This is a genomic window from Microbacterium neungamense, from assembly GCF_024971095.1.
Lineage (GTDB): Bacteria > Actinomycetota > Actinomycetes > Actinomycetales > Microbacteriaceae > Microbacterium > Microbacterium neungamense.
The window spans coordinates 1813490-1868998 of the sequence record NZ_CP069717.1 but is presented as its reverse complement, the minus strand read 5'-3'; the positions used below and the strand labels follow the sequence as shown (position 1 = coordinate 1868998).

General features: G+C 71.5%; 56 protein-coding genes, 1 tRNA gene and 1 pseudogene (2 of these 58 only partly in view). 36 read left to right on the top strand and 22 right to left on the bottom strand.

What is annotated here, in order from left to right; genetic code table 11:
- Together JSY13_RS09050 and JSY13_RS09045 are read left to right on the top strand one after the other, a co-directional pair.
- On the top strand, window positions 1-463 hold the 3' portion of the coding sequence (locus JSY13_RS09050) for a DUF808 domain-containing protein (RefSeq protein ID WP_259606375.1). It extends 455 nt beyond the left edge of the window; 463 of the gene's 918 nt are visible here — the last part of the coding sequence; its start codon lies off the left edge, out of view; the stop codon is at window positions 461-463.
- Between the two features lie 85 nt (window positions 464-548).
- Entirely contained in the window at window positions 549-2042 is a 1494-nt protein-coding gene (locus JSY13_RS09045; RefSeq protein WP_259606374.1) for an HNH endonuclease signature motif containing protein, read from the top strand.
- On the opposite strand, the gene JSY13_RS09040 is transcribed toward JSY13_RS09045, so the two are convergent.
- Window positions 2011-3561: a dolichyl-phosphate-mannose--protein mannosyltransferase gene (locus JSY13_RS09040; protein WP_259606373.1), complete on the bottom strand. Its 1551-nt coding sequence runs from the start codon at window positions 3559-3561 to the stop codon at window positions 2011-2013. The genes JSY13_RS09045 and JSY13_RS09040 overlap by 32 nt on opposite strands.
- A gap of 57 nt (window positions 3562-3618) precedes the next feature.
- Here JSY13_RS09040 and rsmI point away from each other — a divergent pair, with 57 nt between their 5' ends.
- The 3 genes from rsmI (at window position 3619) to JSY13_RS09025 (ending at window position 7132) form a co-directional block, all read left to right on the top strand.
- Window positions 3619-4440 carry a 16S rRNA (cytidine(1402)-2'-O)-methyltransferase gene (gene rsmI, locus JSY13_RS09035; RefSeq protein ID WP_259606372.1) on the top strand — a complete coding sequence of 274 codons (822 nt, stop codon included), beginning with the start codon at window positions 3619-3621 and terminating at the stop codon, window positions 4438-4440.
- Window positions 4441-4651: 211 nt separating this feature from the next.
- Window positions 4652-6229: a methionine--tRNA ligase gene (metG, locus tag JSY13_RS09030; protein ID WP_259606371.1), complete on the top strand. Its 1578-nt coding sequence runs from the start codon at window positions 4652-4654 to the stop codon at window positions 6227-6229.
- Between the two features lie 3 nt (window positions 6230-6232).
- Window positions 6233-7132, top strand: coding sequence for a TatD family hydrolase (locus JSY13_RS09025; RefSeq protein ID WP_259606370.1), 900 nt, complete (start codon window positions 6233-6235; stop codon window positions 7130-7132).
- Here the strand turns inward: JSY13_RS09025 and JSY13_RS09020 are convergent.
- A pseudogene (locus JSY13_RS09020) lies at window positions 7114-8177 on the bottom strand (MFS transporter); the annotation flags it as partial. The gene JSY13_RS09025 and the pseudogene JSY13_RS09020 overlap by 19 nt on opposite strands.
- 45 nt (window positions 8178-8222) lie before the next feature.
- Here JSY13_RS09020 and rsmA point away from each other — a divergent pair.
- The 8 genes from rsmA (at window position 8223) to JSY13_RS08980 (ending at window position 17633) form a co-directional block, all read left to right on the top strand.
- On the top strand, window positions 8223-9065 hold the full coding sequence (gene rsmA / locus JSY13_RS09015; RefSeq protein WP_259606369.1) for a 16S rRNA (adenine(1518)-N(6)/adenine(1519)-N(6))-dimethyltransferase RsmA: 843 nt from the start codon (window positions 8223-8225) through the stop codon (window positions 9063-9065).
- A gap of 44 nt (window positions 9066-9109) precedes the next feature.
- Entirely contained in the window at window positions 9110-10174 is a 1065-nt protein-coding gene (mgrA, locus tag JSY13_RS09010; RefSeq protein WP_259606368.1) for an L-glyceraldehyde 3-phosphate reductase, read from the top strand.
- Between the two features lie 7 nt (window positions 10175-10181).
- Window positions 10182-11111 carry a 4-(cytidine 5'-diphospho)-2-C-methyl-D-erythritol kinase gene (locus tag JSY13_RS09005; RefSeq protein ID WP_259606367.1) on the top strand — a complete coding sequence of 310 codons (930 nt, stop codon included), beginning with the start codon at window positions 10182-10184 and terminating at the stop codon, window positions 11109-11111.
- A gap of 89 nt (window positions 11112-11200) precedes the next feature.
- Entirely contained in the window at window positions 11201-12214 is a 1014-nt protein-coding gene (locus JSY13_RS09000; protein WP_259606366.1) for a LacI family DNA-binding transcriptional regulator, read from the top strand.
- A gap of 168 nt (window positions 12215-12382) precedes the next feature.
- Complete coding sequence (mmsA, locus tag JSY13_RS08995; protein WP_284439534.1) at window positions 12383-13897, top strand: multiple monosaccharide ABC transporter ATP-binding protein; 1515 nt, start codon at window positions 12383-12385, stop codon at window positions 13895-13897.
- A gap of 40 nt (window positions 13898-13937) precedes the next feature.
- A complete protein-coding gene (gene mmsB, locus JSY13_RS08990) occupies window positions 13938-15305 on the top strand; it encodes a multiple monosaccharide ABC transporter permease (protein WP_432806407.1) in 1368 nt (455 codons plus the stop codon).
- 60 nt (window positions 15306-15365) lie between these two features.
- On the top strand, window positions 15366-16481 hold the full coding sequence (locus JSY13_RS08985) for a substrate-binding domain-containing protein (RefSeq protein WP_259606365.1): 1116 nt from the start codon (window positions 15366-15368) through the stop codon (window positions 16479-16481).
- A 195-nt stretch (window positions 16482-16676) separates the two neighbouring features.
- Window positions 16677-17633, top strand: coding sequence for a ferredoxin family protein (locus JSY13_RS08980; RefSeq protein ID WP_259606364.1), 957 nt, complete (start codon window positions 16677-16679; stop codon window positions 17631-17633).
- Here JSY13_RS08980 and JSY13_RS08975 read toward each other — a convergent pair.
- Both JSY13_RS08975 and JSY13_RS08970 read right to left on the bottom strand, forming a co-directional pair.
- Complete coding sequence (locus JSY13_RS08975; RefSeq protein WP_259606363.1) at window positions 17564-18421, bottom strand: ABC transporter ATP-binding protein; 858 nt, start codon at window positions 18419-18421, stop codon at window positions 17564-17566. The genes JSY13_RS08980 and JSY13_RS08975 overlap by 70 nt on opposite strands.
- Window positions 18418-18555: a hypothetical protein gene (locus tag JSY13_RS08970; RefSeq protein WP_259606362.1), complete on the bottom strand. Its 138-nt coding sequence runs from the start codon at window positions 18553-18555 to the stop codon at window positions 18418-18420. The genes JSY13_RS08975 and JSY13_RS08970 overlap by 4 nt, the downstream gene beginning before the upstream one ends.
- Before the next feature lie 105 nt (window positions 18556-18660).
- Between JSY13_RS08970 and JSY13_RS08965 the strand changes: the two genes are divergently transcribed.
- Window positions 18661-20481, top strand: a complete 1821-nt coding sequence (locus tag JSY13_RS08965) for an ABC-F family ATP-binding cassette domain-containing protein (protein ID WP_259606361.1) — start codon at window positions 18661-18663, stop codon at window positions 20479-20481.
- Between the two features lie 99 nt (window positions 20482-20580).
- On the opposite strand, the gene JSY13_RS08960 is transcribed toward JSY13_RS08965, so the two are convergent.
- A complete protein-coding gene (locus tag JSY13_RS08960; RefSeq protein ID WP_259606360.1) occupies window positions 20581-20754 on the bottom strand; it encodes a hypothetical protein in 174 nt (57 codons plus the stop codon).
- Between the two features lie 29 nt (window positions 20755-20783).
- On the opposite strand from JSY13_RS08960, the gene JSY13_RS08955 reads away from it, so the two are divergent.
- The gene (locus JSY13_RS08955; protein ID WP_259606359.1) at window positions 20784-20903 is read left to right on the top strand and encodes a ribosomal protein bL36; all 120 of its coding nucleotides are present in this window, start codon (window positions 20784-20786) and stop codon (window positions 20901-20903) included.
- A gap of 7 nt (window positions 20904-20910) precedes the next feature.
- On the opposite strand, the gene JSY13_RS08950 is transcribed toward JSY13_RS08955, so the two are convergent.
- Window positions 20911-21318 carry a beta C-S lyase family protein gene (locus tag JSY13_RS08950; protein WP_259606358.1) on the bottom strand — a complete coding sequence of 136 codons (408 nt, stop codon included), beginning with the start codon at window positions 21316-21318 and terminating at the stop codon, window positions 20911-20913.
- A 346-nt stretch (window positions 21319-21664) separates the two neighbouring features.
- Here JSY13_RS08950 and JSY13_RS08945 point away from each other — a divergent pair, with 346 nt between their 5' ends.
- The 3 genes from JSY13_RS08945 to JSY13_RS08935 all read left to right on the top strand — a co-directional run bounded on the left by JSY13_RS08945 (window position 21665) and on the right by JSY13_RS08935 (window position 24361).
- Window positions 21665-22570: a MetQ/NlpA family ABC transporter substrate-binding protein gene (locus tag JSY13_RS08945; RefSeq protein WP_259606357.1), complete on the top strand. Its 906-nt coding sequence runs from the start codon at window positions 21665-21667 to the stop codon at window positions 22568-22570.
- 76 nt (window positions 22571-22646) lie between these two features.
- Window positions 22647-23702, top strand: a complete 1056-nt coding sequence (locus JSY13_RS08940) for a methionine ABC transporter ATP-binding protein (RefSeq protein WP_259606356.1) — start codon at window positions 22647-22649, stop codon at window positions 23700-23702.
- On the top strand, window positions 23702-24361 hold the full coding sequence (locus JSY13_RS08935) for a methionine ABC transporter permease (RefSeq protein ID WP_259606355.1): 660 nt from the start codon (window positions 23702-23704) through the stop codon (window positions 24359-24361). The genes JSY13_RS08940 and JSY13_RS08935 overlap by 1 nt, the downstream gene beginning before the upstream one ends.
- A gap of 26 nt (window positions 24362-24387) precedes the next feature.
- On the opposite strand, the gene JSY13_RS08930 is transcribed toward JSY13_RS08935, so the two are convergent.
- Genes JSY13_RS08930 through JSY13_RS08920 form a run of 3 tightly spaced genes read right to left on the bottom strand, consistent with a single transcriptional unit; the run spans window position 24388 to window position 26271 of the window.
- Complete coding sequence (locus tag JSY13_RS08930; RefSeq protein WP_259606354.1) at window positions 24388-25332, bottom strand: pseudouridine synthase; 945 nt, start codon at window positions 25330-25332, stop codon at window positions 24388-24390.
- Between the two features lie 5 nt (window positions 25333-25337).
- Window positions 25338-25844, bottom strand: coding sequence for a MarR family winged helix-turn-helix transcriptional regulator (locus JSY13_RS08925; protein ID WP_259606353.1), 507 nt, complete (start codon window positions 25842-25844; stop codon window positions 25338-25340).
- A 7-nt stretch (window positions 25845-25851) separates the two neighbouring features.
- Complete coding sequence (locus tag JSY13_RS08920) at window positions 25852-26271, bottom strand: FCD domain-containing protein (protein WP_259606352.1); 420 nt, start codon at window positions 26269-26271, stop codon at window positions 25852-25854.
- Here JSY13_RS08920 and JSY13_RS08915 point away from each other — a divergent pair.
- The 7 genes from JSY13_RS08915 (at window position 26270) to JSY13_RS08885 (ending at window position 33111) form a co-directional block, all read left to right on the top strand.
- On the top strand, window positions 26270-27484 hold the full coding sequence (locus JSY13_RS08915) for a gluconokinase (protein WP_259606351.1): 1215 nt from the start codon (window positions 26270-26272) through the stop codon (window positions 27482-27484). The genes JSY13_RS08920 and JSY13_RS08915 overlap by 2 nt on opposite strands.
- Before the next feature lie 95 nt (window positions 27485-27579).
- Window positions 27580-27651: transfer RNA gene (locus tag JSY13_RS08910), tRNA-Gln, on the top strand.
- A gap of 1 nt (window position 27652) precedes the next feature.
- A complete protein-coding gene (glmU, locus tag JSY13_RS08905; protein WP_259606350.1) occupies window positions 27653-29083 on the top strand; it encodes a bifunctional UDP-N-acetylglucosamine diphosphorylase/glucosamine-1-phosphate N-acetyltransferase GlmU in 1431 nt (476 codons plus the stop codon).
- A gap of 9 nt (window positions 29084-29092) precedes the next feature.
- The gene (locus tag JSY13_RS08900) at window positions 29093-30127 is read left to right on the top strand and encodes a ribose-phosphate diphosphokinase (protein ID WP_259606349.1); all 1035 of its coding nucleotides are present in this window, start codon (window positions 29093-29095) and stop codon (window positions 30125-30127) included.
- Between the two features lie 35 nt (window positions 30128-30162).
- A complete protein-coding gene (locus tag JSY13_RS08895) occupies window positions 30163-30591 on the top strand; it encodes an FMN-binding protein (RefSeq protein WP_259606348.1) in 429 nt (142 codons plus the stop codon).
- Window positions 30588-31472 carry an FAD:protein FMN transferase gene (locus tag JSY13_RS08890; protein ID WP_259606347.1) on the top strand — a complete coding sequence of 295 codons (885 nt, stop codon included), beginning with the start codon at window positions 30588-30590 and terminating at the stop codon, window positions 31470-31472. The genes JSY13_RS08895 and JSY13_RS08890 overlap by 4 nt, the downstream gene beginning before the upstream one ends.
- A gap of 70 nt (window positions 31473-31542) precedes the next feature.
- A complete protein-coding gene (locus JSY13_RS08885; RefSeq protein ID WP_432806406.1) occupies window positions 31543-33111 on the top strand; it encodes an FAD-dependent oxidoreductase in 1569 nt (522 codons plus the stop codon).
- Here the strand turns inward: JSY13_RS08885 and JSY13_RS08880 are convergent.
- Together JSY13_RS08880 and JSY13_RS08875 are read right to left on the bottom strand one after the other, a co-directional pair.
- On the bottom strand, window positions 33105-34667 hold the full coding sequence (locus tag JSY13_RS08880; RefSeq protein WP_259608184.1) for a sensor histidine kinase: 1563 nt from the start codon (window positions 34665-34667) through the stop codon (window positions 33105-33107). The genes JSY13_RS08885 and JSY13_RS08880 overlap by 7 nt on opposite strands.
- A 37-nt stretch (window positions 34668-34704) precedes the next feature.
- Window positions 34705-35436, bottom strand: coding sequence for a response regulator transcription factor (locus JSY13_RS08875; protein ID WP_272653315.1), 732 nt, complete (start codon window positions 35434-35436; stop codon window positions 34705-34707).
- Window positions 35437-35545: 109 nt separating this feature from the next.
- On the opposite strand from JSY13_RS08875, the gene JSY13_RS08870 reads away from it, so the two are divergent.
- A complete protein-coding gene (locus JSY13_RS08870) occupies window positions 35546-36775 on the top strand; it encodes an FAD-binding oxidoreductase (RefSeq protein ID WP_259606345.1) in 1230 nt (409 codons plus the stop codon).
- A 67-nt stretch (window positions 36776-36842) separates the two neighbouring features.
- Here JSY13_RS08870 and gnd read toward each other — a convergent pair whose 3' ends face one another.
- On the bottom strand, window positions 36843-38291 hold the full coding sequence (gene gnd / locus JSY13_RS08865) for an NADP-dependent phosphogluconate dehydrogenase (RefSeq protein ID WP_259606344.1): 1449 nt from the start codon (window positions 38289-38291) through the stop codon (window positions 36843-36845).
- A gap of 57 nt (window positions 38292-38348) precedes the next feature.
- Entirely contained in the window at window positions 38349-39197 is an 849-nt protein-coding gene (locus tag JSY13_RS08860; RefSeq protein WP_259606343.1) for an NAD(P)-dependent oxidoreductase, read from the bottom strand.
- On the opposite strand from JSY13_RS08860, the gene JSY13_RS08855 reads away from it, so the two are divergent.
- From JSY13_RS08855 to JSY13_RS08840, 4 genes are read left to right on the top strand one after another with little or no spacing between them, the layout of a single operon-like run.
- Window positions 39196-39843, top strand: a complete 648-nt coding sequence (locus JSY13_RS08855) for an MFS transporter (RefSeq protein ID WP_259606342.1) — start codon at window positions 39196-39198, stop codon at window positions 39841-39843. The two genes, JSY13_RS08860 and JSY13_RS08855, sit on opposite strands and share 2 nt — an antisense overlap.
- Window positions 39840-40622 (top strand): SDR family NAD(P)-dependent oxidoreductase, encoded by a 783-nt coding sequence (locus JSY13_RS08850; RefSeq protein ID WP_259606341.1) that lies wholly within the window; start codon window positions 39840-39842, stop codon window positions 40620-40622. Before JSY13_RS08855 ends, JSY13_RS08850 begins: the two co-directional genes overlap by 4 nt.
- Complete coding sequence (locus JSY13_RS08845) at window positions 40622-41353, top strand: fumarylacetoacetate hydrolase family protein (RefSeq protein WP_259606340.1); 732 nt, start codon at window positions 40622-40624, stop codon at window positions 41351-41353. The genes JSY13_RS08850 and JSY13_RS08845 overlap by 1 nt, the downstream gene beginning before the upstream one ends.
- Window positions 41354-41398: 45 nt before the next feature.
- Entirely contained in the window at window positions 41399-42433 is a 1035-nt protein-coding gene (locus JSY13_RS08840; protein ID WP_259606339.1) for a zinc-binding dehydrogenase, read from the top strand.
- Window positions 42434-42438: 5 nt separating this feature from the next.
- Here the strand turns inward: JSY13_RS08840 and JSY13_RS08835 are convergent, their stop codons facing one another.
- The gene (locus JSY13_RS08835) at window positions 42439-42564 is read right to left on the bottom strand and encodes a hypothetical protein (RefSeq protein ID WP_259606338.1); all 126 of its coding nucleotides are present in this window, start codon (window positions 42562-42564) and stop codon (window positions 42439-42441) included.
- Window positions 42565-42772: 208 nt separating this feature from the next.
- Here JSY13_RS08835 and JSY13_RS08830 point away from each other — a divergent pair, with 208 nt between their 5' ends.
- Entirely contained in the window at window positions 42773-43390 is a 618-nt protein-coding gene (locus JSY13_RS08830; RefSeq protein ID WP_259606337.1) for a 50S ribosomal protein L25/general stress protein Ctc, read from the top strand.
- A 110-nt stretch (window positions 43391-43500) separates the two neighbouring features.
- Entirely contained in the window at window positions 43501-44079 is a 579-nt protein-coding gene (gene pth / locus JSY13_RS08825) for an aminoacyl-tRNA hydrolase (RefSeq protein ID WP_259606336.1), read from the top strand.
- A gap of 76 nt (window positions 44080-44155) precedes the next feature.
- Here the strand turns inward: pth and JSY13_RS08820 are convergent, their stop codons facing one another.
- Window positions 44156-44704: a hypothetical protein gene (locus JSY13_RS08820; protein ID WP_259606335.1), complete on the bottom strand. Its 549-nt coding sequence runs from the start codon at window positions 44702-44704 to the stop codon at window positions 44156-44158.
- Between the two features lie 23 nt (window positions 44705-44727).
- Window positions 44728-45732, bottom strand: coding sequence for a tryptophan--tRNA ligase (trpS, locus tag JSY13_RS08815; protein ID WP_259606334.1), 1005 nt, complete (start codon window positions 45730-45732; stop codon window positions 44728-44730).
- A gap of 191 nt (window positions 45733-45923) precedes the next feature.
- Between trpS and JSY13_RS08810 the strand changes: the two genes are divergently transcribed.
- Window positions 45924-47135: an NAD(P)/FAD-dependent oxidoreductase gene (locus JSY13_RS08810; RefSeq protein ID WP_259606333.1), complete on the top strand. Its 1212-nt coding sequence runs from the start codon at window positions 45924-45926 to the stop codon at window positions 47133-47135.
- A 79-nt stretch (window positions 47136-47214) separates the two neighbouring features.
- Entirely contained in the window at window positions 47215-47463 is a 249-nt protein-coding gene (locus JSY13_RS08805; RefSeq protein ID WP_259606332.1) for a sigma-70 family RNA polymerase sigma factor family protein, read from the top strand.
- 82 nt (window positions 47464-47545) lie between these two features.
- Here JSY13_RS08805 and JSY13_RS08800 read toward each other — a convergent pair whose 3' ends face one another.
- The 6 genes from JSY13_RS08800 to JSY13_RS08775 form a co-directional block, all read right to left on the bottom strand.
- Window positions 47546-48388 carry an exodeoxyribonuclease III gene (locus JSY13_RS08800; protein ID WP_259606331.1) on the bottom strand — a complete coding sequence of 281 codons (843 nt, stop codon included), beginning with the start codon at window positions 48386-48388 and terminating at the stop codon, window positions 47546-47548.
- A 140-nt stretch (window positions 48389-48528) separates the two neighbouring features.
- On the bottom strand, window positions 48529-49296 hold the full coding sequence (locus JSY13_RS08795) for a succinate dehydrogenase iron-sulfur subunit (RefSeq protein WP_259606330.1): 768 nt from the start codon (window positions 49294-49296) through the stop codon (window positions 48529-48531).
- A gap of 2 nt (window positions 49297-49298) precedes the next feature.
- On the bottom strand, window positions 49299-51104 hold the full coding sequence (gene sdhA / locus JSY13_RS08790) for a succinate dehydrogenase flavoprotein subunit (RefSeq protein ID WP_259606329.1): 1806 nt from the start codon (window positions 51102-51104) through the stop codon (window positions 49299-49301).
- A 25-nt stretch (window positions 51105-51129) separates the two neighbouring features.
- Complete coding sequence (locus JSY13_RS08785; RefSeq protein ID WP_259606328.1) at window positions 51130-51588, bottom strand: succinate dehydrogenase hydrophobic membrane anchor subunit; 459 nt, start codon at window positions 51586-51588, stop codon at window positions 51130-51132.
- Entirely contained in the window at window positions 51588-52022 is a 435-nt protein-coding gene (gene sdhC, locus JSY13_RS08780; protein WP_259606327.1) for a succinate dehydrogenase, cytochrome b556 subunit, read from the bottom strand. Before sdhC ends, JSY13_RS08785 begins: the two co-directional genes overlap by 1 nt.
- Window positions 52023-52374: 352 nt before the next feature.
- A complete protein-coding gene (locus JSY13_RS08775) occupies window positions 52375-53358 on the bottom strand; it encodes a hypothetical protein (protein ID WP_259606326.1) in 984 nt (327 codons plus the stop codon).
- A gap of 306 nt (window positions 53359-53664) precedes the next feature.
- On the opposite strand from JSY13_RS08775, the gene JSY13_RS08770 reads away from it, so the two are divergent.
- Together JSY13_RS08770 and JSY13_RS08765 are read left to right on the top strand one after the other, a co-directional pair.
- Window positions 53665-54777 (top strand): mannose-1-phosphate guanylyltransferase, encoded by a 1113-nt coding sequence (locus tag JSY13_RS08770; protein WP_259606325.1) that lies wholly within the window; start codon window positions 53665-53667, stop codon window positions 54775-54777.
- A 150-nt stretch (window positions 54778-54927) separates the two neighbouring features.
- On the top strand, window positions 54928-55509 hold the 5' portion of the coding sequence (locus JSY13_RS08765) for a BMP family lipoprotein (RefSeq protein ID WP_259606324.1). Its footprint extends 516 nt past the window's final position; 582 of the gene's 1098 nt are visible here — the first part of the coding sequence; the start codon lies at window positions 54928-54930; the stop codon falls past the right edge of the window.

Below are 55509 nucleotides of genomic sequence, written 5' to 3'. Positions count from 1 at the left end.
GCTCGCCGTGCTGGCCGTGATCGCCCTGCTGATGACCGTGCTCGTGTACGGCGCCGTCGCTCTGCTGGTGAAGATCGACGACATCGGCCTGCGGATGGAGCAGAGCCCCGCAGCGCGCGTCCGCCGCACCGGCGCGGCCATCGTGCGGTCGATGCCCGCGGTCTTCCGGGTGATCAGCGTGATCGGCACCGTCGCCATGCTCTGGGTGGGCGGGCACCTCGTGATCGTCAACCTCGGCGAGGTCGGGTTCCACCTGCTCGAGGACCTGCTGCACGGCGTGGAGCACGCGATCGAGGCGGCGGGGCCGGTGGTGGTGTGGATCGTCGACACCGCGATCTCCGCGGTCGTCGGATTCATGGCGGGGCTGCTGATCGTCGGCGTGGTGCTGGGCATCGCGCGGCTGTTCGGCAAGCGCCCGGACTTCCAGGAGGGGCACGCGTCGCCGGAGGCGGCGGCGCACTGACGGAGGGAATTCGCCTCAACCTGAGGTTGAGACTTCGCCTCGAAACTGCGTTCGAATGTCGGTGGCCCTCAGTGGAATGGAGGGTATGAACAGCGTCGTCGAACAGCTCGAGCGGCTGGAGGCCGAGATCGCCTCCGTGCTCGCGGGCGCGTTCGCGGCGGAGGTCGTCGCCGGGATGCCGGATGCCGAGGTGATGGGCCTGCTCGAGGTCACCGGTCGCCTGCAGCGGCGCATCGAGGCGGTGCAGGTCGAGGCGACGGTGCAGGTGCGGGAGCGCTCGGAGGGGCTGCGCGGCGAGCGGATGACGAGTGCGTACGGATGCGATCGCCCCGCCGATCTGCTGCGGATGGTGCTGCACACCGACCGGGCCGGGGCGCATCGGCTGGTGGCCGCCGCGGGCCTGACCGCGCGGGTGCGCGGGATCACCGACGGCGAGTTCCTGCCGGCCCGCTACGACGCTCTGCGTCGCGCGCTCAACGACGGCGTCATCGGCCTCGCCGGGTTCCTCGCCGCCACGGACCCGCTCGAGCGCAGCCGCAAGCGGATCCTCGACGAGGCGCGGGTGGAGGCCGACCGGCAGCTCGCCGCCTTCGCGCGGGGGATCGCGGGTGGGGCCGGTGACGGGGGCGGCGAGGACGTCGAGGATGCCGGCATGGCCGACGCGGCCGGTGCGGCCGCCGCCGGGCATCCGGCTCCGGCGCCGACTCCCGATGAACTCGGCCAGTTCGCGCGAGTGCTGGCGGCCTACCTCGACCCGGACGGCGCCGAGCCGAAGGACGAGCTCGCCTCGCGTGGACGGAGCCTTCGGCTCGGGCGCGAGCGTGACGGGCGGGTGTCGCTCCGAGGCGAGCTGCTGCCCGAGGTCGCGGCCCAGTTGAACCGGCTCCTCGACAGCCTGCTCAGCCCGCGCGTCGGCGAGGTCCCGGTGCCGGACGGCGTGCACTTCATCGACTCCCAGCACGACGAGGCGTGGATGCCGGTCGACGACCGCACCCGCCCGCAGAAGCAGCACGACGCGTTCGCCGCGATCCTGATGACCGCCGCCCGCTCCGGGGAGATGCCCGATGTGGGCGGGGCGCCGCCGACGCTGGTGGTCACGGTCTCGGCATCCGCCTACGCGACCGGGGAGGGCTGGGCGCACGTCGACGGCACCGACGTGCTGGTGCCGGTGCGGGTGGCCGCTCAGACCGCGTGCGCCGGCGGCGTGCAGCGGGTGCTCTTCGACGAGCGCGGCCGGATCGTCAGCATCGGCACCTCGGCCCGCATCTTCAACGCCCTGCAGCGGCGCGCGATCCTCACCCGCGACGGCGGGTGCATCATCCCCGGATGCACGGTCCCGGCGACCTGGTGCGAGATCCATCATGTCCGCGACGCCGCCCGCGGCGGTCCCACCCACACCGACAACGGCGTGGCGCTGTGCTGGCACCACCATCGCACGCTGCATCTGTCCGAATGGCAGATCCGGATGCGGCACGGCGTGCCCGAGATCCGCGGGCCCGCATGGTGGGACCGGGAGCGGCGCTGGCGTCCGGCGGGGCGCCAGGTGCTCAGATCCAGCCCGGCAGCCAGTTGTGGATGAGCCAGAACGGGTACGGCACGCTCATGCCGGTCCACACCGGGTAGAAGAACGCCGACACCGCGGCGGCGAGGACGAGGAAGACCGCGACAGTCCGCTGACCGGCCTGCCGGCGGGGGAGCGGGGCGGCCGGCGAGCCGGCCAGGTCGCGCAGCGCCACCGCCAGCGCGAGCAGCAGGAACGGCAGCATCGCGACCGTGTAGAACTGGAAGATCGTCCGCGCCGGGTAGAGCAGCCACGGCAGATACGTCGCGGCGAGGCCGACCAGCGGCACCGTGACCGCCGCCGGCACCGCGGTCCGCTCGATCAGGCCGCGTGCGCACCGGTACAGCAGGTACAGCGCGGCTGCGACGCCGGCGTACCAGAGGAGCGGGTTCGGCACCGAGGAGATCACCGCGATGCAGTGGTTCGCGCCGCATCCGCCCTGCTCGTCCCCCACCCAGATCGCGGTGGGGCGCAGCAGCAGCGGCCACTGCCAGGCCGGGCTCGCGTACGGATGCCCGCTGGAGAGGCTGACGTGGAACGCGTAGACCGCCTCGTGATACTTCCACAGGGAGACGAGAGGGTTCGGGTCGCTGCCGCGGTCGTACCCGCCGGTGGTCACCAGCCAGCCGGTCCAGCTCAGCAGATAGGTCGCGGCCGCCGGGACGACGAGCAGCACGAACGACAGCGGGCCCTGCCGGAACACGGCATCCGTCGGCCACAGCACGACGCCCGCGCGGCGACGCGCGAGGGCATCCGTCACCACCGTGTACAGACCCCACACGGCGAGCGCGTACAGGCCCGACCACTTCACCGCGGATGCCGCGCCGAGCGCGACACCGGCCGCGACCAGCCAGGGCCGCGCCCACAGGACCGGGCCGGTCAGACGCTGCGGCGAGCCGCGTTCCGTCGCGAGACGCGGCAGCGTCCGCCGCCGGTCGTACAGGAGGAAGAGCAGCCCGAGCACCAGGAGGAACGTGAGCGCGCCGTCCAGCAGGGCGATCCGGCTCATCACGATGCCGAGGCCGTCGATGGCGAGCAGGAAGCCGGCGAGCGACGCCGCGACACGGGAGCGGGTCAGTTCGCGCGCGACGAGATAGGCGAGGAGCACCGTCAGGGTGCCGAGGACCGCGGTGGTCACCCGCCAGCCGAAGCTCGACGACGGGCCGCCCAGCGCCATCCCGAGCGCGATGATCCACTTGCCGAGCGGCGGATGCACCACGAAGCTGCCGGTGGTCTGCAACCCGGAGTCGTCGCCGCGGGCGAACGCCTCGTTCGCGCCGTCCTGCCAGGTGCCCTCGTAGCCGAGGCTCCACACGGCCCACGCATCCTTGACGTAGTACGTCTCGTCGAACATGATCTCGTGCGGATGACCCAGGTTCCACAGCCGCAGCGCGCCCGACAGCATGACGAGCAGCGCCGGCGCCAGCCAGGACAGCATCCGATCGCGCACCGGGTCGGCGAGGACGCGTGCGCGCACCCGCTCGAACACGGTCGTGCCCGCCGCGAGGGACGGCAGCAGCGGGGCGGGCGAGGTCACCCGCTAAGCCTAGGCAATCGCCCGGGCCCGCCCCGGCGCGCGGCCTAAGCTGGGCGGGTGATCATCCTCGCCGCGACCCCGATCGGCAACCTCGGCGACGCCTCGCGCCGTCTGGTCGAGGTGCTCGAGAACGCGGAGGTCGTCGCCGCCGAGGACACCCGCACCACGCAGCGGCTGCTGCAGGCGCTCAGCATCGCGAACCGCCCGCGGCTGATCGCTCTGCACGACCACAACGAGAAGCAGAAGGCGGCCGAGCTGGCCGAGCTCGCCGCCGAGCAGGACCTCGTGGTGCTCAGCGACGCCGGGATGCCCACGGTCAGCGACCCCGGGTACGGTCTCGTCGCAGCGGCTGTGGAGCGGGGTGTGACGGTCACCGCCCTTCCCGGACCGAGTGCGGTCATCACGGCGCTCGCCGTGTCGGGCCTGCCGACCGACCGGTTCAGCTTCGAGGGATTCCTCCCGCGCAAGCCGGGGGAGCGGCGGCAGGCGCTGCGGATGCTGGCCGCCGAGCCGCGGACGATGGTGTTCTTCGAGTCCCCGGCCCGCCTGTCCGCCGCACTCACCGACATGGGGGAGGCCTTCGGCCCCGACCGCCGGATCGCGGTGTGCCGCGAGCTGACCAAGCTCTATGAGGAGGTGCGCCGCGGCACCGCCGCCCAGCTCGCTGCCTGGGCGGGCGACGGGGTGAAGGGCGAGATCGTGCTGGTCGTGGAGGGAGCGCCGACGCGCACCGTCTCCGCCGAGGACGCGCTCGCCCAGGTGCAGGCCCTGGTCGCATCCGGCATCCGCCTCAAGGACGCCGCCGCCGAAGTCGCCGCCGCCACCGGCCTCTCCTCCCGCGACCTGTACCAGGCGGCCCTCGCCGCGCGGACCCCGTGACCGGGGTCGACGCCATCGCGGCGGCGTCCTTCTCCGGGCGTTCCCGCGGAGATGTGCGCTTCCCGCGGCCCGATTCCGGGAATCCGTCCGCGCGAAGCGCACATTCCCGCGCGAGGCGCACGCCGCGACCCCGGAGCCGGTGTTGCCGGAGCCGGTGTCCCCGAAGTCACGGATCCCGGACGCCACCCGCTTCCCGCCTAGAATCGAAGCCATGCCCGCTGGCGACTCGTTCTACATCACCACGCCCATCTACTACCCGTCCGATGTGCCCCACATCGGCCACGGGTACACGACGGTGGCGGTCGACACCCTCGCCCGCTGGCACCGCCAGGCCGGCGACGACACCTGGATGCTCACCGGCACCGACGAGCACGGGCAGAAGATGCTGCGCGCCGCCGCTGCGAACAACGTCACCCCGCAGGAGTGGGTCGACAAGCTCGTCGGCGAGAGCTGGTTCCCGCTGCTGACCACCCTCGACGTCGCCAACGACGACTTCATCCGCACCACGCAGGAGCGGCACGAGAAGAACGTGCAGGTCTTCTTCCAGAAGCTGTACGACGCCGGCTACATCTACGCCGGCGAGTACGAGGCGCTGTACTGCGTGGGCTGCGAGGAGTTCAAGCCCGAGTCCGAGATCGTCGACGGCACCGGCCCGTTCGAGGGCCTCAAGGTCTGCGCGATCCACTCCAAGCCGCTGGAGCTGCTGCAGGAGAAGAACTACTTCTTCAAACTGAGCGAGTTCCAGGACCGCCTGCTCGAGCTGTACCGCAGCGAGCCCGACTTCGTCCGCCCCGACTCCGCGCGCAACGAGGTCGTCTCGTTCGTCAGCCAGGGCCTCAAGGACCTCTCCATCTCCCGCTCCACCTTCGACTGGGGCATCCCGCTGCCCTGGGACGAGTCGCACGTGATCTACGTGTGGGTGGACGCCCTGCTGAACTACGCCACCGCCATCGGGTACGGCGCCGACCAGGAGCTGTTCGACCGCCGCTGGCCGGGCTACCACGTCGTCGGCAAGGACATCCTCCGCTTCCACGCCGTGATCTGGCCCGCCATGCTCATGGCGGCCGGCCTCGACGTGCCCAAGGGCGTCTTCGCCCACGGCTGGCTGCTCGTCGGCGGCGAGAAGATGTCGAAGTCGAAGCTCACCGGCATCGCCCCGACCGAGATCACCGACGTGTTCGGCTCGGACGCCTACCGGTTCTACTTCCTCTCCGCGATCGCCTTCGGCCAGGACGGCTCGTTCTCGTGGGAGGACCTGTCCGCCCGCTACCAGGCCGAGCTCGCGAACGGGTTCGGCAACCTCGCCTCGCGCACGATCGCGATGATCGAGAAGTACTTCGACGGCGTCGTCCCCGAGCCCGCCGCCTACGCCGAGCAGGACCTCGCGATCCAGCAGGTGGTGGCGGATGCCGCGGCGAAGGCGGATGCCGCGGTGGAGAACTTCCGCATCGACGAGGCGATCTCCTCCATCTGGACGATCGTGGACGAGCTGAACGGCTACATCACCGACAACGAGCCGTGGGCGCTGGCCCGCGACGACGCGCAGCGGGCGCGCCTGGGCACGGTGCTCTACACCTGCGCCGAGGGGCTGCGCGCCCTCGCCGTGCTGCTCTCCCCGGTGATGCCGCAGGCCACCGGGAAGCTGTGGACCGCGCTGGGTGCGGACGCCGCGCTCGGCGGACTCCAGGAGCAGCCGATCCGCGAGGCCGGCGCGTGGGGTCTCCTCCCCGCCGGCACCCGCGTGCAGACCCTCGCTCCCCTGTTCCCCCGCGTGGAGCAGACCGTCTGAGAGATGACCGAGCCGAACACGTACGTGCAGGCGCGCTCCGCGGAGGGACGCAAGGACCTCCGCTATCCGCCCGCCCCCGAGCCGCTGGCCGTCCCGGTGTACGACAACCACGCGCACCTCGAGATCCTCGACGGCGATGAGCCGCTGTCGCTGAGCGAGCAGCTCGACCGGGCCTCCGCGGTGGGCATCGCCGGTGTCGTGCAGGCCTCCGGCGACATCGAGTCGTCCCGCTGGGCGGTCGCCGCGGCCGAGCAGGATCCGCGCGTGTTCGCCGCGGTCGCCGTCCACCCCAACGACGCGCCGGTCTACGCCGCCGCCGGGCGCCTGGAGGAGGCGCTCGCCGTGATCGACGAGCTCGCCGGGCATCCGCGCACCCGGGCGATCGGGGAGACCGGTCTGGACTACTTCCGCACCCCGGAGGCGGCGGAGGCGGGATCTGCCGCTCGCACGGCGCAGCACGCGTCGTTCGAGGCGCACATCGCGCTCGCGAAGAAGCACGGCATCGCCCTGCAGATCCACGACCGCGACGCGCACGACGACGTCCTCGAGACCCTCGCCCGCGTCGGCGCACCGGAGCGCACCGTCTTCCACTGCTTCTCCGGCGACGAGGCGATGGCGCGGGTGTGCGCGGATGCCGGCCACTACCTGTCCTTCGCGGGGAACATCACGTTCAAGAACGCGCAGAACCTGCGCGACGCCCTGCAGGTCACCCCGATCGACCGCATCCTCGTCGAGACCGACGCGCCCTTCCTCACCCCGGTGCCGCTGCGCGGCCGGCCGAACGCGCCGTACCTGGTGCCAGTGACCGTCCGCTTCATGGCATCCGAGCTCGGGGTCGACGTCGACGAGCTGTGCGCGCAGCTCGCGGCCAACACCCTCGCGGTCTACGGCTCGTTCGTCTGAACCCGCTCGTCCGGAGCCTGCGGCGCGGCGGCGTCCGAAGCGCCGGACGCGCCCGCCGCCCCGGCATCCTCGTCGACGGCCGGCTTCGCGGCGGCGATGTGCCCGAGCGAGCGCCACACGAGCAGCAGCGTCACGGCCGCGCCGCCGAAGGCGAACCACCACGGCGCGGTGAGCCCCCACAGCTGAGCGATCACGCCGCCCAGCGCCTGACCGAGCACCATGCCGCCGAACACGCAGACCATGGTCACCGACGACACCCGGCCCTGCAGCGCATGCGGCACGAGGCGCTGGCGGACGGTCGTCGAGATCGTGTGCCACACGAACGCGTACGCGCCGAAGCCGAACATGATGCCGAGGGCCACCCACCCGGCCGTCGTCAGCGCGAAGGCCAGGTGCATCAGCACCTCCAGCGTCAGGCAGATCCGCATCAGCGTCGAGAACGACACGTGCCGCTCCAGCTGATCACCAGCGTCCGCACCGGCCTGTTGTGCCGCACCCAGCGCAGTCCGTCCGCGATGTCGTGGTGCACCGGGCGACGCCGCGCCCCGCCGTCACCGGCGGCGAGCGGCACCGCCGGCAGCGCGATCCGGGAGACCAGGATCACCGCCAGGGCGACGCAGAGCACCTGCAGCAGGAACGGCCACACGCTGCCCAGGGCGAAGAGGAATGCGCCCAGCGGCGGGCCGCCGAACTGGTTCGCGACGAGATAGCCGGCCTGCAGCCGGGCGTTCCCGGTGCCGAGGTCGGCGGGCCGCACGATCATCGGCAGCACCGTCGAGGTGGTCGTGTCGGCGAACACCTCCGCCGTGCCGTACAGCAGCGACACGGCCAGCACGATCCAGATCGTCGCTGTACCGGTGAGCAGGAAGACGCACAGCGCGAGCACCACCAGCGCCCGCGAGGCGTGCGCGAGGATCATCAGGCGTCGCCGGTCGACGCGATCGGCGATGGCTCCGGCGTGCAGACCGAACAGCAGCCACGGCAGGTACTGCATCATCGCGCCGGATGCCACCAGCAGCGGCGAGTCCGTCCGCGGCGCGATCAGCTCACCGAGTCCGGGCACCCGCCCAGCCTAGGGGAGAATGGGGACATGACCGTCTCCCTGCTCGGCGCCACCGAGATCCGCCGCCTCGCCGCCGAGCTCGACGTCACCCCGACGAAGAAGCTCGGCCAGAACTTCGTCGTCGACGCGAACACGGTGCGCAAGATCGTGCAGGCCGCCGGGGTGCGACCGGGGGAGCGGGTCGTCGAGATCGGCCCCGGTCTCGGCTCGCTGACGCTCGCGATCCTGGAGGCCGGCGCCTCCGTCACGGCCGTCGAGATCGACCACCGCCTCGCCGCCCGGCTGCCCAGGACCGCCGCCGAGCACGGCGTCCCCGAGGACGCGCTCACGGTCGTGGATGCGGATGCCCTGCAGGTGACCGATCTGCCCGGCGACCCCGAGGTGCTCGTCGCGAACCTGCCGTACAACGTCTCGGTCCCGGTGCTGCTGCACTTCCTGGAGACCTTCCCGGGGCTGCGTCGCGGGGTGGTCATGGTGCAGGCGGAGGTCGCCGAGCGGCTCGCCGCCGCCCCTGGCTCGAAGATCTACGGCGCCCCGAGCGTCAAGGCCGCCTGGTACGGCCCGTGGCGGCTCACCGGGACCGTGTCGCGGCAGGTGTTCTGGCCGGTGCCGAACGTGGACAGCCTCCTGGTCGGCTTCGTCCGCGACGAGACCCCGCGCGGCCCGGAGGACGAACGGCGACGCACCTTCGCGATCGTCGATGCCGCGTTCGGGCAGCGCCGGAAGATGCTGCGTCAGGCGCTGTCCGGGCTGTTCGGCAGCTCCGCGGCGGCATCCGAGGCCCTCGAGCGGGCCGGCGTCGCGCCGACCGCGCGCGGCGAGGACCTCACCGTCGACGACTATCACCGGATCGCGCTCGTCGCACCGTGACCCGGCGATCTGCGGCATCCGCCCGCCCGGGCTAACCTGGCACGGTGACCGACTCGCGCTACCGCTCCGACGTCCCCGACATCCACCGGCCCTACACCGCCGCCCCCGAACGCTACGGGCGCTTCGAGTACCGCCAGGTCGGCACCTCCGGCCTGTACCTCCCGCCGATCTCCCTCGGTCTGTGGTGGAACTTCGGCGACAACATCCCGATCGACGATCAGCGCCGGCTGCTGCGGCACGCCTTCGACTGCGGCATCACCCACTTCGACCTCGCGAACAACTACGGCCCGCCGCACGGCTCCGCCGAGAAGAACTTCGGCCGCATCCTCGCCGAGGACCTGCGCCCCTACCGCGACGAGCTGATCATCTCGTCCAAGGCCGGCTGGGACATGTGGCCGGGACCCTATGGCGACCTCGGCAGCCGCAAGTACATCCTCGCCAGCGCCGACCAGTCCCTCACCCGGATGGGCCTCGACTACGTCGACATCTTCTACTCGCACCGGGTGGACCCGGTCACCCCCGTCGCCGAGACGATCGGGGCGCTGGACACCCTGGTCCGCCAGGGCAAGGCGCTGTACGTCGGCATCTCCTCGTACAGCGCCGAGCGCACCGTCGAGGCGGTCGCGGTGGCCCGCGAGCTCGGCACGCCGCTGGTGATCCACCAGCCCTCGTACTCGATCCTGAACCGCTGGATCGAGGACGGCCTCACCGACACCCTGCGCGCCGAAGGCATGGGCGCGATCGCGTTCACGCCGCTGGCGCAGGGCCTGCTCACCGGCAAGTACCTCGCCGACGGCACCGCCGAGCGCGCGCAGAAGCGCGGATCCCTGCCCGACCGTCCGGTCTCGGAGGAGGGGCTGGCGGTGCTGCGCGGACTCGACGACATCGCCGCGGAGCGCGGGCAGACCCTCGCCCAGCTCGCGCTGCAGTGGGTGCTGCGCGACGGCGTCGTCGCCTCGGCGCTGATCGGCGCATCCCGTCCCGAGCAGCTCGACGAGAACCTCGCCGCGCTGGACGGACCGGCGCTCACCGACGAGGAGCTCACGGCGATCGACGCCCTGGCGCACGGGATCGACGTGAACCTCTGGGCCGTCTCCTCGGACCTGTGAGCGGCGCATGAGCATGGCACAGCGACGCAGCGCCGTGCACGTGCGCGCGCCCGGCAAGATCAACGTCTATCTCGGCGTGGGCGCCCGTCACGACGACGGCTACCACGCGCTCGCCACCGTGTTCCAGGCGGTGTCGCTGTACGAGGACGTCTACGCGCACCCCGCCGCCGACTTCTCCGTCACCGTCCACGGGGCCGAGCCCGGCAGCGTGCCCACCGACGACCGCAACCTCGCGCTGCGCGCCGCGAAGCTGCTGGCGCAGACGGCGGGCGTCACGGACGGCGTGGCGCTGGAGTTGCGCAAGGGCGTCCCCGTCGCCGGCGGCATGGGGGGCGGATCGGCGGATGCCGCGGCCGCGCTCGTCGCCTGCGACGCGCTGTGGGGCACCGAGCTCGGCTCCGCCCGGCTGCACGAGCTGGCCTCCCGGCTCGGTGCGGACGTGCCGTTCGCGCTGCACGGCGGCACCGCGGTGGGGACCGGGCGGGGCGACCGGCTCACCCCCGCTCTGGCCCACGGCCGCTTCGACTGGGTGCTGGTCACCAGCCCGCAGGGCCTGTCCACCCCGGTCGTGTACGGCCGGCTCGACCGGATGCGGGAGGAGCGCGGCGCCCTCGCGGACGATCCGCCGCTGTCGCTCGACGTGCCGGTGGGGGTGCTGCAGGCCCTCCGCTCGGGGGATCCGCAGGAGCTGGCCCCGGTGATGATGAACGACCTCGAGCCCGCGGCCGTCGCCGAGCGCCCCGAACTCGACCTGCTGCTCACCGACGGCGTCCGGGCGGGGGCGCTCACCGGCATCGTCTCCGGCTCGGGCCCCACCGTGGCCTTCCTGTGCGCAGGGCCCGAGGCCGCGCGCGTGGTGCAGGAGGAGCTGGTGGCGATGGGCCGCGAGGCGCTGCACGTGCACGGGCCGGTGCACGGCGCGACGATCATGGGCTGACCCCGCGCGGCGGCCGGATGCGCCGCCCGGTCGCGCGTGCCATGATGGTGTCACATCGATGTGACCGTGCACATGCAAGGAGGCGTGCCATGACGTCCGCCGCCGACCGCGCCCGCACGCCCAGCATCCGCGACGTCGCGCGCCTGGCCGGGGTGTCGCACCAGACCGTGTCGCGCGTGCTGAACGACCACCCCAGCATCCGCCCCGAGACGAAGGCGCGCGTGCTGGACGCGATCTCGGTGCTCGACTACCGCCCGAACCTCGCCGCCCGCGCCCTGGTCACCAGCCGCTCGAACACGCTCGGCATCCTCTCCGCCACGATCGGCGAGTTCGGCCCCACCTCCTCGATCGCCGCGATCGAGGAGGCGGCGCGCGCCGAGGGGTACTCGGTCTCCACGCTCAACCTGCCCACCACCACGCCGGAGGCCATCGGCGCCGCGGTCCGCCAGCTCGCTCGCGAGCACGTGGACGGCATCGTGGTGCTCGCCCCGCAGGTGCGCGTCTTCCATGTCCTGCGCGGCATGGACTCCTCGGTGCCCTTCGTCACGCTGCAGACGGCGTCCGGGTCGGACGGGGTCGGCCTGTCGGCCGATCAGGTCGCCGGCGCCCGCATCGTGACGGAGCACCTGATCGGGCTGGGCCACACCGAGATCCTGCATCTGGCGGGGCCGCAGGACTGGATCGAGGCGGAATCCCGGATGCGCGGGTACCTGGACGCGCTGCGGGATGCGGACCTGCCGACCTTCCCGCCGATCCGCGGCGACTGGACGGCGGACTTCGGCTACTTCGCCGCCGGAGAGCTGGCCCGCAGACCCGACTTCACCGCCGTCTTCGCCGCGAACGACCTGATGGCGATCGGGCTCATGCACGGCTTCCGCGACGCCGGCATCCGCGTGCCCGAGCAGGTCAGCGTCGCCGGGTTCGACGACATCCCGGTGGCCGCGCACGTGGCGCCCACCCTGACGACCGTGCACCAGGACTTCCCGGAACTGGGGCGGCGCGCGGTCCGCATCCTGCTCGCGTGCATCCGCGGGGAGGAGCCGCCGGCCTTCGCCGCGCTCGTCCCCGAGCTGCGCGAGCGCGAGTCCGTCGTGTCACGGTAGCGAAACGACCGCGGAACGGCTCTTGACACGACCGACCTCGGCAGGGCACCATGTGGTGAGTCGATGTGAACGGTCACATCGGCGAGCAGGACACCGTGCCGTCTGTATCGAGGAAGATCCGTGAGCGCCACAGCAACCGTGCCGACCGTGTCGGGGCCCATCCTGGAGATGCGCAGCATCACCAAGGAGTTCCCGGGCGTGAAGGCCCTCTCCGACGTCTCCATCACCGTCCAGCCCGGTGAGGTCCACGCCATCTGCGGCGAGAACGGCGCCGGCAAGTCCACCCTGATGAAGGTGCTCTCGGGCGTGTACCCCTACGGCACGTACACCGGCGACATCCTCCTGTACGGGGAGGAGCAGCGCTTCAAGGACATCGCCGCCAGCGAGGCCGCCGGGATCGTCATCATCCACCAGGAGCTCGCGCTCATCCCCGAGCTCTCGGTCACCGAGAACATCTTCCTCGGCAACGAGATCCGCCGCGGCGGGCGCATCGACTGGGCCGCGCAGCGGCAGCGCACGGTCGAGCTGCTCGCCCGCGTCGGGCTGGACGAGGACCCCGACATCGCCATCAAGCACCTCGGCGTCGGCAAGCAGCAGCTGATCGAGATCGCCAAGGCGCTGAACAAGGACGTCAAGCTGCTCATCCTCGACGAGCCGACCGCGGCTCTGAACGAGAACGACTCGCAGCACCTGCTCGACCTGATCCTGGGCCTGAAGGCCAAGGGCATCACGTCGATCATCATCAGCCACAAGCTCAACGAGATCGAGCAGATCGCGGACGAGATCACGATCATCCGCGACGGCCGCACCATCGAGACCCTGGACATCTCACGCGGCGAGATCAACGAGGACCGCATCATCCGCGGCATGGTCGGCCGCTCGCTGGAGAGCCGCTACCCGGACCGCACGCCCGAGATCGGCGAGGTCTTCTTCGAGGTGAAGGACTGGTGGGTGCAGCACCCCACGGTGTCCGAGCGCATGGTCGTCAAGGGCTCCGGCATCGAGGTGCGCCGGGGCGAGGTGGTCGGCATCGCCGGCCTGATGGGCGCGGGGCGCACCGAGTTCGCCATGAGCATCTTCGGCCGCTCCTACGGCATCTTCCGCTCCGGCACGATCATCAAGGACGGCCAGGAGATCGAGCTGCCCGACGTCGCCAGCGCCATCAAGCACGGCCTCGCCTACGTCAGCGAGGACCGCAAGGTGCTCGGCCTGAACCTGCTCGACTCGATCAAGCGGTCCGTCGTCGCGGCGAAGCTGTCCAAGATCGCCACCCGCGGCGTCGTCGACGACCGTCAGGAGTTCGCGGTCGCCGAGCGCTACCGCAAGGCGCTGCGCATCAAGACGCCGTCCGTGGAGGAGGGCGTGGCGAAGCTGTCCGGCGGGAACCAGCAGAAGGTGGTCCTGGCGAAGTGGATGTTCACCGACCCGGACCTGCTCATCCTGGACGAGCCCACCCGCGGCATCGACGTCGGCGCCAAGTACGAGATCTACTCGATCATCAACGAGCTCGCCTCGCAGGGGAAGGGCGTCATCGTCATCTCCAGCGAGCTGCCGGAGCTGCTCGGCATCACCGACCGCATCTACACCGTCTTCGAAGGTCGGGTCACCGACTGCATCCCCTCCGACCAGGCCACCCCGGAAGACCTCATGCGCAGCATGACCTCCGCCACCCAGAAAGCATGAACCGCCATGCGACGTACCGAGCGAGCGAAAGCGAGTCGACGTGACCACTGATCTCTCCACCGCGAAGCGCGGCTTCCACTTCGGTGACATCAAGAAGATGTTCGGCGGCGGGCAGTCGAAGCTGCGCCAGTTCGGCATCCTCGGCAGCCTCATCGTGATCCTGCTGGTCTTCCAGATCCTGACGTTCGTGATCAAGGGACAGGGCCTGACACTGTCGTCCGGCAACCTGATCAACGTCGTCAACCAGTACTCGTACATCCTGATCCTGGCGATCGGCATGGTGATGGTGATCATCATGGGCCACATCGACCTGTCGGTGGGCTCGGTGGCCGCCTTCACCGGCATCGTGGTCGCCAAGGCGATGGCCGAGTGGAACCTGCCCTGGCCGCTCGCGATCCTGCTCGGGCTCGGCGTCGGCGTCCTCGTCGGGGCGTGGCAGGGCTTCTGGGTCGCGTACGTCGGCGTCCCGGCGTTCATCGTGACCCTGGCCGGCATGCTCTTCTTCCGCGGCGCCAACCAGTGGGTGGGTCAGTCCACCACGGTGCCGGTGCCGAGGGAGTTCCAGTACATCGGCGCCGGCTACCTGCCCGAGGTGGCGCTGCCGCTGAACTTCAACGTGCCGACCATGATCCTCGCCCTGCTCGGCGTCGCCTGGATCGTGTTCTGGGAGGTGCGCACCCGCCGCGCGCAGAAGAAGATGGGGTCGGAGCGGGCCCCGGTCTGGGTGAGCGCGACCAAGGTCGTGATCCTGTCGATCGTCATCCTCGTCGCCGGCTGGCTGTTCGCGACCGGCCGCCCGGGCACCAGCTTCCCGGTCTCCGGCGTGATCCTGCTCGTGCTGGTGATCCTCTACTCGTTCATCACCAACAACACCGTGTTCGGCCGGCACATCTACGCGGTCGGCGGCAACCGGCAGGCGGCCCGGCTGTCGGGTGTCAAGGACCGCTGGGTCGACTTCTTCGTGATGATGAACATGTCCGTGCTCGCCTCGCTCGCCGGCATGATCTACGTCGCCCGCGCCACGGCCTCCGGCCCGCAGGACGGCAACGGCTGGGAGCTGGACGCGATCGCCTCGGTCTTCATCGGCGGCGCCGCGGTCTCCGGCGGCATCGGCACCGTGATCGGGTCGATCATCGGCGGCCTGGTGATGGCGTTCCTCAACAACGGCCTCGCGCTCCTGGGCGCCGGCGCCGACGTCGTCTCGATGATCAAGGGCCTGGTGCTGCTGTTCGCGGTCGGCGTCGACGTCTGGAACAAGCAGCAGGGCCGCCCCTCGCTCATCGGATTCCTCACGCGGCGGATGCGCCGCCCGCAGGGCCCCGGCGCGGAGCTGTTCTCGCCCGACGAGAAGCTCAAGGCCAACCAGCCCTTCGAGACCCCCGCCGTCGACAAGGCGCGCGGCAAGTAGCGGATGCCGGCGCACAGCGCTCGCGCGGAGCATCCGTCTGACACCAGAGAAAGAGATCGCATGAAGAAGATGATCGTCACGGCGACAGCGCTTGTCGCAGCGGCAGCCCTCACCCTCACCGGATGCTCCTCGGAGCGCGGCGGCGCGCCCGCCGGCGGGTCCGGCGAGGAGCCGGCCGGCTTCGAGGAGGGCGCCACCATCGGCGTCGCCCTGCCCGACAAGACCAGCGAGAACTGGGTGCTCGCCGGCAAGCTCTTCGAGGAGGGCCTGGCGGATGCCGGCTTCAAGGCGAACGTCCAGTACGCGCCCGCCTCGAACACGGTCGCCGAGCAGCAGAACCAGATCCAGGCCATGGTCACCGGCGGTGCCAAGGTCATCGTCATCGGCGCGAAGGACGGCAAGCAGCTGTCCACGCAGGTGCAGGCCGCCAGGGACGCCGGCGCGTACGTCATCGCGTACGACCGGCTGATCGAGAACACCGAGGCGGTGGACTACTACGTCGCCTTCGACAACTTCAAGGTCGGCCAACTGCAGGGCCAGGCGCTCCTCGACGGCCTCGCCGAGCGCGCCGGTCACGAGGCGCCGTACAACATCGAGCTGTTCTCCGGTTCGCCGGACGACGCCAACTCGGCGGTCTTCTTCAACGGCGCGATGGACGTGCTGCAGCCGAAGATCGACGACGGCACGCTGAAGGTGCTGTCGGGCCAGACCGAGATCGCGCAGACCGCGACCGAGGGCTGGAAGGCGGAGAACGCCCAGCGCCGGATGGACTCGATCCTCACCTCCGCCTACGGCTCCGCCGAGCTGGACGGCGTCCTCTCGCCCAACGACACCCTCGCGCGCGCCATCATCACCGCGGCGCAGCAGGCGGGCAAGAAGGTGCCGGTCGTCACCGGTCAGGACTCCGAGGTCGAGTCGGTGAAGTCGATCATGGAGGGCGTCCAGTACTCCACCATCAACAAGGACACCCAGCTGCTGGTGGAGCAGACCATCAAGATGGTCGGCCAGCTGCAGAAGGGCGAGGAGGTCGACGTCAACGACACCGAGCAGTACGACAACGGCGTCAAGGTCGTCCCGGCGTACCTGCTCGAGCCGGTGATCGTCACGAAGGAGAACGCCGCCGAGGCGTACAAGAACGTGCCGAGCCTGCTCGAGATCGTCGAGTCCTACCAGTGATCGCGCACATCGCCTGATCGCGCCTGATCGCGCACACGGGCCGCTCCGGATGCTCCGGGGCGGCCCGTCCGCGTCCGCGGGGGCCCGGTGCCTGCCGTACCCCGGTGCCTGCCGTACCCCGGTGCCTGCCGTACCCTGGTGCCTGCCGTACCCTGGTGCCTGCCGTACCCTGGTGCCTGCCGTACCCTGGCAGGGATGGAAGAGGGTCCCGCCGAGCGCGCCGACTGGTGCGCCTCGATCCGCGCCGCGCGCGCGGAGGCGATCTGGGCGTCGGCGCCGGCACTGATCGCGAACTGGCTGCTCGTCGAGCATCCGGGCCCGTGGCCGATCCGCGGCCTGCCGGACGACCTCCCGCCGGCCGTGCGGGGTGTGCTGGAGCGCGCCGAGGACCGCGGGGTGCGCCTGCAGCTGATCCGCCGGGTCCGCGACCGCCGGCCGGACCTGCGCACCGTGGTGGTCGCGGGGCGGGGCGCGGACGGATGCTGGGCCGAGCAGCGCCGCGTGCGGGAGCTCGAGGAGCTCTGCGCTCTCGACCTCGACGCGCTGGCCGCCGGCCGCCCGCCCGGGTTCGGCGCCCCCGTCGACCCTGACGAGCCGCTCGTGCTGGTGTGCACGCACGGACGGCGGGACGTGTGCTGCGCCCGCCTCGGCCGCCCGGTCGCGGTCGCCCTGGACGCGCGGCTGCCCGGCCGGGTCTGGGAGACCACCCACGTCGGCGGCGACCGGTTCGCGGCGAACACGGTCACCCTGCCCGGCGGCGGATACCACGGCGGGCTCACGGCGGAGGATGTCGACCGCCTGGTTCCCGCCCTCGACGGCGGCAGGGTGCTGCTGGAGCGCTGGCGCGGCGCGTGCGGCATCCCGGGGGAGCAGCAGGCCGCCGACTACGCCGTCCGGCACCTGCTCGGCGAGACCCGCCTCCACGCCGTGCGGTGCGTGTCCGCGCAGGCGGGCACGGACGCCGAGAGCCGCGTGCGGCTCGCCGTCGGTGACCGCGAGTTCCTGGTGTCGCTGCGGCGGGTGGTGCAGGAGCCGCGGCGGACCTCGTGCGCGGACGGCGGCACGATCAGCGCACCGGCGGGTTACGAGGTGATCTCGCTGGACGAGGTCACCGATGCCGCGGCACGGGCATCCGCCGCCGGCGTGGCCTGAGCGGGCAGTCCCAGCGGCAGCACGTGCGGCGTTCCGCCGTCGGGGTCGTCGACGAGCGCGGCGCGGATGCCGAACACCTCGTGCAGGATCGCAGGGGTGACGACCTCGGACGGGGGCCCGGCGTGCACCACGCGGCCGTCGCGCATTGCCACGATCCGGTCCGCGTACCGCGCGGCGAGGGAGATGTCGTGCAGCACCATCACCACGGTGTGCCCGTGACCGCGGTTCAGCCGGCGCACCAGCTCGAGCACCTCCAGCTGGTGGGCCACATCCAGGTATGTGGTCGGCTCGTCGAGCAGCATGGTGTCGGTCTGCTGCGCGAGCGTCATCGAGATCCAGGCGCGCTGGCGCTGACCGCCGGAGAGCTCGTCGACCAGCCGGTCCTCCTGCCCGTCGAGGCCGGTGGCGGCCAGCGCCTCCCGCACGATGCGCTCGTCCTGCGGCGTGAACCGCCCGTACCAGTTCTGGTGCGGATGCCGCCCGCGGGCCACCAGCTCCAGCACGGTGAGCCCGCCCGGGGCGCTGGGCGCCTGGGGGAGCAGCGACACCCGGCGGGCCAGATCCCGGCGGCCGAACCCGGCGAGCGGCGCACCGTCGAGGAGCACCTCGCCGCCCCGTGCCGGGAGCAGGCGGGCGAGCCCGCGCAGCAGCGTGGACTTGCCGCATCCGTTCGGCCCGATGATCGCGGTGACGTCGCCCGCCGGGATCGCGAGATCGAGATCCGCGACCACGCTGCGGCCGTCGTAGGCGAGGGAGAGGCCGACGGCCTCCAGGCGGGTCGGGGTCATGTCGTCGTCCTCCGTCGGGTGCGGATGATGAGCCAGATGAAGTAGGGCACGCCCACGATCGCCGTGCCGATCCCGGCCGGCAGCGGGATGACGAACAGGTGAGCCATCACCATGTCCGCGACGAGGACGAGCACGCGACCCGCACGAGGACTGATCCCAGCGCGAAGGGCCCGCCTCCGCTCCGACCGGGCGGGAGCGGGCCCTTCGCACATCCTCCCGTCGCCTAGCCTTGAGGGGACATGGCACATCTTCTGGGAGCCGAGGGGCTCCACCTCGAGTTCCCCACCCGCGTCGTCTTCGACTCCGTGACCGTCGGCGTCGAGGAGGGCGACCGGATCGGCATCGTCGGCCGCAACGGCGACGGCAAGTCGAGCCTGCTCGCGATGCTGGCCGGACGTCTCGAGCCGGATGCCGGGCGCGTCACGGTCCGCGGTGGGACGACCATCGGCGTTCTCGACCAGGCGGACACCCTGCACGATGAGCTCACCGTCGGCGCGGCCGTCGTCGGCGACACACCGGAGCACGAGTGGGCCGGCGACGCGCGCGTGCGCGACGTCATCTCCGGTCTCCTCTCCGACCTGGACTGGGATGCCCCGGTGGCGGCGCTCAGCGGCGGTCAGCGTCGCCGCGTGGCGCTCGCCGCGCTGCTGGCCGGCGACTGGGACGTGATCGCCCTGGACGAGCCGACGAACCACCTCGACGTCGAGGCGATCACCTGGCTGGCCGAGCATCTGAAGACCCGCTGGGCGCGTAACGCGGGCGCGCTGCTGGTCGTCACCCATGACCGCTGGTTCCTCGACGAGGTATGCACGGCGACCTGGGAGGTGCACGACCGGATCGTGGAGCCGTTCGAAGGCGGCTACGCGGCCTACATCCTGCAGCGTGTCGAACGCGACCGGATGGCGGCGGCGACCGAGGCGAAGCGGCAGAACCTGGCCCGCAAGGAGCTCGCGTGGCTGCGCCGCGGGGCGCCCGCCCGCACCAGCAAGCCCAAGTTCCGCATCGACGCGGCGAACGCGCTGATCGCCGACGTGCCGCCGGTGCGCGACAGCGTGTCGCTGCAGTCGCTCGCGGTCGCCCGACTCGGCAAGGACGTCGTCGATCTGCTCGACGCCGGGGTGGCCTACGGGGACCGGGAGGTCCTGCGCGACGTCGAGTGGCGGATCGCACCGGGGGAGCGCACCGGCATCCTCGGCGTGAACGGCGCCGGGAAGTCGACGCTGCTCGGCCTCGTCACCGGCACCGTGCAGCCCACCAGCGGACGGGTCAAGCGCGGCAAGACCGTCCAGGTGCGCACGCTCACGCAGCGCCTGGACGAGCTGGAGGAGGTGTGGGACGAGCCGGTGCGCACGGTCGTCGGCCGCCTGCGCACCTCCTACACCTTCGGCGCCGGCTCGAAGGCGCAGGAGCTCACCCCGGGCCAGCTCCTCGAGCGCCTCGGGTTCTCCTCGGCGCAGCTGTCCACGCCGGTGAAGGACCTCTCCGGCGGGCAGCAGCGCCGGATGCAGCTGCTGCTGGTGCTGCTCGACCAGCCGAACGTGCTCATCCTGGACGAGCCGACGAACGACATGGACACCGACATGCTCGCCGCCATCGAGGATCTGCTCGACTCCTGGCCGGGCACGCTGATCGTGGTGTCCCACGACCGCTACTTCCTGGAACGCGTCACCGACCAGCAGTACGCGATCCTCCCCGGCCCCGACGGGGTGGGGCGGCTGCGGCACCTCCCGGGTGGGGTGGACGAGTACCTGCGTCTGCGGGCTCTGGAGGTGCGCTCCTCGGGAGAGCAGCGCGGCGACCAGATCACGAGCGCCGAGTCGCAGCCGCGCCCCGGACTGGAGGGCGCCGCCCGACGCACGGCCGAAAAGGAGCTCGCCGCGCTGGAGCGGCGGATGCAGAAGCTGAACGACCAGATCGACCGGGCCAAGCACGCGCTCGCCGACCACGACCAGTCCGACTACGCGGGGCTCGGCGAGAAGATGAAGGCGATCCAGGCGCAGCAGGACGAGGTCGAGGAGCTCGAGCTGCGCTGGTTCGAGCTCACCGAGAAGCTCGGTTGAGCAGGGTCGTCTTTCCAGCGCCCAGCGGCCCCGCCAGCCCGATCACGGGCACCTGCGACGCGCCGGATGGACTCTCGGCCGCCGAGCGCGGTGACAGGATCAGTCGGCTCGATCCGGCACGACGTGCCAGGCCGGGAACGGGTCGGGATAGGTGCACCACTCGCGCGGTCCCGCCGCGAGCTCGGCATCGTCGAGCGCGGCCCCGTCGAGGGCGGCGAGCAGCGCCGGCGCGTCGATGTCGAGGCCGATGAAGCCGATGTCCTGACCGAACAATGATAACCATTCTCAATAAGGAGTGCGGCATGAAGGTCCGAGCCTCGATCAAGTCCCTGAAGAACCAGCCCGGCGCTCAGGTCGTGCGCCGCCGCGGGGTGTACGTGATCAACAAGCTGAACCCCCGGTTCAAGGGGCGGCAGGGCTGACGGCCGCTCAGCGGCTGACCGCAGCGGCGCCGGCCGCCGCGTGCGCACGCATCGCGGCGCCCATCCGCGCGATCGCCTCGCGCAGCACCGGCCGGGGCATCGCGAAGATGAACCGCGCGCACCCGGCGCCGGCCGCCCCGCAGGCGACCCCGTCGGTGAGGCCGACGCCGGCGTGACGGCGGAAGAACGCGGCCGGCTCGTCCACGCCGGTGTCGGTGAAGTCCAGCCAGCCGACGTAGGTGCCCTCCGGCACGGTGACGGTCACGCCGGGCAGATGCTCGGCCACCAGCCGCACCAGCTCGTCGCGGTTGCCCTGCAGATACGCCACCACCTCGTCGAGCCAGGGCTGCCCGTCGCGGTACGCGGCGGTGTTCGCGACGACGCCGAGGTTCGCGGTGCCGTGCCCGATCCACATCCCGCGCGCGCAGCCGGTCGGCGGTGACCGCCTTCAGCTCCTCCCACATCCGCGGCGGTGCGTAGCCGAAGGCGCCGTCGTCCACGGCCCGGTGCAGCGCCTCGGAGACCGGCGGCGCCACGCCGAAGTCCATCTCGGCCACCCAGGCGCCGATCGGCGCCTCCGGATCCGACCATTTCAGTCCGCCGCGGGCATGCAGCTGCTCGACCGTCAGGGCATCCGTCGTCTGCGCGAGAGTCACGCTGCTCACGTTACCGGCGGCGGATGACGTTCTGTGACGAGGGGATTCCCGGCCGCGCCCGTTCCCCGCCTAACATGACGGAGTCCCCCAAGAGAGGAACCACGCATGTCCCGTCGCACAACGTCCGCCCTCGCCGCGCTCGCCGCGGTGCCGCTCGTCGTCGCCCTCGCCGGCTGCGCCTCGTCGCCGGCGTCCGAGGGCTCCGGATCCGAGGAGAACCCGGTCGTGAAGATCGGCGTCGTGGGCAAGAGCGATCCGCAGTGGCCAGCCTTCGTCGAGGCCGCCGAGGAGGAGGGCATCACCGTCGAGCTGGTCGACTTCGCCTCCTACGAGCAGCCCAACCCCGCCCTGGTCGAGGGCGAGCTGGATCTCAACCAGTTCCAGCACATCGTGTACCTGGCCGGGTTCAACGTCGCCTCCGGCGAGGACCTGGTGCCGATCGGCTCGACCGCGATCTACCCGCTCGGGCTGTACTCGCAGAAGTACGACGACGTGAAGGACATCAAGGAGGGCGAGACCGTCCTGGTCCCGGACGACGCCTCCAACCAGGCGCGCGCCCTGCTCGTGCTGCAGTCCGCCGGGCTGATCGAGCTCAAAAGCGGCGGCACGATCTTCTCCGATCTCGCCGACATCGACAAGGAGGCCTCGAAGGTCGAGGTCACCGCGCTCGAGGCGGCGCTCATCCCGAACTCGCTTCCGGATGCCGCGGCCGCGATCATCAACAACGACTTCGTCGCCCAGGCCGGCCTGAGCTTCGACGACGCGATCGCGCAGGACGACCCGGAGGACCCGAACGCCCTCCCGTACATCAACATCTTCGCCGCGCGCGCCGAGGACAAGGACAACGAGACCTACCTCAAGCTCGTCGAGATCTTCCAGAACGACCCCGAGGTGCAGAAGGGCCTCGCCGAGGCATCCGGTGACACGGCGGTGCTGGTGAAGACGCCGGTCGCCGACCTGGAGGAGTCGCTGAAGAAGGTGGAGGAGGACACGAAGGCCCACGAGGGCTGAACGCGTCCGCAATGAGAGAATCGGGCGGCGCGGATCTTCGCGCCGCCCGTTCCGCCGTCCAGCATCCGGAGTCGCCATGGCCATCGTGAGTCTCACCGACGTCACGAAGACGTACCCGCCCGCCGACCGCCACGGCGAGCCGATCACGGCCGTCGACGGGGTGAGCCTCGACATCGAGCCGGGCGACGTGTTCGGCATCATCGGGTACTCCGGGGCCGGCAAGTCCACCCTGGTGCGGCTCATCAACGCGCTCGAGCCCGCCACGAGCGGCTCGATCCTCGTCGACGGCGTCGACATCACCCGGCTGCCCGAGCGCGAGCTGCGCTCCGTCCGCGGCGGCATCGGCATGATCTTCCAGCAGTTCAACCTGTTCTCGTCGAAGAGCGTGCACGCCAACATCGCCTACCCGCTCAAGCTCGCCGGGTGGTCCCGCGCAGACATCGACGCGCGGGTGGCAGAGCTGCTGCAGTTCGTCGGCCTCGCCGACAAGGCCAGGGCGTACCCCGAGCAGCTCTCCGGCGGTCAGAAGCAGCGCGTCGGCATCGCCCGCGCCCTCGCCACCCGCCCCGCGATCCTGCTCGCCGACGAGGCGACCAGCGCGCTCGACCCGCAGACCACGCACGAGGTGCTGGCGCTGCTCAAGCGCGTGAACGAGGAGCAGGGCGTCACGATCGTGGTGATCACGCACGAGATGGACGTCATCCAGACCATCGCGACGAAGGTGGCGGTGATGGAGCGCGGACGGGTGATCGAGCAGGGCGACGTCTTCGAGGTGTTCTCCAACCCGCAGAACCCCGCCTCGCAGCGATTCGTCGGCACGGTGATCAAGGGCATCCCCTCGCCCGCGGAGACGGCGGCGCTGCGCGAGCGGCACCGCGGCCGCCTGGTGACCTTCTCGTTCCGCGACGGCGACTCGTCGCAGGGGCAGGTGTTCCTCGACCTCGCACAGGCCGGTCTCGAGTTCGAGCTCGTCTACGGCGGGATCAACGACATCCGCGGCCGCGCCTTCGGGCACCTCACGCTCGCGATCCGGGGTGCGGATGCCGCGATCGACGCGGCTCTGGACACGATCCGCACGCACGCCAAGGTCACCGAGATCGCGGATGCCGTCGAGACGGAGGGGGGCCGCTGATGGAACGCCTCAACGAGCTGTGGCCCGAGTTCTGGGCGGCCGCGGTCGAGACCCTCTACATGACGGTGTACGCGCTGCTGCTCAGCGGCGTGCTCGGCACGATCATCGGCATCGGGCTGTACGTCACCCGGCCGGGCGGGATCATGCCGAACCGGGTGCTCAACGCGGTGATCGGGATGCTGGTGAACTTCTTCCGGCCGATTCCGTTCGTGATCTTCCTCGCCGTGCTGCAGCCGGTCACTCGCGCCGTGATCGGCACCGGCATCGGCATCAACGCGGGCGCCTTTGCGATCGGGGTGGCCGCGTCCTTCGCGATCGGGCGGATCGTCGAGCAGCACCTCGTCTCGGTCTCCCCGGGCGTCATCGAGGCGGCCCGCGCGATGGGGGCGGGGCCGTGGCGGATCCTGTTCACCGTCGCGATCCCGGAGTCGCTGGGTCCGCTCGTGCTGGGGTACACGTTCATCGTCGTCGCCCTGATCGACATGACGGCGATGGCGGGCATGATCGGCGGCGGCGGGCTCGGCGCGTTCGCGCAGATCTACGGATTCCGCCGCTTCGAGCCGGTCGTGATGTGGGCGGCGATCATCCTCATCGTGGTGTTCGTGCACCTGGTGCAGTCGCTCGGCACCCGGCTGGCGCGGGCGATCATGCGGCGTTAGGGCTCCGCGCCGTCGGCGGTGCTCGCTCAACGACCGCGAGGAGGAGCGTCCTGGAGGGTGCGTTCGGAGCGGAAGGCGCGCGGCTCGCCGCTGAGCGGATCGGTGAAGCGCAGCTCCCGGGCCAGCAGCTGCAGCGGCCGGGTGAAGTCGTCGGGCGTCTCCGGGAGCAGCTCCGGGTAGAACCCGTCGTTGCGGATGCCGGCGCCGAGGGCGGCCAGGTGCACGCGCAGCTGGTGCATCCGGCCGGAGTGCGGGCGCAGCCGGGTGTGCAGCACCCGGTCGTCGAAGCCGATCAACTCGATCAGCGTCTCCGCGTTCGGCTCCCGCTCCGGGTCGACCCGCACGCACACGTTGCCGCGCAGCTTCTCGATGTGGTTGCGGTACACGATCGGAAACGGCCGCCCGTCCAGGGCGGGGGAGCCCGGATCCCATCCGGTGGGGAGCGCGGACACCGCCTCGTACACTTTCTCCACCTCGCGGCGCTCGAACAGCAGCTGATACGCGCCGCGCGTCTCCGGGCGCGCCGAGAACATCAGCAGTCCCGCCGTGGCGCGGTCCAGGCGGTGGATGGGCGTGAGGTCCGGATTTCCGAGGCGGTTGCGCAGCCGCACCAGCGCCGAGTTCTGCAGGAACTTGCCGCCGGGCGTGGTCGGCAGGAAGTGCGGCTTGTCGGCGACGACGAGATCGCGGTCGGCGTGCAGCACCTCGACCTCGAACGGGATCTCCCGCTCCACCGGCGGCTCGCGGTAGTACCAGACGAACTCGTGCGCGCCGAGCGGCGTCTCGCGGGTCAGCGCCGTGCCGTCGCGCGCGACGATCTCCCCGCGGTCGAACCGCCGCAGCAGCCGTTCGGGATCCAGGTGGAAGAAGCGCTCCGCCATGTACGCCCCGATCGTCGGCCACGGACCCGACATCGGCAGGTGCAGCCGGGTGGCGCCAACGCCGTCGCGGACGGGCAGGGGTGAGGGCATGCCCATCAGGCGTCGAAGCCCAGGCTGAGCTTGCGCAGCAGCCCTGCCAGGCGCTCGCGGTCGGCGCGGGGGAGTGCGCGCAGCAGCTCCGCCTCGGCATCCACCAGGCGGGTGATCGCGGCGTCCACGCGGATCCGGCCGTCGTCGGTGAGGGTGACCAGCACGCTGCGCCCGTCGTCCGGGTCGGCCTCGCGGCGCACCAGCCGCCGCCCGACGAGCCGGTCGATGCGGTTGGTCATGGTGCCGCTGGAGACCAGCGTCTGCTGCAGCAGCTGCTTGGGGGAGAGCTGGAACGGCGCGCCGGTGCGGCGCAGCGCCGACAGCACGTCCCACTCCCAGGGCTCGAGGTCGCTGCGGCGGAAGACGTCCTTCCGGGCCCGGTCGAGATGCCGGGAGAGCCGGTCCACGCGGGAGAGCACCTCGAGCGGCGAGAAGTCGAGGTCGGGGCGCTGGCGTCCCCAGGCGGCGACGATGCGGTCGACCTCGTCGCCCGCCGTCTCCGTTCCGCTCATCAGACCATCATCCCACCGGCGGCGCAGGACGCGGCGCCAGCTCGCCGAGCACCCCGAGCAGGTGCGAGCGGGACTGCCGCTCGGCGGCATCCGCATCCCCGGCCGCGATGTCCAGCGCCAGCCGGAGGTGGTCCTCGAGGGTCCCCGGCGCGGGCACCGGCGGATGCAGGCCCAGGCGGGTGCGTCCGGCGAGCACCTCCCGCACCGGAACCCGGAGCGTCGCCAGCAGCGGGTTGCCGGATGCGGTGAGCAGCAGCTCGTGGAAGGCGATGTCGGCCTGCAGGTAGGCGTCGTCCGCGGCGAGCCCCCGGCGGCCGAGCTCGCCCATCTCCTCGGCGAGCCGGCGCAGCTCGGCGCGCTGCTGCGGCGTCGCCCGGCGGGCGGCCAGGCGCGCGGCCATCGGCTCGACGGCGACCCGCAGCTCCATGAGCGACTCCAGCTGCTCCTGGCGGTGCCGGCCGCGGGCGTCCGCCCACGGCCTCGCCCTGCACCGCCGCACCGGCACCCCGGTGCATCCGATGTCGCCGCTGACGAAGCTGATCTGGTTCCGCGAGCAGGAGCCGCGCATCCGTCAGGAGTCGGCGATCTGGGCCAGCGTGAAGGACTGGGTGCTGTTGCGGATGTGCGGCGCGCTGGTGATCGACCACTCCCTCGCCTCCTGCTCCGGGCTGATGGACATCCATCGGCTGGAGTGGGACGAGGAGGCCCTGTCGCTGGCCGGCATCCGCGCGGAGCAGCTGCCCGAACTGGTGTCGACGACCACGGTGCTCGACGGTCTCACCGAGGAGGGCGCCGCCGCGACCGGCCTGCCGCTGTCCACCCGCGTGGTCGTCGGCGCCGGCGACGGACCGCTCGCGAACCTCGGCGTGGGCGCCGTGCAGCCCGGGGTGGCCGCCTGCTCGATCGGCACCAGCGGCGCGTTGCGGGTGGCCGTCGACCGGCCGGCCGTGGACCCGCGCGGCGGCGTGTTCTGCTACGCCCTCACCGAGGACCGCTGGGTGATCGGCGGCGCCATCAACAACGGCGGAGTGACGTTGGAGTGGGCGCGCAACGAGATCGCCGAGCCCGGCCTTGACACCGCGGAGATGCTCGACCGGGCGGGGCGGATCCCGGCCGGGTCGGGCGGACTGCTCCTGCTGCCCTACCTGCTCAGCGAGCGGGCGCCGCACTGGAGCAGCATCGCCAGCGGCGCCTACATCGGGCTCACCCGCGCGCACACCAGGGACCACATGGTCCGCGCGGCGGTGGAGGGGGTGGCGCTGCAGCTCGCCCTCGTGCTGCAGTCCATGCGCGCGGCCGGGCTGGAGATCGGGGAGATCCGAGCCACCGGCGGGGTGATGCGGCATCCGCTCTGGCAGCAGACCCTGGCCGACGCCTTCGGGGCGCCGATCGGGCTGCTGGAGGGGCAGGAGGGCTCCGGCTTCGGCGCCGCCCTGCTCGGGATGCAGGCGCTGGGGCTGATCGAGTCGATCGACGTCGCCGCGCGGCTGCAGCCCGTGGAGCGCACGGTGCGGCCGCGTCCGGCGGAGTCCGCGGTGTACTCCTCACTGCTGCCGGTGTTCGACGAGCTCTACGACGCGCTGCTGCCCACCTACCACCGGCTCCGGCGGCTCGCGCCCTCGCTGCCCGCGGTCCGCTGACGGCCAGGATCCGGAGCGGACAGCCCGGCGCGGCATGGCAGACTTGTCAGGCGGCCCGACGCACCGACCCGCGGGGACGAGCGCGGCGGCCGCGGTCCGCCGTGGTGTAGTGGCAGCACGACAGCCTTTGGAGCTGTGAGGTCCAGGTTCGAGTCCTGGCGGCGGAGCATGACGCAGAACAACCTCGCCATCATCGTCCTGGCCGCCGGCCAGGGCACCCGGATGAAGTCCCGGCGCCCCAAGGTGCTGCACGAGATCGGCGGACGCCCGCTGGTCGGGCACGTCCTCACCACGGCGCGCTCGCTCGGCGCCGACCACATCGAGGTCGTGGTCCGGCACGAGCGGGACCAGGTCGTCGCCGTGCTCGCCGAGCAGTACCCGGATGCCGTGGTCGTCGACCAGGACGACATCCCCGGCACCGGACGCGCCGTCCAGGTGGCCATCGACGCGCTGCCCGGCGACTTCGATGGCGACGTGCTCGTGCTCTCCGGCGACGTGCCGCTGCTGGAGACCCGCACCCTTGAGGCGCTGGTGTCCGCGCATCGCGAGGCCGCCGCCGCGGCCACGCTGCTGAGCGCCCACCTGGACGACCCCACCGGCTACGGCCGCGTGATCCGCAACGCGGACGGCGTCGTCGAGCGCATCGTGGAGCAGAAGGACGCCACCCCCGACGAGGCCGCGATCACCGAGATCAACGCCGGGGTGTACGTGTTCCGCGCCGCGCCGCTGCGCAGCCACCTCACCCGCATCGACCGCGACAACGCGCAGGGCGAGCTGTACCTGACCGACGTGATCGGCCTGCTGCGCGCCGCCTCCGAGACCGTGGCCGCCCAGGTCGCCGACGACGTCGCCAGCACCTTCGGCGTGAACGATCGCGTGCAGCTGGCCGAGGCCGGCCGGGTGCTCAACGACCGGATCGTGCGCCGCTGGCAGCGCGAGGGGGTCACCATCGTCGACCCCGCGACCACTTGGATCGACGACGACGCGAAGCTCGCGCCGGACGTGACCGTCCTCCCCAACACGCACATCCTGCGCGCCACCGTCATCGCCGAGGGAGCCACGATCGGCCCGGACACCACCCTCGTGGACTGCGAGGTCGGCGAGGACGCCGTCGTCCGGCGCACCGACGCGCAGCTGGCGGTCATCGGCGCGGGGGCCACGGTCGGGCCGTTCTCCTACCTCCGCCCCGGCACCGTCCTCGGCGCGGGCGGCAAGATCGGCGCCTACGTGGAGACGAAGAACGCGCAGATCGGCGAGGGCAGCAAGGTGCCGCACCTGTCCTACGTCGGCGACGCCACCATCGGCCGCGGGGTCAACCTCGGCGCGAGCACCATCACCGCGAACTACGACGACGTCCGCAAGCACCGCACCGAGATCGGCGACGAGGTGCACACCGGCTCGCACACGGTGCTCGTCGCTCCCGTTAGGCTGGGTGCTGGTGCGAAGACCGGTGCTGGAGCCGTCGTCCGCAAGGACGTCCCCGCCGGAGCCCTGGCCATGAGCGTGGCCCCCCAGCGCAACATCGAGGGGTGGGTCGAGAAGAACAGAGCAGGCACGGGTGCGGCGGATGCCGCGGCCCGGGAACGATCGGCGGAATAGGCGGGTCCGATGGGGCGCAAGAAGAAGACCACCGAACTGGATCGGGACAACGGCATCGCGCCGGGCCTGATCGCCAAGACGAAGAAGCGTCTCGTCGTCGCCGGCGGGCGTTCGCATCCGGAGCTGACGAAGGCGGTCGCCCAGGCGCTCGGCACCGAGATCGCCCCCGTCGAGCACCGCACCTTCGCCTCCGGTGAGATCTACGCCCGGTTCGAGGTCTCCATCCGCGGCTGCGACCTGTTCATCGTGCAGTCGTTCGGCGAGCCGGTGAACGAGTGGCTGATGGAGACGCTGATCATGCTCGACGCCGCCAAGCGCGCCTCGGCCAAGCGGATCACCGTCGTCGCCCCGTACTACCCGTACTCCCGTCAGGACAAGAAGGGCCGCGGCAGGGAGCCGATCAGCGCGCGCCTGGTCGCCGACCTGCTCAAGACCGCCGGCGCCGACCGGGTGATGAGCGTCGACCTGCACGCCGCGCAGATCCAGGGGTTCTTCGACGGACCCGTCGACCACCTGTTCGCCAAGCCGGTGCTGCTCGAGCACTTCGAGACGTCGCTGTCGGACGAGGACCGGGAGACCCTCACTATCGTCTCCCCGGACATGGGCCGCGTGCGCGTCGCCGACACCTGGTCGGACAGCCTCGGGGCGCCGCTGGCGATCATCCACAAGCGCCGCGACCCGAAGGTGGCCAACCAGGTCACCGTGCACGAGATCGTCGGCACCGTGGAGGGTCGCACCTGCCTGCTCGTGGACGACATGATCGACACCGGCGGCACCATCGTCAAGGCCGCCCAGGCGCTGAAGGCGAACGGCGCCCGCAAGGTGATCGTGGCGGCCACGCACGCGATCTTCAGCGACCCGGCATCCGAGCGCCTGCAGGACGAGGCGATCGACCACGTCGTCGTCACCGACACCATCCCGCTCACCGAGTCGCGCCGCTGGGACACCCTGACGATCCTGCCGATCGCGCCGCTGCTGGCCACCGCGATCCGCCAGGTGTTCGAGGACGGCTCGGTGACGAGCATGTTCGGCGGCGACGCGTAGAGCGCGCTCATAGCCGGATCACGGATGCTGGAGCCATGACGCACTCCGCGGCCCGCACCGGTACCGCTCTCGCCGGCCTGGCCGGCGCCCTGCTCCTGGCCGGATGCTCCGGCGCCGCCGACGCCGAGGCCCCCGCCGACTCCGGCGCGGACACCGCGGGGTCGGCGGGCTACGCCGACGGCACGTACACGGCCGAGGGCTCGTACCAGACGCCGGAGACCGTGGAGACGGTCACCGTCACCCTGACCCTGAAGGACGGCGTCGTCACGGACGTCGAGATGACTGGCGACCCGCAGGCGCCGGAGACGGAGCGCTTCCAGGGCCAGTTCATCGACGGCATCGCCGCCGAGGTGGAGGGGCGCCCTGTCGACGAGCTGCAGGTCGATCGCGTCGCCGGCTCGTCGCTCACCAGCAGCGGGTTCAATCAGGCGGTGGAGAAGATCAAGGAGCAGGCGGCCGAGTGAGCCGCGGCGCCGCGAGCGTCTGGCGCTTCGACGCGATCGGCACACGCTGGGAGATCGAGTCCGCGACCGCGCTGACGGAGCGGCAGCGCGAGCGCGTCCGCGCGGTCGTGGACCGGTTCGACGCGGAGTGGTCCCGCTTCCGCGACGACTCCGTCGTGCGCCGGCTCGGCGCGCGCGGCGGCAGCGCCCCGGCGCCGGCGGATGCCGCCGACATGCTCGCGGTGTACCGGGAGCTCTCGGCCGCGACCGGGGGAGCGGTGAACCCGCTGGTCGGTGGCAGCCTGGAGGCGGCCGGCTACGACGCCGCGCTGACGCTGCGGCCCGGCGCGCCCGTCCCGGCGCCGGCGGACTGGGAGCGGATGCTGGAGTGCACGGCATCCGTCCTGACCCTGCGCGCACCGGCGACGATCGATGTCGGCGCGCTCGGCAAGGGCCGCCTCGTCGACCTCGTAGCCGCCGTCCTGCACGACGTGCCGGGACGTCTCGTGGTGGACGCGAGCGGCGACCTGGCTGTGCGCGGCGGCGGCATCCGCGTCGGGCTCGAGCACCCGTACCACCCCTCCCGCGCGATCGGGGTCGTGGAGGTCGCCGACGCCGCGCTGTGCGCGTCGGCGACGAACCGCCGCTCGTGGGGCGCCGGTCTGCACCATGTGCTCGACGCCCGCACCGGGGCGCCGGTGCGGACGTGGGTGGCGACGTGGGCGCTCGCCCCGGACGCCATGCATGCGGATGCCGCGGCGACGGCGCTCTTCTTCGACGGCGGACCGCGGCTCGCCGACCGCTGGGGCGTGCACTGGGTGCGGATGAGCACCGACGGCCGCGCCGAGCGCTCGCACGGATTCCCGGGCGAGCTCTTCACGCTGACAGGTCCCGGTCGGTGAGCGCCCTCCGGCAGGCTCAGGGACCGCAGCGACGGGGCGAAACGCCCCGCAGATGAGGAAGAGTAGAACCGTGCTCACGTCATTCACCGCGCTCCGCCAGCGCGTGCTGGCCGTCCTCGGCGCCATCTCGATGTACCGGCTGGTGCTGTTCGCCCTGATCGCCCTCGCCGCCGTCGCCGTGCTGCTCTCGCTCGCCGGTCTCGTCGGCCCCTCCCCGCTGGAGCTGCTGGTCTCCTTCGCGGTGCTCGCCGCCGCGACATCGGCGGTCGACGCCGCCGCGCAGCGGCTGCTGCACCTGCCCTGGCGCATCGAGTCGTCGCTGGTCACCGCCCTCATCCTGCTGTTCGTGCTGCAGCCCTCGATCAGCCCGGGCGGCCTCGCCGGCCTCGCGATCGCGGGAGCCCTCGCGAGCCTGTCGAAGTACCTGATCGCGTGGCGCGGCCGGCACATCCTCAATCCGGCCGCCTTCGGCGCCGCCGTGGTCACGATCGCCGGCGGGCTCGGCGCGGGTTGGCTGGGCACGTTCTCCTCGTGGTGGGTCGGCACGCCCGCGATGGCTGTTCCGGTCGCGCTGCTCGGGCTGGCCGTGCTGTGGCGCACCGAGAAGGTGCGCCTCGTGCTGGTGTTCCTCGTGGTCGCCGTCGCCGTCACCGTGCTGCGGCAGGCGGTGCAGGCGCAGGCCGCCGAGCTGTCGTTCGCCGCGACGGATGCCGTGCTCTTCGCGCTGACGCAGTCGCCCCTGCTGTACCTCGGGGCCTTCATGCTCTCCGAGCCGCTCACCCTGCCGCCGCGCCGCTGGCAGCAGTTCTGCGTCGCCGCCCTCGTCGGGGTCCTCGCCGGCTGGCCGCTCTCCGTCGCCGGGCTGTTCACGCTCGGTCAGGAGCGCGCCCTGCTCATCGGCAACCTGCTCGCCTTCGCGTTCGCGCTGCGGGGCTCGGTGCGCCTGGTGCTGGAGAGCCGGCGGTTCGTCACCCCCACCGCGCAGGAGCTGACGTTCCGGACGCGCAGCCGGCTGCGGTTCGTGCCGGGGCAGTATCTCGAGCTCGACGTCCCGCACCGGCATCCGGACGTGCGCGGCACGCGCCGCGAGTTCAGCATCGTCTCCGCGCCGGCCGACCTGCCGACCCTGCGCATCGCGTACAAGGAGGGCGACCGCAAGCATCCGTCCAGCTACAAGCGTGCGCTCGCGGCCGCGCAGCCGGGCGCCGTGCTCGCCGTCACCGGCACCTGGGGGGACTTCGTGCTGCCGCGCGGGGACGCCCCGGTGCTCATGGTGGCGGCGGGGATCGGCGTGACGCCCTTCGTCTCGCAGCTGCGGCAGCTGCAGGCGACCGGCCGGCAGCGCGACATGGTGCTGGTGTACGTCGCCTCGGAGGCCGCTGAGCTCGCCTTCCGCGACGAGCTGGAGCAGACCGGGGCGCGCGTGATCGTGTTCACCCGCGACGAGCCGGCGGACCTCCCGCCGCACTGGACGTGGGCGCAGGGCGTGCGGCTGGACGCCGCCGGACTCGAGCGGGTCGTCCCGGATCTGGCGTCGCGGCACGCCTTCATCTCCGGCCCGCCGCGGCTCATCGCCGACCTCGCCCCCGCCCTGCAGAAGGCGCGGTCGCTGACGACGGACGCCTTCGCCGGCTACTGACCGGATGCCTCGACGGATGCCGCGAGCGGCAGCCGCACGATGAACGTGGTGTCGCCGGGGGAGCTCTCCACCGCGATCGTGCCGCCGTGCCCCTCCACGATCGCCTTCGCGATCGCGAGCCCGAGACCGGTTCCGCCGGTCTGCCGGGCGCGGGACACGTCGCCGCGGGCGAAGCGGGAGAACAGTTCGTCGCGCACCCCCGGATCGATGCCAGGGCCGTCGTCGTGCACGCGCAGCTCGGCGGCATCCGGTCCGGCGTGGACGCGGAGGGTGATCGTGGTGCCGGCCGGGGTGTGCGTGCGCGCGTTGGCGAGCAGGTTCGCGATCACCTGGTGCAGCCGGCCGGCGTCGCCGGTGACGAGCACCGGCTCCTCCGGCACGTCCAGCTGCCAGACGTGGTCGGGCGCGGTGGGGCGCGCATCCGTCAGCCCCTCGACGGCGAGCCGGGTGAGATCGACCGTGCCGTGCACGAGCTCTCGGCCCTCGTCCAGCCGGGCCAGCAGCAGCAGATCCTCCACCAGCCGCGTCATCCGGATCGACTGCGCCTGGATCCGCTCCAGCGCCGATGTCGTGCTCTCCAGGGCATCCGCACCGCCCGTATCCGCACCCCGGGTCTGCGGAGCCTGAGCCTGTCGACCCTGAGCCTGCGGATCCTGAGCCTGCGGAGCCTGAGCCTGCGGAGCCTGAGCCTGTCGACCCTGAGCCTGTCGAAGGGTCCGCAGCGACAGCTCCGAGTACCCGCGGATGGATGCCAGCGGCGTGCGCAGCTCGTGACTGGCATCCGCCACGAAGCGCCGCATCCGCTCCTCGTTGCGCTGCCGTGCCGCCAGCGACGCGTCCACGTGATCGAGCAGCGTGTTCAGCGCCGCACCCACCCGCCCGATCTCGGTGCGCGGATCCGCCTCGGCATCCGGCACCCGCTCCGTGATGGACACCTCGCCGCGGTCCAGCGGCTGGGCGGACACCCGGGTCGCCGTCGCGGCGGCCGCGCGCAGCGGGCGCAGGCTGACGCTGATCGTGAGCGCGGTGGTCAGCGCGAGCAGGATGAGCCCGCCCAGCGTGGCCAGCGCGATCACCGTGAACAGCGAGGTCATCGTGTTCTGGATCTCCGCGCGGGAGAGCCCGGTCATCACCAGCGTGCCGCCCTGGGTCTTGGTCACCAGCACCCGGAACGAGCCCGCGTGCTCGAGGGAGACGGTGGTGGTGCCGGCGTCCTTCACGGCGGAGGTGAGCGCGAACAGGTCGGACTGGCTCAGCGTGCGCTGGTCGTCCGGCGTCAGGATCGCCCCGCTCGGGCGCCCGCCGGGGGGCGCGATGGCCAGCAGCAGGTCCGGACCGCCCTGCAGCTGCCGGCCCTCCAGCACGTAGTCGATCGTCAGCTCCTCGCGCGCGATCGATGCGAAGGTCGCCCGCTGCGCGACCAGTCCGGTCGTGGTGACGGCGGTGTCGCGCAGCTGCTCCTCCAGTCGCGACTCGAGCGTGGTGCCCAGCGTGGCGCTGGTGATGACGGCGACGACGACGAGGATCAGCGACACGAAGCCGATCACCGCGGCCATCAGCCGCGACTGCAGGGTCAGGGGGCGATGGAGCACGTCAGGCCTGCGGAGCCTTGATCATGTAGCCGACGCCGCGCACGGTGTGCAGCAGCGGGGTGCGGCCGGCGTCGATCTTCTTGCGGAGGTAGGAGATGTACAGCTCCACGACCGACGACTTCCCGCCGAAGTCGTAGCTCCACACCCGGTCCAGGATCTGGGCCTTGGACAGCACGCGCCGCTCGTTGCGCATCAGGTAGCGCAGCAGCTCGAACTCGGTCGCCGTCAGCTCGATCTCGTCCTCGCCGCGGATCACCTCGTGGCTGTCCTCGTTCAGGCTGAGATCGCCCACTCGCAGGATCGCCTGCTCGTCGTCGGCGCGCACCTGCCCGGCCCGGCGGATCACGGCGCGCAGCCGGGCGATGACCTCCTCCAGGCTGAACGGCTTGGTGACGTAGTCGTCGCCGCCGGCGGTGAGCCCGGCGATGCGGTCGGCGACGGCGTCCTTCGCGGTGAGGAAGACGACGGGCACGAGGTTGCCGGACTCGCGCAGCCGGCGCAGCACGCTCATGCCGTCCAGGTCCGGCATCATCACGTCCAGCACCAGCGCGTCCGGCTCGAACTCGCGGGCGATCTGCAGGGCCTCCAGGCCGGAGGCCGCCGTGCGCACCTCCCAGCCCTCCATCCGCAGGGCCATCGCGAGCAGGTCGGTCAGCATCGGCTCGTCGTCGACGGCAAGGATACGCAGCGGGGAGCCGTCGGGACGGCGCAGTTCCGGGTGGTCGTTGCTCATGCGTCCATTGTGGGCGGCGCGCAGGAGGTCTTCCTACGAGAAGCCTATGCGAAGTCTGTGAATATCCGAGGGGTATCGCGATGTCCGACCCCCCGATTAGGTTGGCGCCATGGATGCTACGCAGACACTGCGGCCACGAACCGCAGCAGACATCGCCGCGCTCGTGCGGCGGGCGGGCTCGCAGCCCGTCACCGTGATCGCCGGGGGCCATGGCCCCTGGTCGCATCTCCCGGCCGAGGGCATGCGGATCGATCTGTCCGCGATGGATGCCGTGCAGGTCGAGGACACCCTGGTGCGCGTCGGCGGCGGCGCGACGTGGGGCGCCGTCGCCGATGCGCTCGCCGGTCACGGCCTCGCCATCAGCTCCGGCGACACCCGCTCCGTCGGCGTCGGCGGGCTCACCCTGGGCGGCGGCATCGGCTGGATGGTGCGCGCCTGGGGGCTCGCGTCCGACCAGCTCGTGGGCGCCCAGGTGGTCACCGCCGCCGGGGACGTCGTCGAGGCCTCGGCGGACGAGAACCCGGACCTGTTCTGGGCGCTGCGCGGCGGCGGTGGCAACTTCGGCATCGTCACCCGCTTCGACTTCCCGGCGCACCGGCTGCCGGGGATCGCTTTCGGCGAGTACCTGATCGGGGACGAGGCCGACCGCGGCGCCGTGCTGCGCGCCCTGCGCGACGTGCTTCGCGATGCCCCGCGCGAGTTGACCGTCACCTTCATGGACGTGCCGGCGATGGACCCGAGCGCTCCCGCCGGCGCGCGCCTGGCCGCGGTGTGGGCGGATGCCGATCCCGGCGCCCTGGAGAGCGTGCTCGCGCCGGTGACCTCCCTCGACGGTGTCGTCGGGGACGTCTCGACGCCCGCCTACCGGGAGATCCTGATGGAGGCGCCGCAGCCGCCCGACCCGGATGCCGCCCCGCCGGGCTTCCTCGGCGGCAACGGGCTGTTCCGTGAGCTGGACGACGCGCTCATCGACCGGCTGGTCGCCTTCCGCGCAACCTACCCGGCGTCGGTGATCTTCCTCCGCTCCCTCGGCGGCGCGTTCGGTGACGTCGCGCAGGAGGACTCGCCGTTCCCCGCGCGCGAGGCTACCTGGTTCGCGATGGCGGCCGGCTTCGACGTGCCGGGCATGCTCGATGAGGCGACCCGCACCGCGATCCTCGCCGACGCGGACGCCATCGCCGCCGGCAGGCTCGCCGAGTACGGCAACTTCGCGCCCTCGGAGCGGCCGGATGCGGTCCCGGGGATGTTCACCGAGGCGGCGTACCGGCGGCTGCGGGAGACGAAGGCGCGGTGGGATCCGCAGAACGTGTTCCGCCGCAACCACAACATTCCGGCGTGATCACGACCCCGAACGAACGACGGGGCCCGGATGCCGAGCGGCATCCGGGCCCCGTGTTCCGCGGAGGTCAGTGGGTGTCCACGGCCTCGACCTCGCTGCGGTCGCCGGACCAGAGCGTGTGGAAGGTGCCCGGCTTGTCGATGCGGCGGTAGGTGTGCGCGCCGAAGAAGTCGCGCTGCCCCTGGACGAGGGCCGCGGGCAGGCGGTCGGCGCGGATGCCGTCGTAGTAGGACAGCGAGGACGAGAACGCGGGGGCGGGGGTGCCGGCGGTGGCCGCGGCGACCACCACGCGCCGCCATGCGGCCTGACCGCGGGTGAGCGCCTCGGCGAAGTACGGGGCGGTCATCAGCACCGGCAGCTCCGGGTTCTCCGCGTAGGCGTCCGCGATGCGGTTGAGGAACTGAGCGCGGATGATGCAGCCGCCGCGCCAGATCTTCGCGATCGCGCCGAGGTCGATGTTCCAGCCGTACTCGGCGGCGCCGGCGCGGATCTCGTCGAAGCCCTGCGAGTACGCGACGATCTTCGAGGCGTACAGCGCCAGGCGCACGTCCTCGATGAAGGCGTCGTGGTCGTCCACCGTGAACGGGGCGTCCGGTCCCGGCAGCGACGCGGCGGCCTCGCGCTGCTCGGGGTGGCTGGAGAGCGAGCGGGCGAACGTGGCCTCGGCGATGCCCGATACCGGCACGCCGAGCGAGAGGGCGGTCTGCACCGTCCATGCGCCCGTGCCCTTCGCCCCGGCCTGGTCCAGGATCACGTCCACCAGCGGCTTGCCGGTCTCCGCGTCCACCTGCCGCAGCACCTCGGCGGTGATCTCGATGAGGTACGACTCCAGCTCGCCCTTGTTCCACTCGGCGAAGATGTCGGCGATCTCGGCCGGCGTCTTGCCGGTGCCGCGGCGGATCAGATCGTACGCCTCGGCGATGAGCTGCATGTCGGCGTACTCGATGCCGTTGTGCACCATCTTCACGAAGTGTCCGGCACCGTCGTGCCCGACGTGGGTGACACACGGCTCGCCCTCGGCCACCGCGGCGATCGACTTCAGGATCGGCCCGAGGGTGACCCAGGACTCGTCCGAGCCGCCCGGCATGATCGACGGGCCGAGCAGGGCGCCCTCCTCGCCGCCGGAGATCCCGGCGCCGACGAAGTTGATGCCGGTCTCGCGGACCGCCTTCTCACGGCGGATCGTGTCGGGGAAGTACGCGTTGCCGCCGTCGACGATGATGTCGCCCGGCTCGAACACCTTGACCAGCTCGTTGATCACGGCATCCGTGCCCGCGCCGGCCTTCACCATGATGATCGCGGTGCGCGGCTTCTGCAGGCTCGCGGCGAACTCCTCGTAGGAGTACGCCGGGATGAAACCCGCCTCGGGGTGTTCGGCGATCACCGCATCCGTCTTCTCGCGGCTGCGATTGAAGATCGCCACGGTGTTTCCCTCGCGGCTGGCGAGGTTCCGGGCGAGGTTCGACCCCATGACGGCGAGTCCGACGACTCCGATGTTTGCTGCGGCTTCGGGCACAGATGGCTCCTCGATCGTGGATGACGGGTGGTTTCAGGGTATCGGCTGAGGTCAGGGTCAGGAGCGCTCCGTGTCGTCTCCGGCCTGCGACCGCTCGGCGACGTACCGTCGGGTGACGGCGATGTCGCGATCACCGAGGCCGGCTGCGACGAGATCGTCGAATGCTGCGCGCAGCGCGGGCCGCATGACCGCCGACGTGCCGGTGGACGCTGCGATGTCCGCCGCGAAACGCAGATCCTTCACCATGTAGCGGGCGACGCCGCTGGGGGAGTCGTCGCCTGCCACGAGCTTCTCGCGCCTGCTGTCGAGCAAGCGGGATCCGGCGTACCCGCCGGAAAGCAGCCCCCACATCCTGTCCAGGTCGAGACCCGAGCGCTCCGCCAGTACGGTCGCCTCACCGAGGGCGAGGATGGTGGCGGACACCACGAGCTGGTTGCAGGCCTTCGCCACCTCGCCGGCGCCCAGGGGCCCGAGATGCACCGCGGTGCCGCAGGGGGCGAGCACCCCGGCCGCCACCGCGACGTCTTCGTCGTCTCCGCCGAGCATGATCGACAGCGCGCCGGATTCCGCGCCGTCCTCGCCGCCGGAGACCGGGCAGTCGACGAGGCGCACCCTGTCGTCGGTGAGGGCTCGGAGCCGCTGGTCAAGGGCCCTTACCTCCGGCGCCGAGGACGTGGAGCCGACCAGGATGAGCAGGTCTCCGGCGCCGGCGAGCAGGCCGTCGTCGCCGTGCAACAGACTCTCGAGCTGCGGAAGGTCGGGCAGCATGCTGAGCAGCACGTCGACGCGGCCGGCGAGTTCACGTGGGGTCTGCGCCCACGCCGCTCCGGCCTCGATCAGCTCGGGCTGCGGGCGTCGCGCGTGCACCGTCAGCTCACCGCGTGCGGCGAGGATCCGCTGAGCCATGCGGATGGCGGAGAACGGCGGCTCCTACATGTTCTCGACCCTGGGCCTGGCGTTCTTCGTCGCCGTGGCCGGCGAGAACGCCGACAAGGGTCTGCTCACCTGGGGCGTGACCCTCGGGTCGCTGATCGGCATCTTCTCCGTGCCGATCGCCGGGCACCTGTCCGACCGCTTCGGACGGCGCACCGTCTACCGCTTCGGCGCCGTCTTCATGCTCGTGTACACGTTCCCGGCCTGGTGGCTGATGTCGCTGGGCAACCACGCCGTCGCGATCGCCGTGATCGCGATCGGCATCGGCGTGGCCGTGAACACCATGCTCGGCGCGCAGTGCGCGATGCTGCCGGAGCTCTTCGGCAACCGGCACCGCTACCTCGGCGTGGCCATGGCCCGTGAGATCTCCGCCGTGCTCGCCGGCGGTATGGCCGGTGTCCTCGGCGCCTACCTGATCGCCGTCAGCGACCACAACTGGCTGCTGCTGGCCATCTACATGACGATCCTCGCGCTGATCACCACCGCGTCCACGTTCCTCGTGCCCGAGACGCTGCGCCGCGACCTCACCCGCGTGGACGACGCCGTCAAGGTGTCCCGCGACGAGCACGGCGAGGGCGTCTCGGCCACCACCGTCACGATCCGGTCGGTGCGCGCATGAGCCTCCCCGCCGGTCTCACCCTGTTCGACCTCACCGGCCGCACCGCCCTCGTCACCGGGTCCACCCGGGGAATCGGGCGGGTGCTGGCGGAGGGCCTGTCCGCCGCCGGGGCGACGGTCGTCGTGCACGGCCGGGACGCCGCGACCGCGGCCGGCGTCGCCGCGGACATCACCGCGGCGACCGGCCGGCCCGCGCGCGGTGCGGCCTTCGATGTGACCGATGCCGCCGCCGTCGATCGTGGCATCACGGCGATCGAGGAGGAGTACGGCGGCATCGACATCCTCATCAACAACGCCGGGATCCAGCGCCGCGCGCCGATCGCCGAGTTCGCCGATCAGGACTGGGAGGAGCTCGTGGCGACGAACCTGTCGGCGGTGTTCCTCCTGTCGCGCCGTGTCGCGCGCGGCATGATCCCGCGCGGCGCGGGGAAGATCATCCAGATCGGCTCGGTCCAGTCGCAGCTCGCCCGCCCGTCGATCTCGGCCTATTCGGCGACCAAGGGCGCGATCGTGATGTTCACGAAGGGGCTGTGCGCGGATCTCGCGCCACACGGCATCCAGGCCAACGTCATCGCGCCCGGCTACTTCGCCACCGCGCTCACCCAGCCGCTGGTCGAGGACGAGCAGTTCTCCGCCTGGGTACGCGGCCGCACGCCCGCCGGGCGCTGGGGCGACACCCGCGACCTCGTCGGTGCGGCGGTGTTCCTCGCCAGCGCCGCGAGCGACTTCGTCAACGGGCAGACGATCTTCGTCGACGGGGGAATGACGGCGGTCGTCTGATGAGGATCGTCCGCGTCCGCACCACCGCCGGCATCCGTCACGCGCGTCTGGACGGGGAGAGACTCCAGCCCATCGAGGACCCGTACACCGCGTTCGCCGCGGGCCGGGTGCCGCGGGATGCCGGCGAGGCGATCACCGGCGCCGTGCTCGCGCCGTGCGATCCGCGCGTGCTCATCGGCATCGCGCAGAACGGCCCGGGTCACGACTCGCCCGTACAGGCGTGGCTGAAGAGCCCGCGCACGGTCGTCGCCGACGGCGCGCCGGTGCGTCTTCGGCGGGACGCGGGCACCACGGTCGCGGAGGGCGAGATCGCGGTCGTCATCGGACGGGACACCGACGGGCTGACCGCCGGCACTGCCCACGACTACGTGCTGGGCGTCACCGCCGTCAACGACCTCTCCAGCCCCGAGCGCGGAGAGTGGGATCCCCGCAACTTCGAATCGAAGTCCGGCGCGGGATACACACCGCTCGGCCCTTGGATCGACACGGAGGCCGGCATCGACGACGTCCCTCTGGAACTGTCGGTCGACGGCGCCGAGCCCATCGCCACCGGCTCCCGCGACCTGCCGGTGCCGATCCGCGAGTGCCTGGCGTACGTGACGCGGTGGTCACCGCTCGGTCCCGGCGACGTCGTGATGACCGGCGCCCCGTACGAGCAGGCACCGGTCCGGCCCGGAGCGCGCATGACCGTCCGCGTGGCGGGTATGGTGCTCAGCACGCCGACCCGCTGACCGGGCGCCCGCCGGATGCCGAGCCTCCCGAAGGAGACGAAAGAAATGGACAACCCCGGAGTTGTCGCGTACGCGGCCAACGACCTGCGCATCGAGGACGTCGGCGAGCCGCGCCCCGCCCCGGACGAGGCGATCGTCGAGATCGCCTACGGCGGCGTCTGCGGGTCCGACCTGCACTACTGGATGCACGGTGCGGCCGGGGCCTCGATCCTGCGCGAGCCGATGATCCTCGGCCACGAGGCATCCGGCGTCGTGGTGAGCCCGGCCGCCGACGGCACGGGCCCCGACGCGGGGACACCCGTCGCCGTGCATCCGCTCACCGCCCGCGGCGACGGGGTCACGCCGTGGCCGGAGGACCGCCCCAACCTGGCGCCGGCATCGACCTACCTCGGCTCGGCGATGCACCTGCCGCATACCCAGGGCGCGTTCGCCCGCCGGGTCGCGTTGCCGGCGCGGATGCTCTACGCACTGCCCGACGGCCTGGACCTGCGCACCGCGGCGCTGGCCGAGCCCGCGGCGGTGGCCTGGCACGGCCTGGCGCGGGCCGGGGACGTGCGCGGCAAGCACGTCGCGGTGATCGGCGCCGGCCCCATCGGCCAACTGGTCGTCGCGGTCGCCCGGCGCGCTGGCGCGGCACGGATCACCGCGACCGACCTGCATCCGCTGCCGCTCGAGATCGCGTCATCGCGGGGAGCCGAGACACTGGATGCGCGTGACGCGGAGGCGATCGCAGCGCTGCACGCGGATGTCGTCGTGGAGTCCAGCGGGACCGTGCCCGGGCTCGCCTCGGCGGTCTCCGCGGCGGTCCGCGGCGGGACCGTGGTGCTGCTCGGCCTGCAGCGCGCGGGCGACGTGCCGGTGCCGATGGCGACGGCGATCACGCGCGAACTGACCCTGCTCGGCTCGTTCCGCTTCGGCGCCGAGTTCGCCGACGTCATCGCCGCTCTCGCCGACGGATCGCTCGACGTGAGCGGGATCGTCACGCAGGAGCTCGGCGTGGATCAGGCGCTTGAGGCGTTCGAGGTCGCGGCCGACCCGTCCCGGTCCAGCAAGGTGCTGCTCGCGTTCGACCAGCGCTGAGTCGCTCAGTCCTTGCGGTAGCCGGAGCGGCCCATGCTGAACATGGCCGCGGCGGCGCCGATCGTGCCGCAGACGGTGATCGCGCCGATCAGCCAGAGGACCACGTGGGAGAGGAAGGCGCCGTCGAACATGGGAACAGCCTATCGGCTCTTCGGGTAGCATGGAGACGTTCCTCGGCGAGGGATGGCGTCCGTGTGGGCTCATCCGTTATCGACGCGGCGATGTGAGCCTCCTGGTCAATTCGAGCGTGACGGCTTCGCCTCCTCGTGTCCGCGTCCGAGGCGCCGAGACCCCATGACCACCGTGCGGCCCGCCGCACGTCCCGAAGGAGAACCCCTCATGTCCGAAGACACCAAGGTCCACGCCGAACTGCGCACCGAGTTCGGCAAGGGCTTCGCCCGCCGCCTCCGCGCCGCCGGCAAGATCCCCGCCGTCATCTACGGCCACGGCACCGAGCCGGTGCACGTCGCCCTGCCCGGCCACCAGGTCTCGCTCATCATCCGCCGCGCGAACGCGCTGCTCGACCTCGACATCGAGGGCCGGAACGAGCTCGCCCTGGTCAAGGACGTGCAGAAGGACCCGGTGCACCAGATCATCGAGCACATCGACCTGCTGGTGGTCAAGAAGGGCGAGAAGGTCGCCGTCGACCTGCCGGTCGTCGTCGTGGGCGAGCCCTTCCCGGGCACCATCGCCAACCTGGACGCCGCGACCCTCGCTGTCGAGGCGGAGGCGACCCACATCCCGGAGCACGTCGAGGTCGATGTCGAAGGGCTCGAGGAGGGCACCCACATCACCGCCGCCGACGTGAAGCTCCCCAAGGGCGTGACCCTGGTCGCCGACCCCGAGACCCTCGTCGTGGCGATCTCGGTGCCGGCTGCCACCGTCGCCGAGGAGAACGAGGAGGCCGCCGAGGGCGCCGAGGCCGCTGAGGCCGCCGAGGAGTCCGCCGCGGAGTGATCCGCTGACCACCCGTGCGGGGGGAGGGGGCGCGAGTGCATCGCGTCCCCTCCTCCGTCTCCCGGCCCGGCGCCGGGCATCCGCTCGTCCGCCGACCGAAGGGAACCGTGATGGACGACACGTGGCTGATCGTGGGCCTCGGCAACCCCGGCCCCCGTTACGAGGCGACGCGGCACAACATCGGGCAGATGGTGCTCGACGAGCTCGCCCGGCGTCGCGGTGAGCGCTTCCGCGAGCACAAGGCCGGGGCGCGCGTCGTGGAGACCCGCCTGCGCCCCGGCGCAGCACGGCTGGTGCTCGCCAAGCCCAACAGCTTCATGAACGTCTCCGGCACGCCGGTGGCCGCTCTCGCCCGCTTCTATTCGGTGCCCGCGGAGCGGGTCGTCGTGGTGCACGACGAGCTGGACATCCCCTACGACAGCATCCGGATGAAGATCGGCGGCGGACACGGCGGGCACAACGGCGTACGCGACGTGGCACGCGCGCTGGCGACGCCGGAGTTCCTGCGCGTGCGCGCCGGGATCGGCCGGCCGCCCGGCAGGCAGGACCCGGCCGACTGGGTGCTGGCGCCGTTCGGCGCGGAGGAGCGCAAGACGCTCCCGATCTTCCTGTCAGACGTCGCGGATGCCGTGGAGCAGCTCGTCGAGGACGGGCTGCTGGCCGCGCAGCAGAAGCACCACTCCCGCTGACACCACTCCCGCTGACACCACTCCCGCCGCCGACCGGGCCCGCCACTGACGCCGGCCGGGCCGCGTCGGCGCGTGCTCAGGCCGCGCCGAGCGTCGCCGCCGCGCCGGCGGCGGCCCCGAACCCGATCAGCACGCTCACGGTGACGCCGAACAGCACCGGCCCGAGCGCGGCGAGGACGATGGCGGCGATACCCTGACCGCGGCCCCGCCGCTTCACCGTCGCGACGATGCCGAGCACGAACGCCGCGGTGCCGAGCACGGTGCCCGCCCAGAAGGCGATCTCGGCCCAGAGCACCTGATCGCGGGCGGGGGAGAGCAGAGCGGTGCTGGTGATCCCGCTCGCCGCACCCGTCGCGAAGACATCCGGCAGGATCCGCCCGATCTGGAAGCCCATCACCCCGCCGAGGAGCGGGGCTCCGATCGCGGCCAGCAGGGCGAGGACGAGAGCGAGGATCCCCATGGTCGCGGAGGCGCGCGGCGCGGCGTCCGGCACCGTGTACGAGCCCGCAGGAGCCGGGTACCCGCCCACCGGCACCCGGTACGCGCCGGGCGGGGCCTGGTACGCCGGAACCGGCGGCACCGCGGACGGCGGCGGCCCCGGGACGGGCGGGACGGGATCGGTCACGCCACCATCCTAGGCGCCGGCCCTCAGACCCGGCGCAGCAGGCCGACCCGGTCGTAGACCTCCGCGAGCGTGGCATCCGCGACCGCATCCGCCTTCGCCGCGTTCATCGCGAGGATGCGGTCGAGCTCGGCGGGATCGTCGAGCAGCTCGAGAACGCGCTCGCGCACCGGGCCGAACTCGTTCACCACCACCTCGGCGAGCCCCTTCTTGAAATCGCCGTAGCCGCGTCCGGCATACTCGTCCTCGATCGACCCGACCTGACGGCCGGTCAGCGCCGCGTAGATCGTGAGCAGGTTCGACACCCCCGGCTTGTTCTCGCGGTCGTAGCGCACCGAGCCCTCGTTGTCGGTGACCGCGCGCATGATCTTCTTCGCGGTCTTCGCCGGCTCGTCGAGCAGCCACAGCACACCGGCGTCGCTCTCGGCGGACTTGGACATCTTCGACGTCGGGTTCTGCAGGTCGTAGATGCGCGCCGTCTCCTGCTGGATCACCGGCATCGGCACCGTGAACGTCTCGCCGAAGCGGGCGTTGAACCGCTCCGCGAGGTCGCGGGTGAGCTCCACGTGCTGCTTCTGGTCGTCGCCGACCGGGACGACGTCGGCCTGGTAGAGCAGGATGTCGGCGGCCATCAGCACCGGGTAGGTGAACAGGCCCACCGAGGTCGCCTCCGCGCCGTAGCGGTTGGACTTGTCCTTGAACTGCGTCATCCGACCGGCCTCGCCGAAGCCGGTGATCGTGCTGAGGATCCAGGCCAGCTCGGCGTGCGCGCGTACGTGCGACTGCACGTACAACGTCGACCGCGACGGCTCGATGCCCGCGGCGATGTACTGCGCGGCGGTGCGCCGGGTCTTCTCCCGCAGCTCGGCCGGGTCCTGCGGCACGGTGAGCGCATGCAGGTCGACCACGGAGAAGAAGGCGTCGTACGAGTTCTGCAGATCCCGCCACTGCAGGAGCGCCCCGATGTAGTTGCCGGCCTGGAGGGAGTCGGCGGAGGGCTGCATTCCGGAATAGAGGCGGGATCTCGTCACGACATCAATCCTATGGGGGCCGCGGAGCCGCCCCGTCCGCGGTCGTGCCGGCCGAGGGCGCCTCCGGCTGTCGATCCTCCCCGGGCTGTCACCGTTCCTCCCCGGGCTGTCGCCGATTCTGCCCCTGGCTGTCACAGATCGGCGCCGGGCGGCGTCTCATGTGCACATGCTCTCGACAGGAGGTCATCGCCATGCAGAACAACAGCAGCATCGAGGTCGTCGTGCTCGGCGGCGGATACGCCGGCACGATCGCAGCGAACCGGCTCACGCAGGACCCGCGGGTCCGCGTCACGCTGGTGAACGCACGCCCGCAGTTCGTGGAGCGGGTCCGGCTGCACCAGCTGGTCGCCGGATCGCACGCCGCGGTCGCCGACTTCTCGGACCTGCTCGCCCCGCGCGTGCGGCTGGTCGTCGGCACGGTCACCGCGATCGACGCCCCCCGACGGACGCTCTCCCTCGAGGACGGCTCGACGCTGGGCTACGACTACCTCGTCTACGCCGTCGGCAGCGCGACCGACACCGCGCACGTCCCGGGCGCCGCGGACCACGCCCTGACGCTCTCCACGCTGGAGGAGGCCGAGCGGCTGCGCGCGGTGCTCGCGGGCACCCCGGACACCGCCCCCGTGGTCGTCGTGGGGGCAGGCCCGCTCGGCATCGAGGTCGCCGCGGAGCTGGCCGAGCGCGGGCGGGCCCTCACCCTCGTCTGCGGGGCGCAGCTCGGCCCGTACCTGCATCCGCGTGCCCGCCGCCGCGTGGCGCGTCGTGTCACCGAGCTCGGCGTCGCGATCATCGAGGGCGCCGGGCGGCCGCCGTGCATCCGCACCGCGTCGTGCTGGACGACGGACGCGAGCTGCCCAGCGCGGCGACCGTGTGGACGGTCGGTTTCGCCGCGGGCGGGCTCGCGCGGCGCAGCGGGCTGCGCACGGATGCCGAGGGCCGGCTGCTCGGATGAGACACTGACGAGTGTGGACGACGAGCGGATCGTGGCGACCGGCGACGCGGCGGCGCCCTCGGGCCTGCCGATGCGGATGAGCTGCCAGGCGGCGCTCCCGCTCGGCTCGCACGCGGGAGACACGGTGCTCAGCCGCATCGCAGGCCGCGAGCCGGCCGAGTGGGACCGCGCGATCGGCGCGATGTGCATCAGCCTGGGACGGGCGGATGCCGTGTTCCAGCTGTCCCGCCTGGACGACACCGCGACGCCGGTGTTCGCCAGCGGCCGCGTGGGCGCCATGGTGAAGGAGGAGGCGTGCGCCAGCCCGATCAAGCAGATCTCGAAGGAGGCCAGGAAGCCGGGATCGCACCGGTGGCCGGCCCGCGACCGGAGCCGGGCGGCGAAGCTCGCGGCGCGTTCGACAGGGACCGGGGAACCGGCCGCCGCGGTGCGGGAGAGCGCGGCGCGATGACGGCCGTCGACCGTGCCACCGCGGTGTTCGTCGCCCACCGCAACTGATCGCCGACGGCGGCGGCCTCAAGCGCGCCGCGTTGCGGCCGATCGTCGGCGCCGATCGGATCGTCCGCCTGCTGGCGGGTGGCGTCGCCAAGCACGCCCTGTCGCTGTCGGCGGAGGAGACGACCATCAACGGCACGCCGGCCCTGCTGCTGTACGCGGACGGCGAGCTGGACGGCGCGCTCGCGCTGCGCATCGGGCCGGACGGGGTCTCCGGGCTGTACTACGTGCGCAACCCCGAGAAGCTCTCCCGGGTGCTGTCCGAGACGGTGCTGGCGCGCTGAGGAGGCGCGGCGGGCCCGGGCGGGGCCGGACACGGGTCGGGCACGGGTCGGGCACGGACCCGTGCCGGGCGCGGCGCCGGGATCAGTAGGCGTAGTCGACGATGACCGGGGCGTGATCGCTCCAGCGTTCGGCGTAGGTCGCCGCGCGGGCGATCGCGTACCCGGTCGCACGCTCGGCCAATGCCGGCGTGGCCAGATGGTAGTCGATCCGCCATCCGCTGTCGTTGTCGAACGCCTTGCCGCGCATCGACCACCAGGTGTACGGGCCGTCGATCTCGCCGTGGTGCCGGCGGCCGATGTCCACCCACCCCATGCCGGTGCCCACCGTGCCGTCCACGCAGACGACCTCCTCGCCGGTGGGACCGAGCAGCCGGTCGAAGTACGCGCGCTCGCGGGGCAGGAAGCCGGCCTTGGTGCGGTTTCCGCGCCAGTTCTTGATGTCCAGCTCCCGGTGACCCACGTTGAGGTCGCCGGTGACGAGGGCGAGCGCGCCGTCGGGGGCGCCCAGTTCCCGCATCCGTTCGGTCATGGCGTCGAGGAAGCGCCACTTCTCCTCCTGGCGGGGAGTGTCCGCCTCGCCGGTGTGCACGTAGGCGCTCACGATCGTCAGCGGCCGGTCGCCCAGCAGGAAGTCCCCCTCGATCCACCGCCCGCGGGAGTCGAAGTCCTCGTCGCCGAAGTCGGTGCGGGTGGCCAGCGCGGGCCTGCGGCTGACGATGGCGACACCGGCGCGTCCCTTCGCACTGGACTCGTCGTGCACGACGGACCAGCCGGGGAACGCGGCCTCGAGGTGCTCGTCCTGCCCGCGGACCTCCTGCACGGTGAGGACGTCGACGTCGGCGGCGTCCAGCCAGGCGTTCATGCCGTTGCGGACGGCGGCCCGGATCCCGTTCACGTTGATGGAGGCGACACGCAGATGAGGCATGCTCCCAGCCTACGGGGAGCCTCAGACACCGCCGTGCGCCCGGCCTGGGCGCCGCCGTCCGCTCGGGCAGCGTCGCCGGAACGGGAACGGCGCCCTGCCCCCGGAGGAGCAGAGCGCCGTTCGACGCGGGGGAGCGGAGGTCAGCGACCGCCCTTGAGCACGGCCTGCTTGACCTCGGCGATCGCCTTGGTCACCTCGATGCCGCGAGGGCACGCCTCGGTGCAGTTGAAGGTCGTGCGGCAGCGCCACACGCCCTCCTTGTCGTTGAGGATGTCCAGGCGCACGTCGCCGGCGTCGTCGCGGGAGTCGAAGATGAAGCGGTGCGCGTTCACGATCGCGGCCGGACCGAAGTACTGGCCGTCGGTCCAGAACACCGGGCAGGAGGAGGTGCACGCCGCGCACAGGATGCACTTCGTGGTGTCGTCGAAGATCGCGCGGTCAGCGATCGACTGCACGCGCTCCTTGCCCTTCTCGGGCTCGGTGTTCGCGATGAGGAACGGCTTGACGTCGCGGTAGGCCGCGAAGAACGGCTCCATGTCGACGACGAGGTCCTTCTCCAGCGGCAGGCCCTTGATCGCCTCGACGTAGATCGGCTTGGAGATGTCGAGATCCTTGATCAGCGTCTTGCACGCCAGCCGGTTGCGGCCGTTGATCCGCATCGCGTCGGAGCCGCAGATGCCGTGCGCGCAGGAGCGGCGGAAGGTGAGCGAGCCGTCGACCTCCCACTTGATCTTGTGCAGCGCGTCGAGCACGCGGTCGGTCGAGTACAGCTCGACGTCGTAGTCCACCCAGCGCGGCTCGGAGTCCACCTCCGGGTCGAACCGGCGGATGATGAAGGTCACCAGGAACGACTGCACTCCGCTGTCCGACGCGGCGTCGGCGGGTGCCTCTGCGACGGCGTTCGACATGGTCAGTACTTCCTCTCCATCGGCTGGTAGTTCGTGATGACGACCGGCTTCCAGTCCAGCTTGATGTGGTCCTCCGGATGCGACGAGTGCGGGTCGCCGACGAGGTAGGCCATCGTGTGCTTCATGTAGGTCTCGTCGTCGCGCTGGGGGAAGTCGTCGCGCATGTGGCCGCCGCGGCTCTCCTTGCGGTTGCGGGCGGCGTAGACGACGACCTCGGCGATGTCGAGCAGGAAGCCGAGCTCGACCGCTTCGAGCAGGTCGGTGTTGTAGCGGTGGCCCTTGTCGTCGACGTGCACGTTGCGGTAGCGCTCGCGCAGCTCCTGGATGACGCCGAGGACGTGGGTGAGGGACTCCTCGGTGCGGAACACCTGGGCGCCGCGGTCCATCTCCTCCTGCAGCTTCTTGCGCAGCACCGCGATGCGCTCGGTGCCCGGGTTGTTCCGCAGCCCCTCGAGCATCTCGCGGACGTCCTTCGCCGGGTCCTCCGGCAGCGGCACGAAGTCGGCGGTGCGGGCGTACTCGACGGCGTTGCGGCCGGCGCGCTTGCCGAACACGTTGATGTCCAGCAGCGAGTTCGTGCCCAGGCGGTTCGCGCCGTGCACCGACACGCAGGCGCACTCGCCCGCGGCGTACAGGCCGGGCACCACGGTGTCGTTGTCGGCGAGCACCTCGGCGTCGTTGTTGGTCGGGATGCCGCCCATCGCGTAGTGGGCGGTCGGCATCACCGGCACCGGCTCGACGACCGGGTCGACGCCCAGATAGGTGCGCGCGAACTCGGTGATGTCGGGGAGCTTGGTCTCGAGCACCTCGGCGCCCAGGTGGGTGCAGTCCAGCAGCACGTAGTCCTTGTGCGGGCCGGCGCCGCGGCCCTCCGCGACCTCCTGCACCATGCAGCGCGCGACGATGTCGCGCGGTGCGAGGTCCTTGATGGTGGGGGCGTAGCGCTCCATGAACCGCTCGCCGGAGGCGTTGCGCAGGATCGCGCCCTCACCGCGCGCGCCCTCGGTGAGCAGGATGCCGAGGCCGGCGAGACCGGTGGGGTGGAACTGGAAGAACTCGAGGTCCTCCAGCGGCAGGCCCTTGCGCCAGACGATGCCGACGCCGTCGCCGGTGAGGGTGTGCGCGTTCGAGGTGGTCTTGAAGATCTTGCCGAAGCCGCCGGTGGCGAAGATGACCGCCTTGGCCTGGAACACATGGAGGTCGCCGGTGGCCAGCTCGTAGGCGACCACGCCCGCCACGCGGGTGGTGCCGTCGGCATCCTTCACAGTGATCAGGTCGAGCGCGTAGAACTCGTTGAAGAAGTTGATGCCGAGCTTGACGCAGTTCTGGAACAGCGTCTGCAGGATCATGTGACCGGTGCGGTCGGCGGCGTAGCAGGCGCGGCGGACCGGGGTCTTGCCGTGCTCGGCGGTGTGACCGCCGAAGCGGCGCTGGTCGATCTTGCCCTCGGGCGTGCGGTTGAACGGCAGGCCCATGTTCTCCAGGTCGATGACCGCGTCGATGGCCTCCTTGGCGAGGATCTCCGCCGCGTCCTGGTCGACCAGGTAGTCACCGCCCTTGACGGTGTCGAAGGTGTGCCACTCCCAGCTGTCCTCCTCGACGTTCGCGAGCGCCGCGGCCATGCCGCCCTGCGCCGCGCCGGTGTGCGACCGGGTCGGGTAGAGCTTCGTGATCACGGCGGTCTTCGCGCCGGGACCCGCTTCGATGGCGGCGCGCATCCCGGCACCGCCGGCCCCCACGATGACGACGTCGAACTGGTGGTAGTGCACGCCGTCGCGGACGACGGACTCCTGGGTCTGGGTAGTCACTTCTTCTCTGTTCCTGTCAATCCACTCAGTTGGCCGCGGCCTGGCACACCTCGAACAGCGCGCTGTCCGGGTTCTCGAACGTGCCGAACACTCCCGCGCACGGGTCGAACGTGAACACCACGAGCGTGCCGAGGACGATCAGCAGGGCCACCGCGAGACCGATCGCCGCCACCAGCGCCTTGCGGGCGCCCTCGTGCGTGACGTAGTCGTTCACGATCGTGCGCATGCCGTTGCCGCCGTGGATGAGCGCGAGCCACAGCATCAGCACGTCCCACCACTGCCAGAACGGGGTGGCGAACTTGCCGGCGATGAAGGCGAAGTCCAGGGCGTGGATGCCCTCGCCGACCATGAGGTTCACGAACAGGTGGCCGAAGATCAGCACGACCAGCAGCACGCCGGAGGCGCGCATGAAGACCCAGCCCCACTTCTCGAGGTTGAAGCCCCGGGGACGGCGGGCGGGGGCGACGGCGGTCTGAGCGGTCATCAGTGGGCACCTCCCATGCCGGCGAAGGCGAGCGCCAGGTGACGCGGCACGAAGCCGGCCATCAGCACGGCCCACACGCCGAGGACGATCCAGAACAGCTGGCGCTGGTAGCGCGCACCCTTCGACCAGAAGTCCACGAGGATGATGCGCAGGCCGTTCATCGCGTGGAACACGATGCCGGCGACCAGCACCACCTCGCCGAGCGCCATGACCGGGTTCTTGTAGGTGCCGATCACGGCGTTGTACGCCTCGGGGGAGACGCGGATCAGCGCGGTGTCGAGCACATGCACCAGGAGGAAGAAGAAGATCGCGACTCCGGTGATGCGGTGAAGCACCCATGACCACATGCCTTCACGGCCCCGATAGAGGGTTCCGCGCGGCGTCTTCGAGGTGGTTTCCGAAATCGACGGTGTCAAGCGAGTGCTCGTGGACACGGTCGTCCTCCCTGATCGATGCGATATCGGGCGCATGCACCGGGGCATGCCCGATCCCTGCCATCCTATTCCTGTCAGACCGCTGGGAGCGACGAAGGCGACCCTTAGCCAGCCCCAGCGCTTCCCTCCGGCCTCCCCTCCTGGCCGCAATGTGTCACGCCGTGTAGGTCGTCCTGCATCCATCCCGCACTTTCGGCCACAATGTGTCACTTGTTGCGGTTCGGGCCGCCGGAGCCGTCAGGAGAGGGGAGGAAGTGTCGCTGCGGGCGGGTCGGGCACTTCCGGAGTTGATTGTGGTGACACATTGTGTCGCGTCGGGCGGTCGCGGGGACGCGGAACGGCGCGCTGCAGGTCAGGGGCACGCGGTCCAACCGTGTCGTTGCAGCGCTGCCCGGACCATTGCGACAGCACGCGGATGCTCGCCGCGGATGTGCGACGAGGTCACCCTGACCACCTCATACCCCAGTGCCGCGTATGCGGTGTACTTGTCGATGTCGCGAACCCACTGGGTGCGCGACGTGCGGTGGTGGTCGCCTTCGACCTCGACGACGACCCCGTACTCCGGGTACACGACCTCGGACACTCCGACCAGGCGGCCGTCCCCATCACGGATCTCGACATCCAGCGCCGCCTCCGGGAGCCCACCGGCCACGGCATCCAGCCGGTACTCCGTCTCCAGCGGTGAGGCACTGCCCACCCGAATCGCCTCCAGTGCCGCGCGCAGCCTCGAGACGCCGGCCCGTGGCCCGGCGCCCGCCGCGGCCCTCAGCTGCTCGACGGTGGCGAGAGCCAGCTCCGGATGCGGCTCGCCGAACTCGTCCCGAGGGATCCTTACGATCGCATCCCCCAGCACGACGAGCTGGCGAACCGTCAGCTCCCGTGCAAGCATCGCCCAGGTCGAGGCTGGACTGGCGACGCGAAGTCCGCGCACATTCCGGATGCTCGCCAGCTCGGGGTTGACCTTGCGTGCCTTGATTCCTGGCCGCCGCGGCGCGCGGTGCGGTGCGAACACGCAGACGTGCAGTTCGTCGTCGTGCTCGACCGGCAGCTCATAGATCGCCGCCGCGGAGAGTCCCGCGACGAACGCATGCGGGGACATGATGGGCTGAAAGCTGCGCGCCATCCGCTCGACGCGTCGGCGCTGCGCTCGGTCGCGCGCGAAGGGGCGATCGTCGGATTCGATGGCCTCTTCGGCATCCGACCTTTCGCGCGTCCCCCGGAATCGCCGGCGGAGGTCCTTCGCGCGCAGCCGCGCAGCAGGAACGCCCAACGCTCGGGCATCCGACACGGAGAATGCGGGACCGAGCGCCTCTGGCAGTGCCCTTCTCTTCGTCATGTCCCGAGCATCGCGCCGGTTGCCCACCGTACGGACCGGAGATCCCGGGCTGTGGGGATAACCCGCCCCGGGCCCCGTTCTGTGGATTCTCACCCCGCCGCGCATCTGGGAGACACAATGTGGCGCGTTCCGACAGTCGAGCAGGCTGGAACCCTCGCCACGGGACACAATGTGGCGCGCCGGATGGGCGCGCGGGGCCGGCACCCTCGCCACGGGACACAATGTGGCAGGAAGGGCAGGAAGGTGAGGTCGGGCGGACCGCGCCCTCGCCGCGGGCACGGGGAGCGGGTTGGGTAGCCTGGGGGCATGCCGATCATCGAGGACTTCTACGCCGTCATCCCCGCGGGCGGCATCGGGAGCAGGCTGTGGCCGCTCTCGCGCGCGGACGCCCCGAAGTTCCTGCACGATCTGACCGGATCGGGGCACTCGCTGCTGCGGGACACCTGGGACCGGCTCGAGCCGCTGGCCGGCCACGACCGCATCGCCGTCGTCACCGGGCGCGCCCACCGCGCCGCGGTGGAGGCCGAGCTGCCCGGCATCCCGGATCGCAACGTGTTCCTGGAGTCCGAGCCGCGCGAGTCGGCCGCCGCCATCGGGCTCGCCGCGGCGATCCTGCACCGGCGCGAGCCGGACGTCATCATCGGGTCCTTCAGCGCCGACCACGTCATCCGCGGCACGCAGGTGTTCGAATGGGCGGTGCAGCAGGCGGTCCAGGTCGCCCGCGAGGGCTACATCGTCACCATCGGCATCCCGCCCACCGAGCCGTCGGTCGGGTTCGGCTACATCAAGAAGGCCGGCGAGATCGTCGTCCCGGGCGCCCCCGAGGCGGCGCTCGTGGAGCGCTTCGTGGAGAAGCCCGACCTGGAGACCGCGCAGGAGTACATCGCCGACCGCAGCTACCTGTGGAACGCGGGCATGTTCATCGCGAAGGCGAGCGTGCTGCTCGACGAGCTCGCCGCGACCGAGCCGGAGCTGCACGCCGGTCTCCTCGAGCTCGCCGAGGCGTGGGACGACCGCGACCGCCGCGGCCCCGTCGTCGACCGGGTGTGGCCCAAGCTGAAGAAGATCGCGATCGACTACGCGGTCGCCGAACCTGCCGCCGAGCGGGGCCGGCTCGCCGTCATCCCGGGCCACTTCGACTGGGACGACGTCGGCGACTTCGCGTCCCTGACGAAGCTCATCACGCACGGCCGCAAGAACGACCTCGCCGTGCTCGGGCCCAAGGCGCGGGTGCTGACGGATGCCGCGAGCGGCATCCTCGTGAGCCAGACCTCCCGGGTGATCAGCCTCGTCGGCGTGCAGGACATCGTCGTCGTCGACACCGAGGATGCTCTGCTGGTGACCACCGTGCAGCACGCGCAGCGGGTCAAGGGCGTGGTCGAATCGCTCAAGCTCACCGGCCGCGGAGACGTCCTCTAGTCGGCGCGCTCCAACCGGAGCGCGCGGGCAGCATTGCAGGTTTGTAACCTTTCGCCAGCACACTCCGGGAGAGGATGCGAGCGCGCTGAAACACTGGGTAACTTTGAGCGATCCGCGACATCCGCGGCATCCGTCTCAGGGGAGGCAACAGTGCCCATCTCTTCCACCAAGAAGCTGCTGGGGGCGACGATCGCCGCCGGCGTCATCCTCTCGCTCACCGGCTGCGGCCAGGCTCCGACCGAGTCCGGCGGCGACGGCGGCGGCGAGGCCGCACCCGACTTCCTGCCGTGCATCGTGTCCGACGAGGGCGGCTTCGACGACAAGTCGTTCAACCAGCTCTCCTTCGAGGGCGCGTCGAAGGCGGCCGAGGAGCTCGGCGTCGAGCTCAAGGACGTCCAGTCCAACGCCGAGACCGAGTACGGTCCGAACATCACCAATCTGGTGGACGAGGGCTGCGACGCCATCGTCTCGGTGGGCTTCGCGCTCTCGGCGGCCACGGTCGAGGCGGCCTCGGCGAACCCCGATGTCGACTTCATCCTCGTCGACGACGCCGCCGACAACGACTTCGACGGTGAGAAGGACGCCGAGAACGTCAAGCCGCTGCTCTACGACACCGCGCAGGCGGCGTTCCTGGCGGGCTACCTGTCCGCGGGCTACTCCAAGACCGGCAAGGTCGGCACGTTCGGCGGCCGCGAGTTCCCGACCGTGACCATCTTCATGGACGGCTTCAAG

Coding starts and splice junctions, on each gene's coding strand:
- JSY13_RS08840 (WP_259606339.1), top strand. CDS start 41,399: ATGGACAACCCCGGAGTTGTCGCGTACGCGGCCAACGACCTGCGCATC.
- JSY13_RS08800 (WP_259606331.1), bottom strand. CDS start 48,388: ATGCCTCATCTGCGTGTCGCCTCCATCAACGTGAACGGGATCCGGGCC.
- JSY13_RS08930 (WP_259606354.1), bottom strand. CDS start 25,332: ATGCCCTCACCCCTGCCCGTCCGCGACGGCGTTGGCGCCACCCGGCTG.
- JSY13_RS08925 (WP_259606353.1), bottom strand. CDS start 25,844: ATGAGCGGAACGGAGACGGCGGGCGACGAGGTCGACCGCATCGTCGCC.
- mmsA (WP_284439534.1), top strand. CDS start 12,383: ATGCGCAGCATCACCAAGGAGTTCCCGGGCGTGAAGGCCCTCTCCGAC.
- glmU (WP_259606350.1), top strand. CDS start 27,653: ATGACGCAGAACAACCTCGCCATCATCGTCCTGGCCGCCGGCCAGGGC.
- JSY13_RS08785 (WP_259606328.1), bottom strand. CDS start 51,588: ATGACCGCTCAGACCGCCGTCGCCCCCGCCCGCCGTCCCCGGGGCTTC.
- JSY13_RS08855 (WP_259606342.1), top strand. CDS start 39,196: ATGCGGATGGCGGAGAACGGCGGCTCCTACATGTTCTCGACCCTGGGC.
- JSY13_RS08830 (WP_259606337.1), top strand. CDS start 42,773: ATGTCCGAAGACACCAAGGTCCACGCCGAACTGCGCACCGAGTTCGGC.
- JSY13_RS08900 (WP_259606349.1), top strand. CDS start 29,093: ATGGGGCGCAAGAAGAAGACCACCGAACTGGATCGGGACAACGGCATC.
- JSY13_RS08895 (WP_259606348.1), top strand. CDS start 30,163: ATGACGCACTCCGCGGCCCGCACCGGTACCGCTCTCGCCGGCCTGGCC.
- JSY13_RS08770 (WP_259606325.1), top strand. CDS start 53,665: ATGCCGATCATCGAGGACTTCTACGCCGTCATCCCCGCGGGCGGCATC.
- JSY13_RS08870 (WP_259606345.1), top strand. CDS start 35,546: ATGGATGCTACGCAGACACTGCGGCCACGAACCGCAGCAGACATCGCC.
- JSY13_RS08920 (WP_259606352.1), bottom strand. CDS start 26,271: ATGGAGCTGCGGGTCGCCGTCGAGCCGATGGCCGCGCGCCTGGCCGCC.
- JSY13_RS09000 (WP_259606366.1), top strand. CDS start 11,201: ATGACGTCCGCCGCCGACCGCGCCCGCACGCCCAGCATCCGCGACGTC.
- JSY13_RS08980 (WP_259606364.1), top strand. CDS start 16,677: ATGGAAGAGGGTCCCGCCGAGCGCGCCGACTGGTGCGCCTCGATCCGC.
- JSY13_RS08845 (WP_259606340.1), top strand. CDS start 40,622: ATGAGGATCGTCCGCGTCCGCACCACCGCCGGCATCCGTCACGCGCGT.
- pth (WP_259606336.1), top strand. CDS start 43,501: ATGGACGACACGTGGCTGATCGTGGGCCTCGGCAACCCCGGCCCCCGT.
- rsmA (WP_259606369.1), top strand. CDS start 8,223: ATGACCGTCTCCCTGCTCGGCGCCACCGAGATCCGCCGCCTCGCCGCC.
- JSY13_RS08795 (WP_259606330.1), bottom strand. CDS start 49,296: ATGTCGAACGCCGTCGCAGAGGCACCCGCCGACGCCGCGTCGGACAGC.
- JSY13_RS08985 (WP_259606365.1), top strand. CDS start 15,366: ATGAAGAAGATGATCGTCACGGCGACAGCGCTTGTCGCAGCGGCAGCC.
- JSY13_RS08965 (WP_259606361.1), top strand. CDS start 18,661: ATGGCACATCTTCTGGGAGCCGAGGGGCTCCACCTCGAGTTCCCCACC.
- JSY13_RS08880 (WP_259608184.1), bottom strand. CDS start 34,667: ATGGCCGCGGTGATCGGCTTCGTGTCGCTGATCCTCGTCGTCGTCGCC.
- JSY13_RS08775 (WP_259606326.1), bottom strand. CDS start 53,358: ATGACGAAGAGAAGGGCACTGCCAGAGGCGCTCGGTCCCGCATTCTCC.
- JSY13_RS08850 (WP_259606341.1), top strand. CDS start 39,840: ATGAGCCTCCCCGCCGGTCTCACCCTGTTCGACCTCACCGGCCGCACC.
- JSY13_RS08940 (WP_259606356.1), top strand. CDS start 22,647: ATGGCCATCGTGAGTCTCACCGACGTCACGAAGACGTACCCGCCCGCC.
- JSY13_RS08950 (WP_259606358.1), bottom strand. CDS start 21,318: ATGTGGATCGGGCACGGCACCGCGAACCTCGGCGTCGTCGCGAACACC.
- JSY13_RS08875 (WP_272653315.1), bottom strand. CDS start 35,436: ATGAGCAACGACCACCCGGAACTGCGCCGTCCCGACGGCTCCCCGCTG.
- JSY13_RS08810 (WP_259606333.1), top strand. CDS start 45,924: ATGCAGAACAACAGCAGCATCGAGGTCGTCGTGCTCGGCGGCGGATAC.
- JSY13_RS08835 (WP_259606338.1), bottom strand. CDS start 42,564: ATGTTCGACGGCGCCTTCCTCTCCCACGTGGTCCTCTGGCTGATCGGC.
- JSY13_RS09045 (WP_259606374.1), top strand. CDS start 549: ATGAACAGCGTCGTCGAACAGCTCGAGCGGCTGGAGGCCGAGATCGCC.
- JSY13_RS09005 (WP_259606367.1), top strand. CDS start 10,182: ATGAGCATGGCACAGCGACGCAGCGCCGTGCACGTGCGCGCGCCCGGC.
- metG (WP_259606371.1), top strand. CDS start 4,652: ATGCCCGCTGGCGACTCGTTCTACATCACCACGCCCATCTACTACCCG.
- JSY13_RS09025 (WP_259606370.1), top strand. CDS start 6,233: ATGACCGAGCCGAACACGTACGTGCAGGCGCGCTCCGCGGAGGGACGC.
- JSY13_RS08955 (WP_259606359.1), top strand. CDS start 20,784: ATGAAGGTCCGAGCCTCGATCAAGTCCCTGAAGAACCAGCCCGGCGCT.
- JSY13_RS08945 (WP_259606357.1), top strand. CDS start 21,665: ATGTCCCGTCGCACAACGTCCGCCCTCGCCGCGCTCGCCGCGGTGCCG.
- JSY13_RS08915 (WP_259606351.1), top strand. CDS start 26,270: ATGAGCGACTCCAGCTGCTCCTGGCGGTGCCGGCCGCGGGCGTCCGCC.
- JSY13_RS08860 (WP_259606343.1), bottom strand. CDS start 39,197: ATGGCTCAGCGGATCCTCGCCGCACGCGGTGAGCTGACGGTGCACGCG.
- JSY13_RS08935 (WP_259606355.1), top strand. CDS start 23,702: ATGGAACGCCTCAACGAGCTGTGGCCCGAGTTCTGGGCGGCCGCGGTC.
- JSY13_RS08975 (WP_259606363.1), bottom strand. CDS start 18,421: ATGACCCCGACCCGCCTGGAGGCCGTCGGCCTCTCCCTCGCCTACGAC.